General features: G+C 37.0%; 50 protein-coding genes, 4 pseudogenes and 1 CRISPR repeat array (1 of these 55 running past the window's edge). Of the genes and pseudogenes, 34 read left to right on the forward strand and 20 right to left on the reverse strand.

Annotated features, from left to right (window positions below; all coding sequences use genetic code 11):
- Window positions 1-171: HNH endonuclease signature motif containing protein (locus FJR09_RS18555; protein ID WP_168654155.1), on the forward strand; the 171-nt coding region annotated here is incomplete at its 5' end.
- A 98-nt stretch (window positions 172-269) separates the two neighbouring features.
- On the opposite strand, the gene FJR09_RS18560 is transcribed toward FJR09_RS18555, so the two are convergent.
- Window positions 270-776, reverse strand: coding sequence for a DUF1993 family protein (locus tag FJR09_RS18560; RefSeq protein WP_168653721.1), 507 nt, complete (start codon window positions 774-776; stop codon window positions 270-272).
- A gap of 391 nt (window positions 777-1,167) precedes the next feature.
- On the opposite strand from FJR09_RS18560, the pseudogene FJR09_RS18565 reads away from it, so the two are divergent.
- Window positions 1,168-1,671: pseudogene (locus FJR09_RS18565) on the forward strand (integrase); the annotation flags it as partial.
- Here FJR09_RS18565 and FJR09_RS25465 read toward each other — a convergent pair.
- Window positions 1,670-1,876: pseudogene (locus tag FJR09_RS25465) on the reverse strand (hypothetical protein); the annotation flags it as partial. The pseudogenes FJR09_RS18565 and FJR09_RS25465 sit on opposite strands and share 2 nt — an antisense overlap.
- A gap of 500 nt (window positions 1,877-2,376) precedes the next feature.
- Here FJR09_RS25465 and FJR09_RS18575 point away from each other — a divergent pair.
- Window positions 2,377-3,219 (forward strand): annotated as a pseudogene (locus tag FJR09_RS18575) (DNA/RNA non-specific endonuclease).
- Here the strand turns inward: FJR09_RS18575 and FJR09_RS18580 are convergent.
- Together FJR09_RS18580 and FJR09_RS26240 are read right to left on the reverse strand one after the other, a co-directional pair.
- The gene (locus FJR09_RS18580; protein ID WP_053541310.1) at window positions 3,216-3,602 is read right to left on the reverse strand and encodes a nuclease A inhibitor family protein; all 387 of its coding nucleotides are present in this window, start codon (window positions 3,600-3,602) and stop codon (window positions 3,216-3,218) included. The pseudogene FJR09_RS18575 and the gene FJR09_RS18580 sit on opposite strands and share 4 nt — an antisense overlap.
- Window positions 3,603-3,714: 112 nt before the next feature.
- A pseudogene (locus FJR09_RS26240) lies at window positions 3,715-4,840 on the reverse strand (DUF4351 domain-containing protein).
- A gap of 179 nt (window positions 4,841-5,019) precedes the next feature.
- On the opposite strand from FJR09_RS26240, the gene FJR09_RS18595 reads away from it, so the two are divergent.
- Both FJR09_RS18595 and FJR09_RS18600 read left to right on the forward strand, forming a co-directional pair.
- Window positions 5,020-5,208: a hypothetical protein gene (locus FJR09_RS18595; protein WP_168654160.1), complete on the forward strand. Its 189-nt coding sequence runs from the start codon at window positions 5,020-5,022 to the stop codon at window positions 5,206-5,208.
- A gap of 152 nt (window positions 5,209-5,360) precedes the next feature.
- Window positions 5,361-5,768 (forward strand): DUF6636 domain-containing protein, encoded by a 408-nt coding sequence (locus FJR09_RS18600; RefSeq protein WP_254433147.1) that lies wholly within the window; start codon window positions 5,361-5,363, stop codon window positions 5,766-5,768.
- Between the two features lie 3 nt (window positions 5,769-5,771).
- Here the strand turns inward: FJR09_RS18600 and cas6 (FJR09_RS18605) are convergent, their stop codons facing one another.
- From cas6 (FJR09_RS18605) to FJR09_RS18655, 11 genes are all read right to left on the reverse strand, one after another.
- A complete protein-coding gene (gene cas6, locus FJR09_RS18605) occupies window positions 5,772-6,911 on the reverse strand; it encodes a CRISPR-associated endoribonuclease Cas6 (RefSeq protein ID WP_168652982.1) in 1,140 nt (379 codons plus the stop codon).
- 42 nt (window positions 6,912-6,953) lie between these two features.
- Window positions 6,954-9,695: a CRISPR direct-repeat array (repeat unit 37 nt; unit sequence GTTTCAGTCCCCTTGCGGGGATTAGATATGTGGAAAC).
- A 210-nt stretch (window positions 9,696-9,905) separates the two neighbouring features.
- A complete protein-coding gene (cas2, locus tag FJR09_RS18610; protein WP_053539799.1) occupies window positions 9,906-10,199 on the reverse strand; it encodes a CRISPR-associated endonuclease Cas2 in 294 nt (97 codons plus the stop codon).
- Entirely contained in the window at window positions 10,196-11,173 is a 978-nt protein-coding gene (gene cas1d, locus FJR09_RS18615; protein WP_053539798.1) for a type I-D CRISPR-associated endonuclease Cas1d, read from the reverse strand. The genes cas2 and cas1d overlap by 4 nt, the downstream gene beginning before the upstream one ends.
- Before the next feature lie 3 nt (window positions 11,174-11,176).
- Entirely contained in the window at window positions 11,177-11,761 is a 585-nt protein-coding gene (gene cas4 / locus FJR09_RS18620) for a CRISPR-associated protein Cas4 (protein WP_168652983.1), read from the reverse strand.
- 1 nt (window position 11,762) lies between these two features.
- Window positions 11,763-11,915 (reverse strand): alpha/beta hydrolase, encoded by a 153-nt coding sequence (locus FJR09_RS18625; protein WP_168652984.1) that lies wholly within the window; start codon window positions 11,913-11,915, stop codon window positions 11,763-11,765.
- A gap of 16 nt (window positions 11,916-11,931) precedes the next feature.
- Complete coding sequence (cas6, locus tag FJR09_RS18630) at window positions 11,932-12,699, reverse strand: CRISPR-associated endoribonuclease Cas6 (protein ID WP_081424381.1); 768 nt, start codon at window positions 12,697-12,699, stop codon at window positions 11,932-11,934.
- A 4-nt stretch (window positions 12,700-12,703) separates the two neighbouring features.
- Complete coding sequence (gene cas5d, locus FJR09_RS18635; protein WP_168652985.1) at window positions 12,704-13,426, reverse strand: type I-D CRISPR-associated protein Cas5/Csc1; 723 nt, start codon at window positions 13,424-13,426, stop codon at window positions 12,704-12,706.
- A gap of 87 nt (window positions 13,427-13,513) precedes the next feature.
- Complete coding sequence (gene cas7d, locus FJR09_RS18640) at window positions 13,514-14,533, reverse strand: type I-D CRISPR-associated protein Cas7/Csc2 (RefSeq protein WP_053539794.1); 1,020 nt, start codon at window positions 14,531-14,533, stop codon at window positions 13,514-13,516.
- Window positions 14,534-14,545: 12 nt separating this feature from the next.
- Window positions 14,546-17,455, reverse strand: coding sequence for a type I-D CRISPR-associated protein Cas10d/Csc3 (gene cas10d / locus FJR09_RS18645; protein WP_168652986.1), 2,910 nt, complete (start codon window positions 17,453-17,455; stop codon window positions 14,546-14,548).
- A 3-nt stretch (window positions 17,456-17,458) separates the two neighbouring features.
- The gene (gene cas3, locus FJR09_RS18650; protein WP_168652987.1) at window positions 17,459-19,708 is read right to left on the reverse strand and encodes a type I-D CRISPR-associated helicase Cas3'; all 2,250 of its coding nucleotides are present in this window, start codon (window positions 19,706-19,708) and stop codon (window positions 17,459-17,461) included.
- A gap of 178 nt (window positions 19,709-19,886) precedes the next feature.
- On the reverse strand, window positions 19,887-20,186 hold the full coding sequence (locus tag FJR09_RS18655) for a hypothetical protein (protein ID WP_168652988.1): 300 nt from the start codon (window positions 20,184-20,186) through the stop codon (window positions 19,887-19,889).
- 455 nt (window positions 20,187-20,641) lie between these two features.
- Here FJR09_RS18655 and FJR09_RS18660 point away from each other — a divergent pair, with 455 nt between their 5' ends.
- The gene (locus tag FJR09_RS18660; RefSeq protein ID WP_168652989.1) at window positions 20,642-21,589 is read left to right on the forward strand and encodes a YafY family protein; all 948 of its coding nucleotides are present in this window, start codon (window positions 20,642-20,644) and stop codon (window positions 21,587-21,589) included.
- On the opposite strand, the gene FJR09_RS26245 is transcribed toward FJR09_RS18660, so the two are convergent.
- Window positions 21,574-21,723, reverse strand: a complete 150-nt coding sequence (locus tag FJR09_RS26245) for a DEAD/DEAH box helicase family protein (protein ID WP_168652990.1) — start codon at window positions 21,721-21,723, stop codon at window positions 21,574-21,576. The genes FJR09_RS18660 and FJR09_RS26245 overlap by 16 nt on opposite strands.
- A gap of 413 nt (window positions 21,724-22,136) precedes the next feature.
- Here FJR09_RS26245 and FJR09_RS18670 point away from each other — a divergent pair, with 413 nt between their 5' ends.
- From FJR09_RS18670 to FJR09_RS18805, 28 genes are all read left to right on the forward strand, one after another.
- Window positions 22,137-24,518: a hypothetical protein gene (locus FJR09_RS18670; RefSeq protein WP_254433148.1), complete on the forward strand. Its 2,382-nt coding sequence runs from the start codon at window positions 22,137-22,139 to the stop codon at window positions 24,516-24,518.
- 178 nt (window positions 24,519-24,696) lie between these two features.
- Window positions 24,697-25,056: a hypothetical protein gene (locus FJR09_RS18675; RefSeq protein WP_168653322.1), complete on the forward strand. Its 360-nt coding sequence runs from the start codon at window positions 24,697-24,699 to the stop codon at window positions 25,054-25,056.
- Window positions 25,057-25,105: 49 nt separating this feature from the next.
- The gene (locus tag FJR09_RS18680; protein ID WP_168653321.1) at window positions 25,106-25,534 is read left to right on the forward strand and encodes a hypothetical protein; all 429 of its coding nucleotides are present in this window, start codon (window positions 25,106-25,108) and stop codon (window positions 25,532-25,534) included.
- 204 nt (window positions 25,535-25,738) lie between these two features.
- Entirely contained in the window at window positions 25,739-26,752 is a 1,014-nt protein-coding gene (locus FJR09_RS18685; protein ID WP_168653320.1) for a hypothetical protein, read from the forward strand.
- Window positions 26,753-27,002: 250 nt separating this feature from the next.
- Window positions 27,003-28,283, forward strand: coding sequence for a transposase (locus tag FJR09_RS18690; protein ID WP_254433149.1), 1,281 nt, complete (start codon window positions 27,003-27,005; stop codon window positions 28,281-28,283).
- Between the two features lie 123 nt (window positions 28,284-28,406).
- Window positions 28,407-28,757 (forward strand): hypothetical protein, encoded by a 351-nt coding sequence (locus tag FJR09_RS18695; protein ID WP_254433150.1) that lies wholly within the window; start codon window positions 28,407-28,409, stop codon window positions 28,755-28,757.
- Between the two features lie 41 nt (window positions 28,758-28,798).
- Complete coding sequence (locus FJR09_RS18700) at window positions 28,799-29,227, forward strand: hypothetical protein (protein WP_254433151.1); 429 nt, start codon at window positions 28,799-28,801, stop codon at window positions 29,225-29,227.
- Window positions 29,228-29,487: 260 nt separating this feature from the next.
- Window positions 29,488-30,243: a hypothetical protein gene (locus tag FJR09_RS18705; RefSeq protein WP_168653319.1), complete on the forward strand. Its 756-nt coding sequence runs from the start codon at window positions 29,488-29,490 to the stop codon at window positions 30,241-30,243.
- Between the two features lie 97 nt (window positions 30,244-30,340).
- Window positions 30,341-31,165: a hypothetical protein gene (locus FJR09_RS18710; protein WP_168653318.1), complete on the forward strand. Its 825-nt coding sequence runs from the start codon at window positions 30,341-30,343 to the stop codon at window positions 31,163-31,165.
- Window positions 31,158-32,036 (forward strand): GTPase domain-containing protein, encoded by an 879-nt coding sequence (locus tag FJR09_RS18715; RefSeq protein WP_168653317.1) that lies wholly within the window; start codon window positions 31,158-31,160, stop codon window positions 32,034-32,036. Before FJR09_RS18710 ends, FJR09_RS18715 begins: the two co-directional genes overlap by 8 nt.
- 163 nt (window positions 32,037-32,199) lie before the next feature.
- Entirely contained in the window at window positions 32,200-34,560 is a 2,361-nt protein-coding gene (locus tag FJR09_RS25470) for a hypothetical protein (RefSeq protein ID WP_254433152.1), read from the forward strand.
- 185 nt (window positions 34,561-34,745) lie between these two features.
- A complete protein-coding gene (locus tag FJR09_RS18725) occupies window positions 34,746-35,870 on the forward strand; it encodes a hypothetical protein (protein WP_168653316.1) in 1,125 nt (374 codons plus the stop codon).
- Between the two features lie 21 nt (window positions 35,871-35,891).
- Window positions 35,892-36,986 (forward strand): hypothetical protein, encoded by a 1,095-nt coding sequence (locus FJR09_RS18730; protein ID WP_168653315.1) that lies wholly within the window; start codon window positions 35,892-35,894, stop codon window positions 36,984-36,986.
- Window positions 36,919-38,208 carry a vWA domain-containing protein gene (locus FJR09_RS18735; protein ID WP_174782903.1) on the forward strand — a complete coding sequence of 430 codons (1,290 nt, stop codon included), beginning with the start codon at window positions 36,919-36,921 and terminating at the stop codon, window positions 38,206-38,208. The genes FJR09_RS18730 and FJR09_RS18735 overlap by 68 nt, the downstream gene beginning before the upstream one ends.
- Before the next feature lie 4 nt (window positions 38,209-38,212).
- Window positions 38,213-39,139, forward strand: coding sequence for a hypothetical protein (locus tag FJR09_RS18740; protein ID WP_168653314.1), 927 nt, complete (start codon window positions 38,213-38,215; stop codon window positions 39,137-39,139).
- 31 nt (window positions 39,140-39,170) lie between these two features.
- Window positions 39,171-39,980 carry a hypothetical protein gene (locus FJR09_RS18745; RefSeq protein WP_168653313.1) on the forward strand — a complete coding sequence of 270 codons (810 nt, stop codon included), beginning with the start codon at window positions 39,171-39,173 and terminating at the stop codon, window positions 39,978-39,980.
- Window positions 39,981-40,038: 58 nt separating this feature from the next.
- Window positions 40,039-40,962 carry an ARC6/PARC6 family protein gene (locus FJR09_RS18750; RefSeq protein WP_168653312.1) on the forward strand — a complete coding sequence of 308 codons (924 nt, stop codon included), beginning with the start codon at window positions 40,039-40,041 and terminating at the stop codon, window positions 40,960-40,962.
- Window positions 40,963-40,996: 34 nt separating this feature from the next.
- Window positions 40,997-42,478: a VWA domain-containing protein gene (locus FJR09_RS18755; RefSeq protein WP_168653311.1), complete on the forward strand. Its 1,482-nt coding sequence runs from the start codon at window positions 40,997-40,999 to the stop codon at window positions 42,476-42,478.
- Between the two features lie 4 nt (window positions 42,479-42,482).
- Window positions 42,483-42,866 carry a hypothetical protein gene (locus FJR09_RS18760; protein WP_168632012.1) on the forward strand — a complete coding sequence of 128 codons (384 nt, stop codon included), beginning with the start codon at window positions 42,483-42,485 and terminating at the stop codon, window positions 42,864-42,866.
- A gap of 21 nt (window positions 42,867-42,887) precedes the next feature.
- A complete protein-coding gene (locus FJR09_RS18765) occupies window positions 42,888-44,279 on the forward strand; it encodes a VWA domain-containing protein (protein ID WP_168653310.1) in 1,392 nt (463 codons plus the stop codon).
- A gap of 172 nt (window positions 44,280-44,451) precedes the next feature.
- A complete protein-coding gene (locus FJR09_RS18770; protein ID WP_168653309.1) occupies window positions 44,452-44,991 on the forward strand; it encodes an FHA domain-containing protein in 540 nt (179 codons plus the stop codon).
- 71 nt (window positions 44,992-45,062) lie between these two features.
- Window positions 45,063-46,862: a PP2C family serine/threonine-protein phosphatase gene (locus tag FJR09_RS18775; protein ID WP_168654157.1), complete on the forward strand. Its 1,800-nt coding sequence runs from the start codon at window positions 45,063-45,065 to the stop codon at window positions 46,860-46,862.
- Window positions 46,863-46,921: 59 nt separating this feature from the next.
- The gene (locus FJR09_RS18780; RefSeq protein ID WP_168653307.1) at window positions 46,922-49,033 is read left to right on the forward strand and encodes a protein kinase; all 2,112 of its coding nucleotides are present in this window, start codon (window positions 46,922-46,924) and stop codon (window positions 49,031-49,033) included.
- Window positions 49,034-49,239: 206 nt separating this feature from the next.
- A complete protein-coding gene (locus FJR09_RS18785) occupies window positions 49,240-49,800 on the forward strand; it encodes a hypothetical protein (RefSeq protein ID WP_168653306.1) in 561 nt (186 codons plus the stop codon).
- A gap of 49 nt (window positions 49,801-49,849) precedes the next feature.
- Window positions 49,850-50,497, forward strand: a complete 648-nt coding sequence (locus FJR09_RS18790) for a site-specific integrase (RefSeq protein WP_168653305.1) — start codon at window positions 49,850-49,852, stop codon at window positions 50,495-50,497.
- An 88-nt stretch (window positions 50,498-50,585) separates the two neighbouring features.
- On the forward strand, window positions 50,586-51,470 hold the full coding sequence (locus FJR09_RS18795; RefSeq protein WP_168653304.1) for a Zn-binding domain-containing protein: 885 nt from the start codon (window positions 50,586-50,588) through the stop codon (window positions 51,468-51,470).
- Between the two features lie 538 nt (window positions 51,471-52,008).
- Complete coding sequence (locus FJR09_RS18800) at window positions 52,009-52,488, forward strand: type II toxin-antitoxin system antitoxin SocA domain-containing protein (protein ID WP_168653303.1); 480 nt, start codon at window positions 52,009-52,011, stop codon at window positions 52,486-52,488.
- 1 nt (window position 52,489) lies between these two features.
- Window positions 52,490-53,092 (forward strand): type II toxin-antitoxin system PemK/MazF family toxin, encoded by a 603-nt coding sequence (locus tag FJR09_RS18805; RefSeq protein WP_168653302.1) that lies wholly within the window; start codon window positions 52,490-52,492, stop codon window positions 53,090-53,092.
- A 44-nt stretch (window positions 53,093-53,136) separates the two neighbouring features.
- On the opposite strand, the gene FJR09_RS18810 is transcribed toward FJR09_RS18805, so the two are convergent.
- The 4 genes in view from FJR09_RS18810 to FJR09_RS18825 are tightly spaced (at most 33 nt apart) and all read right to left on the reverse strand, a layout consistent with a single transcriptional unit that may run on beyond the window.
- Complete coding sequence (locus FJR09_RS18810; RefSeq protein WP_168653301.1) at window positions 53,137-54,057, reverse strand: hypothetical protein; 921 nt, start codon at window positions 54,055-54,057, stop codon at window positions 53,137-53,139.
- Window positions 54,058-54,059: 2 nt separating this feature from the next.
- Window positions 54,060-55,931 carry an AAA family ATPase gene (locus tag FJR09_RS18815; protein WP_168654158.1) on the reverse strand — a complete coding sequence of 624 codons (1,872 nt, stop codon included), beginning with the start codon at window positions 55,929-55,931 and terminating at the stop codon, window positions 54,060-54,062.
- A 33-nt stretch (window positions 55,932-55,964) separates the two neighbouring features.
- Entirely contained in the window at window positions 55,965-57,284 is a 1,320-nt protein-coding gene (locus FJR09_RS18820) for a restriction endonuclease subunit S (RefSeq protein ID WP_168653300.1), read from the reverse strand.
- Window positions 57,285-57,671, reverse strand: the 3' end of a protein-coding gene (locus FJR09_RS18825) for a class I SAM-dependent DNA methyltransferase (protein ID WP_168653299.1). It continues 1,266 nt past the right edge of the window; only the last 387 of its 1,653 coding nucleotides appear in the window; its start codon lies off the right edge, out of view; it ends in the stop codon at window positions 57,285-57,287.

The raw sequence follows: 57,671 nt of genomic DNA on the forward strand, positions 1-57,671 counted from the left end.
GCATACGATCTACAAGTTCATCACTGGAATCGTGATCCATCAGACAATAGACCCGAAAATTTAGTAGCTTTATGTCCAAAATGTCATCTTAGCTATCATCGAGGTGGTAAGGGTAATGTTTCTGTGGGGCAATTGTCTTTGTTTGATTTGTCGAGGTTTGAGAATCGTTGAGTTTTCTTGGGGGAAATTTTGAACGGGATGCTTGTAGCAGCAATTCCTATCGCACTTATAAGCATCCCGGCTGTAACTCTTTGTGAAACTATTGATAGTTAAGGATTACCAAGGAAATCTCGCTTACCTAGTTCTACACCACAATGTCTAAGAATGTCATAAGCAGTAGTGACATGAAAATAAACATTAGGAAGAATAAAGTAAAGCAGATAGGGCAGTCCCTCAAAATTTATGGTTTCTTTGCCTACTGGTAGAGAAATGGATTTTTCTTCTGAGCCATCAATTTGCTCAGGTGTTAATGTTTCTAGATAAGCGATTGTTTTTTGCAGACGAGCGATAAGTTCAGGAAAGGTGGTTTCGGTGTCTTCCATTTGGGGCGCTTCCAATCCGGCCAGTCTAGCTGCACCTCTTCTAGCAACATCAGAAGCAATTTGAATTTGTCGCGCTAATGGCAACATATCAGGATAGAGTCGGCTATTAATCAGTATTGATGGATCTATTTTTCTAGCTTCTGCGTGTGCAGCACCCTTTTCCAGAATTGCCATGAGATTATTCAGTGAGCGAACAATTGATGGCATTAAGGTTTGATACATGGAAATAGTCATGAAAGTTTCTCCTAAAAACAGGTTTTCAAAACTATTCTCTGCTGATAAGTCACAAAAAGGTAACAGACCGAGATCCTTGTAAAAACCTGCTGTCCGGGTCTGGAAACTGTTGCTGTGTCTAGGTTTCAGCCTTAGCGGACTATTCTCCCGTTTTGGCAGGGTAGCAACTGAAAACCTTTATTGGTAATACTTTTTTGGCTATCTTGCCTCTGGTGACAGCAACGCTAGACTTGGTGGGAAAACCACTACTAAATTTTCTTAGAGGAAAAGAAAATTTGGAAAACACTGGCACATTTTCACAAGAAGAAACCTGTAGGCTAGGAAAAACCTGACAAAATTGTTAAATTAGTTGTGAGAATATAGGTAGTAAGAACATATCTTCCCATAAGTAATGGCTGACTCTACCGATATCGGTGAAATAAATTCTGTCTCTTTATCCTTGACTGCTCCTGTACCCCTAACTGAACACCCCGCCGCTGTTTACCTTGCTTCTTTGGGTGCGGGTTCTCGGCGGACTATGGAACAAGCCCTGAATGCGATCGCCAACATCATAACTGCTAACACTTGCGATGCGCTGACTCTGGACTGGTCTAAACTCCGCTACAAACACACCGCTGCTGTGAGGGTGATTTTGATGGAAAAATATGCCCCGGCAACTGCCAACAAAATGCTTAGTGCTTTACGTCGGGTACTCAAAGAAACTGTGCGTTTGGAACTGATGGATGCCAACGATTTCGCTAGGGCTGTTGATATTCCCTGTATTAAATCTGGGAGGGAACTCAAGGGTCGGTGTCTATCAGAGGGTGAAATTGATGCCTTAATGCAAGTATGTTTTGCTGATCCAACTCCCATTGGTTATAGAGATGCGGCATTAATAGCAATTCTTAGAGGTGCAGTTCCCCTAGTTTCTCCTCTACCTGCTGTAATTCGCTGGTTGCTTCCAGTTTTACACTGCTATCGAACTGCGCTATCAATTCCTGTAATCCTTGCAATAACGCTGTTGTGTGACCGTCGCGGTGGATTTTGGCTAGTTGCCGTACTACCGGAATTAGTACATTAGGCACGCGAATCATTTCACTGGGTAGGGTCTTGTTATTCATGGCGATATCAGTTTTGATATCAATTGTAAACCAAATTTTCCTCTAAGAATTTCCGACTCCCCGGTGTCGGTTCGCAGACAAAGTGAAAATTGTCGCGGACTATGTAAAAATTTGTCGCAGACTAATTGAGAATGACCTTATGTTACCCTTATCCTCTCGTTCTACACGGCGATGCTCCAAAGGAGCCGCCGTAGGCATCGCTACTTACAGAATTATTGCTCCAAAACCTATACTGTAATGAGTTGCGAACTTTTATCCTCATTTGGCGGAAAATTTCAATTAGTCCGCGATTTTGGTAGGAATTTTTCATCTACTCCGCGACAGATTTTCACTTTGTCTGCGACAAGGTAAGTTAGAACCCTGATTATTCCGTTGAAATTTTTTCAATTAGTCTGCGAACCGACACCGGCAGATACCAAAAGATTGCACAAGCAGATTGCCATTGTTGACCTAATTGCTTTACAGTTTGTTTAAGTGTTTCAATAATAACCGAGTAATTTATGATCAAGTTTATAAAAGTCCTAAAAGTCCGATTTTTAATTAGTTTTGCAATTGGGCTACTGATTTGTTCACCAGCACAAGCACAAACTTTAGAATTAGAACCAGAATTACTTGCTAGAAATATACCATCGGTTCATTTACTGTTGGGTAATCCCAGTCAAGCCACAACCAACATCAATAACCCTGATAATGACTTGATGATAAAACCCCAGTATGTACTGTCTTACAATCGCAGTAATGGTACTCCTAATTGGGTAAGTTGGCAGTTAAATAAATCATGGTTTGGGGATGCCCCACGTTAAGATAACTTTAGACCAGATAACACATTACCTGAAGGTTGGGAACGCATCAAACCCACTGCTTATAATGGTTCAGGGTATGATAGAGGTCACATTACCCCATCGGCTGATAGAACCCGTAGCATTGAAGATAATACAGCAACCTTCTTAATGAGTAATATGATGCCCCAAACACCCGATAATAATAGGAATACTTGGGGGAATCTGGAGGATTATTCTAGGGAATTAGTATCACAAGGTAAGGAACTTTATATTATTGCTGGTCCGGTTGGCAGTAAAGGTAAATTGAAAAACCTAGTCACAATTCCCCAATCCACTTGGAAAATTGTTGTAGTCCTAGATCCTGATGCTGGACTCAAGGGTATTACTGCTAATACCCGTGTTATTGCTGTCAATATCCCCAATGATGAACAACTTGATAATAATTGGAAGGTCTTTAGAACCAGTGTGGATACCCTAGAAAAACTAACAGGGTATGATTTTCTCTCTAATGTTTCTCCCAATATTCAACGGGTGATTGAAAGCAAAGTTGATGATCTTTAGGTTTCGATAACTTTTGTGGAAACCCCTGCTATACCATCAGGGGTATTACCGGTAATGTAAACATCAATTTCTCTATTACCTATTTTGTAAACTTGTAAATCTATTAAATTAGTTTTTAAGAGATTCACAAGATTCTGAAACTTTTTCACAGTGGCTTTTTCCTCGTCTTCGTGCCAATCTTCTGCGGTTACAGAGTTTCTAAAGAAATCATCAATTTCCACAAGTTTAACGGGTGTCTCCTGAGAATGACCCGTTTTTTTTAATACTGTAGCTTCATTCAATACTGCGGATTCCCATGCGAAAACCTCAAATGGGTACTCTGATTCACTGGTCATCAGTAACCCGTCGGTGGCTTGTTTTAATATGTTTGTGATGTTGGTCATTTTAGCGTTCACGAAGTGTAGTGTAACTATCCCTAATAATTTAATTTTCTCTAATCCCAGTTTCTCAGTTTTTAGTGTTCCCCACAATTAATGAAAAGTGGGGTTGTTACTTCTAGGACTCTGGTTTATTTTCTAACCACTGTTCTAAATCAGTGATAGAGGAGAAATCCAAGAGCGCTTCACCAAGTAATTCTAACTGCTCAATTGTCAATGTCCGAATTGTCTCAATGAATGATGATTCAATTTCACCAAATCGCCGATTTAATAGTCGGAGAATTAGTTGTTGTTCTCCTTTTAATTCACCGCATTCCATTGCTAATTCTTCTGTTGGACTAATGAAAGGCATTTGATTTTCCTCCTCTAAATGTTTAATTTTAGCTACTAATCCCTGTTGCAATTCTTTGGGTAATGACATCATTTTATCAATGATTTTAAAGAGTTTAACAATTTTTTCTTTTGTTAAGCCTCGCTCGTAAAGTCCCCTAATTAATGTCCATTTCCACTGTTCCCGTTCTGCTAAATTCCCTGTGGTGGCTTTGGTTTTCAAGTGTGCCATTACTATGATAGCAAAGGGATTATCACTTGATTCTAGTTCCTGCCAACGGGATTCATAGTCTAGCAGTTTAGCAATAGGGAACTTCAGACTTAATTCACAATCTAACATGGCTTGATGATAACTGTTAGAGGATGTTTGAAAAGTGGTATTCCGTAATTTTCATCACATTGCTACCCCCCTTTCCCCTTGTAAAGGGGGGAAACAATAAAAATCCAGTTCCCTCCCCTTTACAAGGGGAGGGTTAGGGTGGGGTAAAAAATATTTGATACATCAACCATAACTTTTCAAATACCCTCTTAGGTCGCCAAGTGGAACTTGTGTCTCCTAAAATTGCCAAACTCACAACAAATTGGTGATAAAGGTCAAAGGCTCGGTAATTATAAATGTACATTCGTTCTTCAAAGTCAACATCATATTGACTCTGAATCTCAATATGAATTAAAATCCATACTTGTGTTTTATCCAATAACCAAACTTTGTACAGTTTATCTGCAATCCGTTTTTCAGTTGATGATGAAGCTGTAATTTGTTGCAGTTCTTTATCAAGTGATTCCGGTGGTTTTGTCCAATCAATTGCTTTATAAGCTACAGGAAAGAAGAAGGATAAGAAACTATCAAAATATTCGTTTAATGCTTCTTTCCAGGATTCATCGTAATTTGCCGTGATTTCATTTTTGTTCATAAAATGCTATACTATAAATTGTTATTACAACCTCGGTTTCTCTAATTTAATTTATTTGTGTTTATCTAATATTTTAACTTAAAATAGTTACTTTTTATCAATATTTTATGTTTTAAATAAAGTAAAAACCTATTTTGAACTACGGATAAGTTTTGATTGATTTAGATACTAAAACGGCAATGTTTACGAAAATTGATTCAGTTACCATTATTAATCATGTTACTTTATTGGTATTCTATACAGAAGCCCATTGTTGGCAGTTCCGGTTAATTACTGCTGGTGGTGAGGTGTTTGGTGAACGCAAGCTTTACTACAGTCCAGAAGCAGCAGAAAAAGCCGGTCGTGAATGGATTTTTCAGGATAGTTGATTTTTGGAGTTCATTCTTAGAGGATAAGGCATTAATTGATTTTTTAATGCTGATAAACTTTATTCAGTAAGATATATATAGGTAAATAATTAAGTGAAATTATGCACAAGCAAATCAAGAAAATAGTTTTTCTGGTCACTTCAACTTCAATAATGAGTTTATCATTATCGCAGGTAAGTATTGCTGCACCGAAAGGGTTTAAGACCCCCAGCGGTAATATGTTCTGTGAGCTACTTGAAGGTGGTGATACCAGTACAAATAGTTTACGCTGTGAAATTGCTAGTTCACTGAAACCTCAACCTCCTCAACCCTATCCTGGATATTGTTCATTTGACTGGGGACGTGGTTTAATGTTACCTGCAACAAGTAAACCGGAAATTCTTTGTATCAGTGATACCATTGCTAACCCGAATAAATCTGTCCTTAGTTATGGTAAAACTTGGAATAATGGCGGGTTTAAGTGTGTTTCCCAAAAAACCGGACTGACTTGCACTAACTCTAATAATATTGGGTTCTTCCTGAGTCGGGAAAAATGGCGAGTGTTGGGTATCTCAAAATAAATGCTAAACATTGGATTGTGTATCTTTAAGCATCCGACGAGCTAATTTAACGTAGGTTTTCGCTGTGGTGTAAGGTATTTCTAAATCCTCAGCTATTACCTGTAATGATTCCCCCATTTCCCGCCGGGCTAAAATCGTTGCCCAAGTTGTAGCAATTTTTTCCGTGCGTTCTCCTCCTATCCGTTTACGTTGTGCTGTGAATATTGTTGTCAATTTCTCAATGCGTTCTGGTAGCAGATTTGTTATAATTGTAGAAGATGTATTTGATTCTGGGTTTACCCAGTCTAAGCAGGTTTGTCCGAGTCCAAAGGTAGTTTTGTGGCCTGTTCCACAGTAGGGAGCAAGTTGGACTAAAGCATAAAATAATTGGGTAAATTCAATGTTATTTAAAGCAGTTTTAGTTAATTCTAGAGAAATTGCCCCTGTAAAACCAGTGACAGAACCCCGTTTACCTGCTGCAACTTTGACTGATTCTAAGCGATGTTTGTGAATGATGACGTTTTCATCTATCCATTCTAGAAAAGCATCTTGTTCTATGGGCATTCCTGAAAAATCATTCCAGCGTCTGAGGTAACTATGGAAAAGATTGAAGGGAACAGGAAGGGGAAAATGATGCCCTTTACGGCGAAAACTGGTAGGGGAAATAAAACTCAGATTAATGTTTTTATGGTTGATAGATGATTGTAGTAGTTTGTTGTAAGTAGTTGGTGGATTAACAATACTTATCTGTTTTACTTGTAAGCAAGCATCCCTTAATTTCAAAGTAGTTGGCGGTTGTATTAACCACTGACTCAAGAACTGAACTACTGGTTGAGAAATAGCGTTTATCTGCCAACGATATATTTGATTTGATTGCAGTTGTAGTTGTTTTCCGGTGGGAAGTAATTGACCTTCTAGTGCAGAAATGCTGAAGGGTTTTTCTGACTCACCATCATGTAAATATGCTGAAAGCGTTGGGTTAATTTGCCGCACTTGATCCAGAAACCAAGCATGAAGTCCAATGGTATATTGCGAATATAGAGCGGTGGAATCAGTTACTTCTAGGTCAAAAACTAAGCTAACTAATTCGGTATCATCTGCCCATATTAAAGGGGTGTTTTTTGATGGGTTTTTACGGTTGCTAGATGTAGCTAGTTCTGACATTTTTTTTAATGCTACATGATTTGATACTCAATATTTTACAACCTTTTAGTCCCCTTGTGGGGATTAAGTAATAAGAAACTTGGAGATGTAAATAGCGATCGCTGTTTCAGTCCCCTTGCCGGGATTAATTATGTGGAAACCAAATTGGTGATCCTCGCAGTAGAAAAACTGATAAGTTTCAGTCCCCTTACGGGGATTAATTATGTGGAAACGCAAACTGAGATCGTGGATAGATATTATCCAGGGTAGTTTCAGTCCCCTTGCGGGGATTAGATATGTGGAAACAAGAATACCCAGTGCAATCAGAGCTAAGATGGCTAACTGTTTCAGTCCCCTTGCGGGGATTAGATATGTGGAAACAAGACTAGACCTGGTAGAAAAGCTATCAAAGTATCGTTTCAGTCCCCTTGCGGGGATTAGATATGTGGAAACGTAGTGGACCAAGTGCTCCTGCTATCAATGCTATTGGGTTTCAGTCCCCTTGCGGGGATTAGATATGTGGAAACGTTGCAAGCTATGGGATCTCACACTACTGTTGTGTTTCAGTCCCCTTGCGGGGATTAGATATGTGGAAACAAAAGGGCGTTTAGCACCACTTCTCCGGGTTTTTCCTGTTTCAGTCCCCTTGCGGGGATTAGATATGTGGAAACAATTAGCTTGACTAGCCGTAGTCATTAAATTATTGTTTCAGTCCCCTTGCGGGGATTAGATATGTGGAAACGTCTGGGATATTTTCGTAACGTGAAGCCCTTGATGTGTTTCAGTCCCCTTGCGGGGATTAGATATGTGGAAACGATATCGTGGTTACGCCGGATGTGTTGGCTAAGTTTTGTTTCAGTCCCCTTGCGGGGATTAGATATGTGGAAACTTTAACGGAACTACTGCTCCAGCCTCAACAACTACCTTGTTTCAGTCCCCTTGCGGGGATTAGATATGTGGAAACTACCGGAGTTCGTTTAATCAATCGTGGTGCTATGTTTCAGTCCCCTTGCGGGGATTAGATATGTGGAAACTGAAAAATTATGCCAATGGACAAAACCCGCTGAATTGTTTCAGTCCCCTTGCGGGGATTAGATATGTGGAAACTTGGAAATCATCGAATAAGGATGATGCAGCACAACAAAAAGTTTCAGTCCCCTTGCGGGGATTAGATATGTGGAAACAGATCCCCTGCCTCTCCCCAAAAATTTACCACTCTAATGTTTCAGTCCCCTTGCGGGGATTAGATATGTGGAAACAAAAGTAGTAGGATTAATTGATGCTGTCTTATTAGTTTCAGTCCCCTTGCGGGGATTAGATATGTGGAAACAAGCTGCACTTAATGGTTATTTGTCTCATTGTAGAATGTTTCAGTCCCCTTGCGGGGATTAGATATGTGGAAACGCGTCATTCCTGACATGAGTCAAGATGGTTCTATGAAGCGTTTCAGTCCCCTTGCGGGGATTAGATATGTGGAAACATAAACTAAAACACAAAGGAATCGCATCATGGCTTGTTTCAGTCCCCTTGCGGGGATTAGATATGTGGAAACTTGAACTCTCTGCTGTTTTTGGAACAGACTACTCGTTTCAGTCCCCTTGCGGGGATTAGATATGTGGAAACCTCAGCTTACATAAAAGAATCGGGAAACATAGGTTTTGCGTTTCAGTCCCCTTGCGGGGATTAGATATGTGGAAACTTTGTCTCTATCTCATTTAGGTATTCAACTACTGGGGAAGTTTCAGTCCCCTTGCGGGGATTAGATATGTGGAAACCGTTGGATTAAAGACAGAAACAAAATTTGGATAAATGTTTCAGTCCCCTTGCGGGGATTAGATATGTGGAAACCTGAACCGCCTTCTAACTCCCACCGTTGCTTAACTTTTTGTTTCAGTCCCCTTGCGGGGATTAGATATGTGGAAACTTCCTGAACCATAGCACAAAAAAATTTACAGCGCAAGTCGTTTCAGTCCCCTTGCGGGGATTAGATATGTGGAAACAAAACTATTAAAAGCTGCTGTCCCGAACCACGCTATGTTTCAGTCCCCTTGCGGGGATTAGATATGTGGAAACCAAAATCTTTCACGGACTAGGAAGATTAAACGAGGGTTTCAGTCCCCTTGCGGGGATTAGATATGTGGAAACCTAACATATATTTAATTGTTCTACAAAACAATTTCTGTTTCAGTCCCCTTGCGGGGATTAGATATGTGGAAACATAGAGCTTTCAAAAATCGAACACGACGAAATAAGTTTCAGTCCCCTTGCGGGGATTAGATATGTGGAAACACTAAAACCATGCTCAGACAAAATTTTAGCTATCTGTTTCAGTCCCCTTGCGGGGATTAGATATGTGGAAACAGTTGAACGTGGTTTATTCTTGAGTTGTCCCATTTTTGTTTCAGTCCCCTTGCGGGGATTAGATATGTGGAAACAAGGGGTAAATAAAAAATATTTTTATTTGAATAATTGGTAGTTTCAGTCCCCTTGCGGGGATTAGATATGTGGAAACTAAAAACCTATGCCCTTTTAGGATTGGCTGCTGATGTTTCAGTCCCCTTGCGGGGATTAGATATGTGGAAACATATTCTTTGGGTCAATGATGTTCCAAGCATTGATAGTTTCAGTCCCCTTGCGGGGATTAGATATGTGGAAACTTATAAGCTTTGGCTACAAGATAAAAAAGAACAAGAAGGTTTCAGTCCCCTTGCGGGGATTAGATATGTGGAAACTCTTTATCCTTAATACCCTGGAGTCCATCAAGAATAGTTTCAGTCCCCTTGCGGGGATTAGATATGTGGAAACCCCGCCGTCTGAAACATAAACTGGGGGCGGAATCCAGAGACGATTTTGGCGGACCTCTCAAAAAACCTTATTTCAGGCTTTGGGTCAAGCACAAACTGAAACTAATGAAACGCTGAAAGTATTTAGTTGTCAAGGTTCTGGCTGTTTGGCGAATCTCCAGGGTTTTTGACCCCGCTCTAGGTCTGCCAAAAATTTAAGCTGATGTATCAATTATATAATGATAGCCTGTTCTTGTCTAGGAATTTCCGAACCATAAGTAATAGTTCTTTTCACACTCCCAGCATCCAGCACATACATTCTAATAGAATCCTCATCAGACTTGATCAGTTTTTCTATCTTGGCTTGCAACTGAGCAAATTGTACAGCAGTCAAAAAACACTCAAACACACTGTATTGAGTCCACTTACCATAACCACTGAGCATTTTATGTAAACGAGTCCGGCGTTTATTGGCAGCTTTATTGTCAGGTAAATCATAAATAATCAGATAAAACAGTGTTGTCATCTTAGTGATAAAGGTTTGTAGGGAACACCCTCTTGTAAATGACGACTTAGTAACCGTGCTTGTAATTCTATTGCTCGTCTGTAGGTACAACGATAATCAAACACAGGATGTTTAAATTCATCATTCATTTTTTGGTCAAAAGCTTTCAGAAAAGTTTTCCTTGCATTGTCTTTTAACCGATAAGCTCCCAAACTTTCATTAAAATCTTTGGGTTTGATTTCGTGTTTATGCAATAATGACAACACCAAATTATCAGCAATCAAAGCCCGAAATTCCTCCATCAAATCCAACACCATTGCCGGTTGACCATGATGAACTTCGTGGAGATAGCCAATATAAGGATCTAATCCTGCTACATGAACACCAGCCATGACTTGACCTTGTAATAAAGCATAGGCAAAACTGAGTAAAGAATTTACAGGGTCAGTAGGTGGACGGCGATTTCTACCATTAAAAGTCCATTGTTTACCTATCATGCGTTGCCAACAAGCAAAATATTCCTTAGCCGCTAAACCTTCCACACCACGAACTTGATCTATATTTTGTTGAGTTTTAACTAAAACTTTCCGTTCTTTAAGCGGATTATCCTTTTCATTATGTCGGTACAAGACATTATATTGATTATGAATCTTTGCTGTGACAATTGCCTTAACTAATTCCAAACGCCGCACAGGATCATGATAAACTGCATACTGTGCTAATCTCAATTGACCATTACGAGAAGACTTAGGTAAAGCTGAACCCAAGTATTTACCAAAACTAGAAAGATAATGCACTGGCATTCCCAATTCTAAAGCATAGACAAAAGCATCGCCGGTGACTTGGGGATTACCCATCAAAATAACTTCGTCTACTGTTTGAGCCGCAACCTTTTGTTTTTTCCAAGAACCATCTTCTTGTTTCAAAGCAACTTGAAAAGCTTCATAATCTTTGCTTAAAACAGCATCGGGTTGAATGATATAAAGAGTAGTCATAATTTAATATTCTTGACGTTGTAATTGTTTGACTTCAAAGGGTAAACAAATTCCTTGCAGACTACATGATTGACATTTTTTAGGATGATCAATAGGTGCTGGCATTTTGTTTTGACTTGCAACATGAGCGAGTGCTATAGCCTGTTCTGTCATTTGCCTTAATTGCGGTGTAAATGCCACAGTTTGTCTTCTGCGGTTGGCATGATAAAATATTTCACCATAGGTAATCGTGCGACCCGTGCGTTCTTCCAAACATAAAGCCGCAGCACAAACTTGAAAATGGTCATTTAGGTGTTGTGCCATCTTGCCTTTTTTGTATTCCACAGGCACAAGTTGACCATCGTATTCCTCAACAGCATCAATAATCCCGGAAACCTTGAGGCGTTCTGACCACACCCATTGTTGTTGATGAATCAGCGTTTCATCTTCCTGAAAAGTGCCTTCTTCATTAATATTGCGATGGACATGACGACCTAAGATAATATGTTCATTGTCTGCCATTTCACCTAACACATATTCTAGGTAAAATCGTCGAGGACAATATTCCCAGGCATTCAAGTAAGCTAATGGTAAATAATCTTCATTCATTTTATTTGGTAATTGGTAATTGGTAATTGGTGATTGGTGATTGGTGATTGGTGATTGGTGATTGGTAATTGGTAATTGGTGATTGGTGATTGGTAATTGGTGCGTCAGATTTTGGGTTTAAGTATTTAAGCAACAATCTTTGATTCTGACGCATTCTACAGTGTTCATTTTTAATTCTTAATTTTGACCTGTCCCATACCCATAGCTGTTTTACGTCCAACTCCAGAAAAGACAGCGAAGTTAGCTAAAATAGTGGCAATTCTGGCTTCTTCGGGGTTTGGAAACCGATATTTTATCCAGCCGACAGTACCAATTTCTGCTCCTGCTTCCATCTTCAAAGCATGGGTTTTCAGTTCAAAAGCAGAAACTAAACCTTGCCATTCAACTTGAGGAAATTGTAATTCTGCGGGTGCAAATCTATTCCAACGACGTAGTAAACTGTTAAATACTAAATCAGGTAATGGGAATGGTTGGATATTTTGATTCTGTTTAAAACTGGTGGGAGAGAGAAATTGCAAAGTGATATCACTAGAAACTGATGTATTTGCCAATATGGTGTAATCAGAGGAATCTACTAGAGGATGAGTCCCTGGTAGTGAATAAATACTACGAATTACAAAGGGGCATTTTCCTAAATAAATAGATTTATTGTGGGAAGATTCTATACCCTGTAGCAAAGGTTGAATTAAATTACTATCTAAAAGAGAGATCCGAACAACAAAATCATCACCTAGTTGTATACCTTGTTTGCGACGATAACCAATTAATCCTGATAAACTCAAAGGTGATTCTTGACTATCATGAACTGCCGTTGCTATTTGTGCATCTCCTAAACTTAACCATTGCATAACTTGAGCATGAATCGCTCTACCTAATGTAGTGGGAATAGTGCTTTCACTAGCAGCACCTAATTGAATTACTAAACTTTGTAAAGTCATAATTTTAGGAAGATACAACTGTACTTGCGCCATAAGCTACTCCCACAGGTAAACAAGTTTTATCGGGTAATTCATAATAATCTCCAGTTAGTTGAGCTTGACTAACTAAACTTGCTGGGGGCATAACAATTCGGTTGTAAAGCAATAATTTGGTTGATGAGGACAAATCCAAAGGATTTAAAGGATGCTTGGTAATATATTGTCCTGATTTTTCTTTGATATCTGTAATTTCCCTCTTTTCAATTCTTATTTTAGATGACCATTTACCTAATCTAATCCACCTGGGAATTTTGATAGTTTCATGAGCTATAATATAAGTCTTATAGTGACTACCTACAGCCAATTCTTTAGCCCTTCCATAGTTAACAGGGTAATTGCGTTTTGCTCCTTCACCACCAAATTGTGCAGATTTACCATAATAGGAAACTTGGGCGGCTTTAAAAGTGTTTACTTGATATGACCAAGTAATCGGTAAAGCCGGAAAAACATAAATCCCAGCTTCATTTAGATGTAAAAGATTTTGTTCTTGACTAGAATCTAAATAACTGGGTTTTTGGGTATTTATACCTTTTAGGCGATAAGGTCTAGGAATATACGCAGTTTCAAAAAAGGCAAAACTCAACGCCCAATTGTGCAGATATTTCTCAGTTTCGTAGAGAATACCCATTTCCCGACTTGCAAAAAAAACATTATCATGCAAAGTTAAATCACATTGGTAGAAAATCATATTATTCAAAAGTTGTTAATTTAAAAATTGTAGGTTGGGTTAAGCAAAGCGAAACCCAACATTACCGACAAGCTTGATTTTTTAACTCTATTTACCTTTGCCTTTTTTAGCTACAGCACCGTAAGTTTCAGCATAGGTTTTGGTTTGTTGATATAGCGTTGTTAGGGTATTTTGCAAAGCGGTTTCATTTTGATAAATAGCTAAAGTTTCACCTAATAAATCAGTTAATTGAGAACCCATAATTACTTGAGTTTTCCGTACTGGTTCTTGATTGAGTAAATTAGTTGTCACTTCTGCTGCTTTGGCAATAATATCTACAATTGGTGCATTGATATCTGGTTTCAACGCATCATACAATGCCTGAGTTAAATGTAAATTACTAAAGATTTCACCATCACATAAAACAATACCAATAATATGATTTGACATTGTTCCTGTCCGTGATTCCTGTGCGCCATAACGACGGGTTCGCATTAGATTTCCTAACACATACAAAAAGCCTTCAAATGTAGGATCACGCAGGGTTTCTACAGTAGGGAATGTGACTTCTGGGAGAACATGATCTAATTCATTAATTGATGATCTTACTTTGTTATTGTCGGTTCTTTTAGGATCATCATAATCTAACATCATTGTTCCTGTTTCACTTAAAGCATTAAAAGTCAAACTCTTATGGGAATCTTCATAAGGAGTTAAAGAAAAAGCTGAATCAGAATAAAGTTTAGAACGTTCTGAACCGCTATCACCAACAGCAAAACCATAAATGATACAATCTGGACATTTACCACAAAATTGTTCTGAACCGTATCTACAAAAATTTTCAGCTTTCTTATCTTCTGAGTTGATAAAATTTAATGAACGTAAAAGTTCTCTCCCCACTAATCGCTCAGGACTAACTTGTTTACGTTTAAACATAACTAAACGACTCATGGATTGTTGATTTTTAGGATCTAAACCAGCTTGAGTTCGCGCAGTATTGAGAACACCATCGGTTTGAAATACGGAAAAAGATTGACTATGGCGTAACATGATAAAGTGGATATATTTGCCAGATGCTAACCGGGGAAAAGCAGGATGAAATTCGGATTTTAGGGTGGTTAAGTTCATGTTTTTTATTCCTTATGATTCAGGTTTTTCAGTATTTTTTGATTGCAAAGCTAACCAACGATAGGCAAATTCAACCCCGGATTTAATGCGGTTGCGGTTTTCTTGGAGCAGTGCGCGATCGCCTTTATAAAGTCCCAGAAATAAATCATCAACACAGGTACTTGTAAACTGATGAATTGCCGTTAATTCCTGCTCTTTACGAGTTTTGTAATCCGTAGATTTATCTACCAAATAAGGTTTATAAACCCTTTGTCTTTCCAAAGCATCATATAATTGTCCTGCTACTTCTAAAATCAAATCTTCCTTAGCAATATCTTCAGGAACTTTTAGAATTATCTCTAATGCTTTAGAAATTGGTAACAGAATCGCATGACTTGATTCACTCACATTCACTTGATAAAATTGGCGATATTCTGTCACCAAACGTTTAATTAAATCCATTTTATCCTCCATATTTGGATCTCCTTTTACCCAGGTTTGGGCATAATTCCAAATTCGTTTAACATCTTCTTCTCCTGGTTCTTTTTTAGTTTTACTATTACGAAAACCTTCGTTAGAAATAGCAAAGATATTTAAAACATCTGTGACTAAATCTCTCACTGTTCCGTTTAATGCTTGCCATCTTGCATCAGGCTTTTTACTCCTATTATCTAAATGTAAACTGTAGACTATTAAAAGCCGGGTTAAGGCATTTTCTACCTCATCTAGTCTTAATGATGTAGATGTGTTGAGCAAATTCCAAAAACCAGCAGATCCATCAAGTTTGACCGTCTCAAGAAATTCTTGATCACTGGCATAAATTGGATCAGAACTAGGAGTAGTAACCACTTTTACACCAAGAAACAAAGGTAAAACTAAGGATAAAAAAGCAGGTTCTACCCAAGCATCTGTTATAGTTTTACCCAATGTTTTTGTATATTTCATTGCCATAAAAGGCATATCTACAGTTGAGTAATCACTACCATATCTTCCTAATTCTGGTTCTTTGTCTATCCATTCCATATTCCTTAATTCGTGTAGCTGCATACCCGATTTTTGCCAATGTGTACGAATGTCCCAGAGATTTGTTTTTTGTAATTTATTTACTAATAACCCGACTGCACAAGCTATTTGTGGTGAATAAAGGTAAGCGGGGAAAATGTACATAAATATTGGCTGTTGGTCTTCTAATTTACCTGCGGGTGCATTCCAATATGCTTGACGCAATAGCATTTCTAATGACCAAATTTTAGAAATACCGCGTTTAATTCTGCCACCTCCTAAAGCATTTTTATTACTGTATTGTTGTGGTTTAAATAACACTACAGAATCTAGCTGTTCTTCTGCAATAAATTCTCCAGAACTGAGAGAACATATTGCTTTATTACTAACTTTTGAGTCACTGTAAGCTGTTAACTCTTTTTGAAAATTAGAGGTACAATTTTCCCAACCTGCTATTTCTAAGTATTCGGAAATATAGGTAAAGAAAATTTCACGAGTTAAATTAGTATGTTCAGGTAATAAATTGTTTTCATTAGCCCAATTTGCTAAACTCTCACTCAAGTTTGTCAGTAACTCTGTAATATCTTCTGACTCTGGGCGCAAATCAATATTATTAGGAAGAGATGCGATATAGTGGGCTGCCACTTGATACCAGCCATAATTGACACCGCCTGATTGAAATTGACTTTGTTCTGGTGTAATTTTGTCTTGTAAATTAAGTTTTGCAAGAATCCAATTTATATATTTTTCCCGATTTTCTGAGTTTTCAAAAAACTCTCTTTGAGTGATAACAATAAACTCTGCAAAACGGTCAGCCCAAACATTAGCACCATCCGCTAAATATGCTCTTTCACTATCAGAAAGACTAATTTTTTCTAGTCTTTTTGGTGTAGCCGGATCTTTGATATTCTTAACTTTTGCTATCATAACATCAGCCAGTTGAATAATCAAATCTGCGGGTGAAAATAATTCTCTTGTTAATGGAGCTATTTTTATGCCTTTTCCATCTCTCACAAAACCAACTTCTCCATTGCTGAAAAAATCTTTTAGTCCTTCCTGATTCCTATGATTATCTCCATTGAGAATATTTTCCCATGTAAATTCTTGAATTTCTAATAGTGTTGGTAAATTGAATTTGAGAGGAGCTAAATATACTACACCTTGAGCAAAATATAAAATTGGTTGCCAATCTAATTTACTAGCAATTTTAACAAATGCATTATGAATTTGATTGGTTAATAAACCGCGACAATCTCGTAAACGATGGTAAACTAAACTTCTTTCAATCTCTAAATTTTCTAGCGATTTATGTAACTGTTTACCTCTTGTAAAATTGATGAGTATTTCCGATGGATCTTGGATATGAACTGCTATATCTCCAAATCTTAACAGTTCGCATAATCTTACACGATCAGGATAATCTAAACTAAATGTTTTATCATCAACTTCCCAATTAGATGAACGAAGATTACTGGCATTTTTAGCTTGAGTATTTTGTGCTAAAAAACAAATATCCAATAGATAATCTTCCCAGTCTGTCCAAAATTCTGCAAAATTCAAATCTTTTGCTAGTTGATAACATAATTCTCGGATTTTTGAGGTTTCATGAGCGCCAGGAGTCTGAATTTTTTGACTATAATAATATTTATCATAATCATGAAGTGTAAAACCTAAACAAAGTAATTTTTGTTCTGTTTCTGTTAATGTTTCCGGTAGATATTTACTCAAATTCCATGCTGTTAATAAACCATTGATTACATGAACTAATAAACTTTGATCTGCATTTTTGTTAAAAGGTGCTATCGAACTACCTAAAGCTGGAATAAGTGAAAAAGTATTTTCCATTGCAGGTAATACAGTTTCCATAAATGACATTAAAACTGTATTCTTTTCCTGTTTACTTAATGTTTCAATGATTAATCTAACTAAAATTGTTTTCATGGCTTAAAAAATGTAAGATTCAGTGTTTGCGGTTTTTTTTAGTTTCCATTTTAATGCTTCTATCAATAAAGCATCTTGATTAAATGTACAGGCATAATCTTTATCTTCCTGATCAGAAATTCGATAAATACCAACATTAGAACCTAGATGTAATTGATTACTTACATCCCAATGACTTTTTTCATAATTACGATCTACTCTGACTAAAAATGTAAGTAGTTTTACATCACTGAGATATTTACTAATTTCTCTTTTTTGAGGATGTCCCAGAATACCGACTCCTTCTAATACTGTCAAAGTACCAAGTGTTAATTTTCTGGTGAGATAATCACAATCTAATCCTACTGAAAAAGGAGATTTATCTTCATTCCAAGACTTGATTTTCAAGTAAATTTGAATATAGGCTTCTGGAAATTCATTAGGCGATCGCTTGACAGATTCAGGTTTAGATAGGTTAGCTTTTTCCAATGCTGAATAAAAGTCTTGCTTGGTGATAACTTCTACTTCTACATGAGGTAAAAGCCTTAATAAATCATAAGTATAAAAACCGGATTTATTTTGATCCCATACTGCTGCTTGTAAGCTAGAACTACCACGAAAACTTAAAAGTTGATCCTGAATAGCTTTACCTGTATCATCCTTGTTTAAACAATTCCAATGTATTTTTTTTCTATCTAGTTGATCACCATACAGCTTTCGTAAGTCTTCCGTCATGCGATCGCGTATTTTTTGAGTAACAGCTTCCCGTTTTTCCCGTTCTTTTTTCTGCTTTTTTCCTTTGATATTTGCACCACTTAAAGTAATTAACATTCCTTGAGATTGTAAAGCACCCCAATAATGACGATATTGTTCAAATTCTCTCGGAGGATCAAAAGCATATTCAATAATTTCTTCTCTAAAAATAGTTCTATCTACCTTTTGTCCTTCCTCCAATTTATCGCGTAATTTCTTCATAATCCAATTCATCCAATTGGGAATTAATGCAAAGGCTTGGTAATTATCAAATCCTCCATGACGGCCTAAACGTCCTAATCTTTGAGTAAATGTAGCAGAATTACTCGATTCAAAAATTAATAAGTTAATTTCAAAATCAACTCCTACATCTACGGCTGAAGTTCCTACAATTAATACAGGCTGATTTGCTGTTTTCAATAAATTTCGCGTTTCTTCCCGGTCACGATCATCAACAATTCCACTCACTTCTTTAACCATGATATTATCATTTTTTAAATCTCTCTCCAGTTGAATTACGACTCGACGAACCACAGCCATTGAATTGAGAATAATCACTCCTCTACCTGGTCTTTGTTTCTCATCATGAAGAATTTTTTTGATTAAAATTGTATTTTTTTGCACCCAATCAAATGAATCTTGATGTTTTTCTAAATGTACAAAATCTAAATCTACAGGCTGACAAATTTGTCTATATCCTGGTGGTACTTGCGTTCTATCTTCACTAATATAGTCAGATTGGATTTTTTCAATTAATAAATTATCTGTTGCTAGTTTTTTCAACTGATCAATAAATTCATCCTTTGGGGTTGCTGATGTAAATAAAAATCTCAATGGACGTGCAGTTTCTCGACTATGACGAATTAATAGCAAACTATTGATAATTGCTGTTTCTTGATGTACTCCAAAAATAGGAAATTCATCAGCCACATACAAATTCGGAAATTGAGCTAAATCATTGACTAATTGATCATGGGCAACTGTGATATCTTGATAACGCAAATGAGTTATTAAATGAAATATATCTGGATTGGTTAAAATAACTCGTTTTTGAATTATACTTCTCCTTAATTGTTCAGATTTTCTACTTGGTTTTCCTTCTTCTTTTGCGGTTTCCACTCTCGGAGCTAATTCTGCTCCATACAAACTATCTATCCTTGTGACAGGAGTTAAATTGAATAGCTGATAATAATTTTTGATTTGTCTTTCTTGATCTTTAACAAGTTCAATTGTTGGGTATAATCCAATAGTTCTAAATTTAGGATTGAGTAATCCTGGTAAATAAGCTGCTAGAGATTTACCATCTCCTGTGGATGCCGTATTAAAAATTATTTTTGGTTTGTTTGCATCTCTAAAAATAGCCGCATAAGTTTCCGCTTGATGAGAAGATAAAGGACAATTGTTACCTTCTCCAAAATTGGGCGCTTGTTGTTTGACTTTGCAGGTTTGCATACATCCTAAAGCACAAGCACCTACCCCTCCATTGAGTTTGGAGTACAATGGCAGTAAAAAAATTTTCACGGTGAGTTAAGTATTTGTTGGATGAGACTACTTTAATACCTTTAAAAAACTAGATGTAGTCAAAAAATGACTATATCTCACGGGAAACCTAGTTAAATTAGATAAATCACATTATCAGGGTACGGAAACCGCACCCCTACAAGAAATTCTGGTTTAAGAAACTTGGTAACTGTGCTTTTTAAGCAGCAACTTCTAAAAAACTCGCAGAAATCAAGCTTATATGCAGAATATATCTTCTAGATTCAGTCTTGTTTAAAAGTGTAATAAGAATTACTGAACCATCATCACAGGTAATTTCAAAGTTACCTTTTTTGACTTTTTGACGAATTTCCTTAGATGAAATGTCCTTATCCGTCAGAATCTTGATAAATTTACTGGCTTTTGTAGTTCCGATGTTTTCGCTCTTGAAAGGTATGGGAACTTGATAACGGTTTAGGTTTAATTGAAGTTGTGGACTTTTTGTTTGTTCTTGTGCCATAATGATTTGAGATTTTTTCCAAAAAAATATTTGAGGGGCTAAAAAAATTAGTCCCTTGAAAAAGTGTAAGAGTGTTGTCTGAACTGGTACTTCAGGCGACACTTTTGTATTTTTTACTGACTTAAATCTTACATTAGTTGGGATTTGTTTGTCAATGAATTCATATTTCCTATATCAACACCAAAAATTATATTTTCTATATCAATACGTGAATCCATAAGAGAGAATGCTATAATCCATTTCATGGGAGGGTAAAATCCCATGTATTTACCTGGGTAACGAATCCCGAAAAGCGGGACTGAAACTTGATGTAGGCGATATGAATTGCTACCCTCCCTCAAAAATCCTCTACTCATACACAAATAGTGCTTACATTGTTATGGAATTCAGCAATCTAAGCAGAATATGACTTACTTAGTAATACTGGAGATAGTATATTACTTCTCTCAGTAAAGATGTCATCAAAAAATGATAATAACTCTAATCAATTGGGTTTTATATTGGAGTTATTGAAGCTGCTGGCGGAAAAACCCTGTAAAAAAGCCGAGTTGGAAATCTTGTTGAGCGATCGCGGTTTTGAAGCTGGTGATTTATCACAGAAAATTGCTCGTGCAATTGGTAAACTCCGAGACTGCGGTTTTGAAATTAAGGCTGCACCCAACCGTCCTTATGAGTTAGTGACATCAGTGTTTCCCGTTATCTTATCTGAAGAACAAAGACAAGCATTAGCAATGGCCTCTGAGTTATTGGCGAGTCTGGGTTTTTCTGCGGAAGCTGGACATATTCACCGCATTGGTAACTTTCAAAAACCTAAGTCCCCTGGACTAAAAACAGACTTTCATCCACCTACAGATTACAGCGAAGATAAAATCAATGAGATTGTACGCCAGTTACAACAACGATTTCAGCAAAAACGCCGCTTTGTGGTTTGGTATCGCAGCAGAAAAGGTAAAGAAACATTCTGGGATTTAGATAAGTCCGAACTGAGATTACATAACGGTGTTCTCTATTTATTTGCTTTAGTTCCCGACTTTCGTAGTTCTCATCTTGAAACCAGACCCAATGCTGAACAGAACATCACTTTGAGAGTAGACCGCATTACTAGAGTTGGTGGAGTTTCCCAGACTCCCTGGACTTATAGTAAATTTCCTACTCTAGATATTACCTACCGTCTGACAGGAGATTTAGCGAGTTATAGACCCCGCAGACCCCACGAAACAGTTATTTCCTCACTAGAAACTACAGAATATGTTGATATTTTAACTCAGGAAGACTGTATATTTTGGTTTCGTCAAAGAATGCTACAGTACGGTGCTAGTGCTAGGGTTTTAAATCCTGATTGGGTGGCGAAAGGGGTTAAAGATGCTTTAAAAAAAGCCTATGATAATTACTGTGTTGAATAAAAACAAGAGGTTTTCCCTGACCCTGTGGGGGCGCGGAGAAGGATGTCTTGACAGTGAAGGAGTTTAGTGATCGCTTCTCGTTGAAAGTTGCGTGGGGGGAAGGTGGTTAGGGTTTGGAAGTGTTCATCTATCATCAGTTCGGTAAGTTCATTGGTTTGAATATTGGCTTGGAAGATGGTGGTTTCTCAGAGGTTACGGAGAGGGGGGGCGATCGCTATTTTTCTTTACTTCAACTCGTAGTAACTGTCAGAATCTACACGCATAAAAGGTGAATATGGGGTCAAGCCGGGATAAGGGTAAAATGGGACACGTTGTAAATAAATGTTGCAGAAACCAATTTAGTGATTTACTAACTTGCCCGAAAATGGTAAAGAAACATTCAACTTTTGCACACTAAAATCAACTTTTTACGCGGTTCAGCTTCTCAAACTTGCTCATAAATAACCCTTTTTTGGGATGTTTTCATTTTGAACAATCAAGTTCAGATGGAAGCTGAAACAACGGTAAATTAAGAGTTTTGAGAATTAAGCACACAAAACTTTACAATGTGTCCCATTTTGCAGATATCCCGTCTGAACCCCGACAAGTTGCTGCCCTATTATTAGAACAAGGACAATCGCAATATCAACTAGTATTTGGTTTTCAGATTGCTGGACTGCACAACATCTTACATGAAAGTGAAGTTAGTGAATTTGCTCATGCTATTGAAGAGGGCATGAAAGATTTACCAATTGGAGAACGCATCACTTTTTGTACAGGCTGCTACAGTGATGATACCCAACGCCAAACCCAACTTAATGCTTTGGCAAATGATTGTCACCTCAAACCCATTTCCGTTCTTATTCGCAACGAACAACTACGAATAGAAGAATTAAAAAATGCAGGTACACGCCAACAGTGGCAGCAAATAGCCTTTTGTACCTGGACAAGTGATCAACAAGGTAGTTCCCAGCAAAAAGATTTTGTCGGTGCTGTGATTGAAAAATGCCGTAATCTTGGCTCTTGGGTAGTAGAATCAATCACAGGCAATAAACGCATATACCAAGAAACATTCTTCAAAAAGCTATTACTGCAAGGCTTTCAACAGGGATTTATTCAATGGGAGGTATTACTAAATACTAAAATAGGCTTAGAAGTCACACCTTGTAGCGCAGGTGATTTATGGCAATGGTTGTGGAATAGATTTAACGAAGGTGCTGCACCTGCCATTCCCCAAGTTATCACCCTAGAAGAAACAGCCACAGGACTACAACTCACAGAAACTGTAACCACAGACAAACATATCTGCACCCTACTAATTGAAGGTACACAAGGGCGCTCTGCAACTCCTGAACATCGCGGAGATCATGACCGAGTTTATCTTACAGGCAAGGGTAAAGTCTGCGGTGTGATGACAATGACAGACCCGCCATTGGGTTGGACAAATACCCAAGAACAACTCAAATGGGTGTGGAAAATACTGTCTTCCAGTTATGTCCATGATACAGAAGCATGGGTGGAAATCAGTCGTGGCAATGACTTTTTAATTCAAGACAACCTAGCCCGTCAAGCAAAGCAGTCTAAAGTCGCCCGCACCGTAGCAATCACTAAAGGACAGGGACGTGATATTGGTGCAGAAATCAAGCAAGAAGAATCGTTTGAAGCACAACGGCGGTTGTATGAAGGTACAAAAGCTCTACATTGTGCGCCAGTTTTTTTAGTATATCGTCATAGTGCCGAGGAATTAACTCATGCTTGCAATCTACTGGCTAACAGTTTTGAAACCGCCAAGGTACTTAGAGAACGCAATATTGCTTGGGAAATATGGTTACAAATTTTACCTATCACCTGCAAACGTTTATTACATGATGGTAATTTGAGTGAGCGCCGCTTAACACTTGATACTCAAACAATTGCGGGATTGATGCCTCTGACCATTCCTAAAGATATTGACCAGCAAGGTGTAGAGTTTTTAACTAGTCGTGGTGGTAAACCCATTTACGTAGATTTGTTTCATCAACAAATCGGACGGGCTTTAATTACAGGTACTTCTGGCTCAGGCAAGAGTGTTTTAGGGTGGCGGTTTGCGGAAGAAGCCTTAGTGAACAATATTCCCGTAGTCGGTATGGATATTTCCGCAGGTGGTAACAGCACTTTTAAAACAGCGATTGAATTACTGGGTGAACAAGGTGCATATTATGACATCTCTAGTGGTAGTAGTAATCTGCTAGAACCACCGGACTTACGTAGGTTTGAGAAGCCAGAACGGGAACGACGGATGGAATCTTGGAAGGACTTTATTCGCAAGGCTTTGGTAGCTATTGCAATGGGTAAAGTTGAAAATCCCCACTTAGCCCAAAGAGTAGATGCTTTACTTGTTAAAGCTTTGGATGTGTTTCTCAAAGACGCAGATATGATTGCTCATTATAACCGCGCTTTTGAGATGGGTTGGTTGTCAGCAGAATGGCAAGAAATCCCCACGCTACCGGATTTTGTCAAGTTTTGCACCAGAGAACGTCTGAATTTGAGGTCTTTTGAGGAAATTGACCGACAGGCACTTAATCAAATTCAAAATCAGGTGAGTGCATTACTAGCATCGAGGTTAGGGAAAGCGATTCCTACGGAGCGCTTCGCTATCGCCCGTCCCAGTACATTTTCCCCTGAACCAGCGATTAAATTCTTTGCCCTGAGTGGATTAACTAACGAACAGGATGCTTACTTGATGGCAATTAATGCCCATACTGCCTGCATTCGCAATGCTTTATCCCATCCCAAAAGTTTGTTTATTGGTGATGAGCTTTCGGTACTTTTACGTAAAGATGGTTTTGCTGAAGTCATAGGAGAAACTTGTGCTACAGGACGTAAGAAGGTATTGCTGTATTGCTGCTATCTCAAGATCCAGACACCATCTGTGATTGTGCAACAGGTTCTCAAATCATGCAAAACATGACTTACCGAATCACTGGACGGATTACCAGTACAGGGGTTACTTCTTTTCAGCGTTATCTGGGTTATCCAGTTAGTATAATCAGCAAGAATGCAACAGAAGCGTTTCTACCCACTAACAGACGCTTGGGAGTTTGTGCGCTCTTGATGTTGTAGACTAAATCTAGTAAATCTAGAAGTCTATGCACCCCATAAAAATAATAGGGTTGTTAGCAGCAGCCCTAGCCACTCCGGCTCTTGCTTGGGTGAGTGTAGGTCAGGGTAGTGGTGTTTATCCTGTAGTGAAACATTCTGCCTGGCCAGCCCCAGGAACTTATACTCTCAGAACCAGAGTGTTAGGTTTCTGCGGGGCTAAAGAGTATATCACGTTCTCCTACAAATATAGTAAAGAGAACTGTGTACTTGTCTTTCTCTCAGATGATGAGAGTTTGAGAGTAGAAGACCCGCGCAACTTGTTAACCCACCAGGAACAAAAAGGTAAAGCGACCCTGGCAGTTGATGGGTTTAACAGACCTACTGTAGTGGGGTGGCGGGATGAGTGAAGAGCAGCCGCCATCAACCAAAGAAAGTGTTATAAGGTGCTGCTTTGGTATGTTCTGGCTTACTGTCTGTCTGCACGGAGTAGCGGGCTTGTTCCCAAACCCGCTACCAAATCTAGCAAAAGATTGGGTTAAACCCACCCCAGAACAACCTAGAATAGGCTACTACAAACATATCAAAGTCCTCGGCTCTGGCGACCGCGCTTATCTCCTCAACCTGAACACAGACCGGGGAGTTGTGCGGAACGTTAGAGCTACCCTAATTCCGGGTAGCTTTTGGAAGGATGTCACCATTAACTCAGAAGGTAAAGTAACCCGCAGGGAGCTATCAAAATCTAGGGACACTGGCTGCCTTGAGAGTGCTGTCATCATGCGTAGGACTGGCATAGTGGAGATTGGTGGTATGCAAGTTACCGACGCGCAGGGTAATTTTTTCGGGAATATTGATTTAGTTAATTGTGAGAAGAAGAATAAGGATTAATTTGAAAGGTCAGTAGTTTATACTGACCTTTTGAGTGTCTGCTGGTAATATTATCTTCTCTAAGAAAAAAGAATAGTGAGAGGATTTCCTACAAAAACTTCTATGAGCATTCACTTTATTCTTGCCTTTACACTATTCTGCTGGGTAGTCTTACACCTAGCAAGGCATTCTCTAATAACCCCATATATAGCCGGGGGAGCTGCTATGACTCTATGTTCCTTCTTTCAGACTAAAGCAGAAGTCTTCCTTGCAGCCACAGTACTTGCCTATTTCATTGTTTATCTACTCAATGAGGATGTAGATCCCAGCCAATTGTTGGTGAGAGACAGAGAGAGTGCGGCTACTCTAACTGAGGAAATAGGTGGCAACATCAAGATAGTCAGAATAGTAACTTTGTTGTTGTTCTGCTTCCTACCAATACCCAGCCCTCCGGGGTTTGTAACTGGGGTGTTTCCTGTAGTGATTATCTCTCTGCTAATCTTCCTCAACAAGGATAAGGGCGGAGGCAACCTGATAGGTTATGTGGTTTTAGTTGTAATGGCAGTAGGTGGAGCAACGCTGGCTCTGTGGCTAGTTAAAACCTTCCTACAAGTTCAAGTGAGTGTAATCCCAATCCTAACCGGGCTGGCTATTCCTTCCTTGCTTGGCTGTGACCCACCACCTACCAAAAGCCTGAGAGAAAGAGGGTTGAACTCTCCACCAGGGATAAACAACATTCTGTGGACATTCCTTCTCACTTGGGTAACACCAGGTTTATCCCTAAGTGCCACCACGTCTGCGCTCATCGCTCCTGGTGCTTACAGGTTGATAATTGCTAACCTAACTTCTGTGGCTATAGAGGGCTGGAATCTGGGTCTGTTGTTTAGGGATGGGAGTTCGACTAAAACTCCTCTAGCAGATTTGTTGCTCAGACCTGATAGATGGTATCAAACTCCAACCTTGCAAGTTTCAGGGGCTGGTCTGGACTATTTGGTTTTTGTAGTCCTGCTGGGAGTATTGCCAGCGATCGCAATGTACCTCTGGTGTAACTCCAGGTTTGAGCCAGACCCCGGCGTAATTATTCTGGTAATGCTAGTGCAGTCGGTGGTATTAGCTGGTTGGTCAGCCTTAATCCTTGTACCACTGGGGTTGTTCTTTGCTGTGTTGCAAATAGCGTTTATGCCGAACTATTCAGAAATTAGGAGCTTGACTATCATGGCTCCAAAGCTTGTACCTTAAAAATAATGAATAAGCAGATAGATTTTGACTATTTATTTACCGATACTAAACCGTCTATTACGGGATTAGATAACTAAATCAGTTATAAATCTCTCGGTAAGCGTAAAACTCAGCGTCTAAAGACGGTAAGATATAAGCGACCCTTCGGCTATGCTTAGGGCATCGCTCGTGCAACTTTAGTCGCCTACGTTTTTCTTGATAAATTTATCATTTTGTGAAATCATAAATATAATAACGAAGTATCCAAATTATGGTCAAAATTAAGCCCTTAATGGGAGTTCAACAAGTCCTATTATCCCCTGATAAAGATACTAAAGCAATATTAGAGTATCTTTGTCAACAATCGGGTAAACTCTATAACTCAGGGGTCTATTTTGCTAGACAAACACTTTTTAAAACTGGTAAGTTACTAACTGGTAAATTTGACCTAATATATGAGTCAACTGTGAGCAAGACCAGATTAGCAAGTTCACTACCTTCGGTAGTTGCTCAACAAACACTAATCTCAGTGAGCGAAGCTTTTAAATCCTTTAAAGAATTAAAAAATAAGTTCAACAAAGGTGAGTTACTTTTTAAACCTAAGCCTCCTAGTTATCTCGAAGGATCTAAACTTTTTAAAGTTGCGTTTCCCAACACTGGAGCGGGTAAGCCAACTCTTGAAAATAATCAAATTAGATTTCCTTTAGGCTTGACAGTAAAAAGATGGTTTGGAATATCTGAATTTTTTCTCCCGATGCCAATTAACTTAGATTTCTCAAAGATCAAAGAGTTGACTATATTACCCAAAAATGGGGCTTTTTACCTGGAGTTGTCTTATTTGGTTGAGCCAGAGATCACTGAATTAAATATTAGTGAAGCCCTATCAATTGACTTGGGAACTGCTGATAATTTAGCAGCCTGTGTAGACACTTTAGGTAATTCTTTTTTAATTGACTCAAGAAAACTAAAAGCTGACAATCAACTCTGGAATAAAAAAGTCTCTACTAAAAAAGAAGGCAAGTCAAGTGACTACTGGGACAGTTGGTTAGATCGAGTTACTAGAAAACGAAACCATCAAATGAGAGATGGGATCAACAAAAGTGCAAAGTTGATTATTGACCATTGCCTTAAAAATAAAATAGGTAATTTAGTTCTAGGTTGGAACAATGGGTTTAAACTAAACTCCAATCTAGGTAACTTGAACAATCAAAAGTTTGTTCAAATACCATTAGGTAAGTTGAAAGATCGACTTAATCAACTGTGTTCCCAATATGGGATAAACTTTCACATTACAGAGGAGAGTTATACTTCAAAATCGAGTTTTCTAGATGGAGACTCCCTACCCAAGTACGGTGAAAAACCCGAAGGGTGGAAAGCATCTGGAAGACGAATTTTGAGAGGGCTTTACTTGACAGGTGAAAAATTTTTAGTAAACGCTGATCTCAATGGAGCAGCCAATATCTTAAAAAAAGTAACGGGAAAACTTAAACTCAATTTAAGTAAACTCACTAGACGGTGTTTGACCACCGTAACGAGAATTAGATTAAACTAATTCTGTCTGTAGAATCTCAGTGTCTTTAGACGGTGAGAGTGTCAACCTGACTCCCAAGGTACAGTTAAACAGGAAACGATACCAGTTAGTACGCTATTAATTCGAGGTAACAACAAGCGACCGTTGATTGCTCAAAAGCTCAATGATGTGGGGTCAGAAATTGCTCAACAAGATTTGTTAGTGGGATTACTCAGTAGTTTGGGAAAAGTAGGTAGCATTGTCAATCAACCCCGGACTCAATCTAGCACTGTTGTTTCCAATGGCACGTTTAATCAAAATACTGTTTCTAGCACCGCTGACCCGCAAATTTGGGCGGCTGCGTTGGAGGGATTTTTTAGTCCAGTCAGTGAGCGGCTGTCGAGACGGTCTGACCAAGCAGTGCAAGAATTATTACAACGTCCTAATATTCAATTTCTACCTGAAGGTACGGAAGTCTCAGTGGTTGTCAATAATTTTTTGCAAGTTGCCCGGTAAACTAACTGCGCCCACAACGGGTGGGTTTCTTGGAGGTTGTTATGAAACAATGTATTACTTTTATCATCACTACTAGCGCGTTATTTCTGGGGATAACAGCACCTATTGTCCATGCACAAACACCTGCTTATCGCTTTATTGACAGAGATATAGCTGCAAAAACAAGAATTCAGGTTCAAGTTACGCCAGGACTGGCTACACCTATTAGCTTTAGTCAAACCAACGAAGCGATCGCCTACATTCTAGTAGCAGATCCTTCACGACTGGTCTACACCACAGATACAGATTTAAAAAGCGGACAAGCTACAACTATCTTTTTAAAAGCAATCCAACCGCTAAAGTTTCCAGGGTCTACCACCACTGCTATCACTAACTTACTTGTTCAAACTGTAGATTCTCAAGGACAAAAGCGACTCTACAATAAGGGAAAGGTAGTTATCCCACTATGGAAGCTGCATTACAAGATTTAGATAAAAATATCAAAGCATATTTTGAAGACTTGGGAATCTAAAGAATAGGACTATCGAATACGCAATTTTAACTAAAGCTGGTGGGGAATTAATAGCAATAAATAAAGCCGATTATCAGGATTGTTATGGCTTTTTAAAATGCCCTGAATGATAAGCGGCTTATTACGTTTTCAAATCTTTACATAAAAATGATTATTTGTGTCAAAACAATTATTGTATGATGACGTTCAGATATACGTAATGTCATAAAAATAATCAATGTGGGAGTAGTATATATAGGCGATCGCGCAACAGGCAAGACTCACTTGGCACTAGAGTTAGCCAACCCTAAGAGTGAATATGTCAAAGTTGCCAATCTCGATTACGACAATCTGAGAGTGCAATTACTGGATGAGAACTCACAGGCAAAACCGACACCTTTGCCACCTTCGCAAATGCCCTATCAACGGTATTTGGAGATTCAGACGCGGCTACCCTCTGGTAATAAGCAGGTGGTGGTAGATTGGATTGATACAGCGGGTGAAGTGTGGCGGAGAAGTTATCAAAGGGATTATTCTGATCAATGGACTCAATTTTTAGAGGCTATCCGCAACAGTGAGGGAGTGTTGCTTATTCTTCCACCCCACCGGGGCATGAGTTTACAACCAGGTACAGATGTGGAGCAGTTTGTCACGCAAAAACAATGGTGTAATCGCTTTGACAGATGGGTGAAATTTTTCCATCACCAATGTCCCAATGTTAGACATTTAGCTATTTGTATCAATAAAGCTGATTTATTTTGTGATTTATCCCAGGAAGGTGGTAAACTGGCTTACAAGCCTTATGGTAGTTCCCTGAACTGGCAGCAGCGGCATACTTATGTTTTACAAAGATATTTTCGTCCGATTTATTCCCAATTAGAACAATTGAATAATGGCCTTTCCGGTGGCTCGGTGCGGTGTTTTATTACATCTATTCATCATCGAGGTTTATTAGAATTACCTTGGATTTATCTGGGTAGTTTTTTAGCTAAATAGGTAGAAATTATGTTAAACAAATTTTTTCATAGATTGAAACCATCGCCGGGGCTATATTCGTCATTCTCTGTTCTTTAAATAATTAAAAAGGTGTAACATGGGCAACATTTATGTAATTGGACCACGTGCTTCTGGCAAAACTACTTATTTAGCAGCTTTGGCTTATCAACCATCAAGATCACGACGGAAAAATCAGAATTTTAAAGTTCAAGCATTGAATGAAGAAACAAGAAAATTAGCAGATAAAGCTGAGAATATTATTTTAGAGGGTGCATCTTTAGAACCGACAGGGAAAGAAGTAAAAACAATTGATGATTTAGAAGTCTATTCATTTTATATTGAGATTCACAAAAAATGGCAAAAAAAACAAGAAATAAATTTAGCAGTGCGAGACTACCCAGGAGAGATTTTTGAAGATTTAGCAATGGGTTCAGCAAATCCCTTATATGAAGAATTTATGAATGAATGTTTAGGAAAAGATGTGAGTGGGTGTTTGATTTTGTTAACAGAGTGGAGACAAGGAACAGATAAATTTTATAAACGAGTATTTAAAAGGTTTATAGATTTAATGGATAAAGATGAAAGATTACAAGAATTACGGTTAGCTGTAGCCATGAGTAAATGTGAACGGGGGGAACTGTGGCCTGGTCGGTTAGATCCAGAAAATGATTTATTTGCAATTCATTTTCCAGAAACACTGTCATTTTTAAAAGACAATATTCCTAGTAAAAACTTACAGTTTTATGCTATATCTACTTTTGGGGTTTTAGGAAATAAAGATCCGCGACCCAATCGCAAAGAAGAATTAGGACAAGAGGGCAGATATTCTGTGTTAAGAGAAACTGATAACTGGTCGCCTTATGGGATGATTTCACCTCTCTATTGGTTAAGTACAGGTAAGAGGATGAAAGAAAATGTTTAATTTATTTAAGAATAAAAATCAGACCCCATTACAAAGCAGTGCGGTGTTGCGAGTTATAGGCGATCGCTCTTCTGGAAAAACTACATATATGGCTTCCTTAGCACGATGGCCAAATGCTGATCCTGATAGTCCAGTTCAGGCTGTAACGGCTGTGAATGAAGGTGGAGAAGACTTACTTGGTAAAGCTCAAAATATCTTAGAACAGGGCTTAGAACTAGAAAGAACTCCTTTTTTAAACAACATATCGGATGTAAATGATTGCACTTTACAAATTACGCTGAAAGAAAAAAAATTAGGTTCTAAATTACTGAATTTAAATATCAGTTGCAAAGACTACTCAGGTGATTTTTTTGAAGTTTTATCACAGCAAGGAAAAATTCCACAGTTAGATGATTATTTAGAAGATTGTTTACAGTGTAATGGTATTATATTTTTGGTTGATGGTAGTAGTCGGCGAAAAGATTTAGAATATGCCAATGGTTTAGATAAATTGCTGTTAGCACTTGACCGGAATGATATGGGTGGAAGTAAGCGCCGAATTGCCTTAGTATTGAATAAATGTGAACAATCTGATTTGTGGGTAAATCGAGATAAACCAGCGTTCTTAGCATCAGCAAGGTTTCCCCAAGTTTGCAGAAAATTACAATCATGGCAACAAATGGGAGGAGGTGATATAGAATTTTTTACAGCTTCGGCTTTTGGGATGTTGGGTAGTAAATATCCAGAACCAAATGTTAACTTACTCACTAAAAGTAGAGGGGGAGTAACAGCAGTAATTAAAAATCCCAAACTTTGGCGGCCTTTTGGTTTGGTTGCTCCTATTTATTGGCTTTGTACAGGTTCACGTCATCAGGAATTAGATCATGTATGAAAGGAGATCCCCATTTTCTACCTCTCCCTAACCCTCTCCTACGAGGAGAGGGAACTGGAAGGGGATTTCAAAGCCTCTCTCCTTGTAGGAGAGAGGTTTGGAGAGAGGTCTTTCAATCAACTTTATGATTTTCTAAACATCCTCTTAGATAAAGGTTAAAAACATGAGTTCACCAGATATTGAAATTCACGAATTTAGTACAGGTATTCACTTTCAACAAAGGAATAATGGTTGGGTGTCTCTGGGTTTTACAGGACAATATATGAACGCTACTATTAACCCTATTCCTACAGTTGTGGAAAGGTCTATTGCTAATCAAGAATTTGCTTTAACTGAAGGATCATCTACAGAAAAACCAGCAATTATTGGACGGGTAGTAGGAAGTGGTGATGATGTTTGGTCTGTAATGGCTGTTGTCACACGAGGACAGGATGAAGTGGGACGCAGTGCGGCTTTTTATCGTTATTTTTTGTGTGAGGGTAATCGTGAAAAGCTGCGACTAATAATAGCCTGGTGGGAGAGTGAGAATAATCCAATATTTAACCCATTAGATACTAAAACTATTGATAAATTTAATAAAGTTTCAACAGAAAAATTAGACGGTTGGAATAATTTAAAGACAGAGCAACAATTAGCCTTATCAAGTGATAAAACGCAACTTTTAGAATATAGAACCGAACAAAAAATACCTAGAAAATATAACTATATTTTATTAAATCAAATCAATGCTTTAGCTATTGATAAATCGAAGAATAATGGCTTACCTGTTGCGTGGGCTTTTAATGTAGAAGCCTTGGAAAAACCGGAGCGTTTTCAAGTAATTCAACCAGCATCACAAAAAGCCTGTGATGGATTAAAACGAGCCATTGCTAATGCTGCTCAGGTTGTTTCAGCAATAAATATTGATGAAGCGGCGTTAAAATCTGCTATTCGGAGTTTAATGAATAGTTCTACTATCAAACCGGAAGCAGTACAGGAAATTGTTAAAGGGTTAGAAAATGAGGAAATTAAACCTGATTATTGGGAGAGTTTATTTAATGCTCAAGGTGCGGATAAAGCCATTAAGCAAAAGATTTATAGTCCCCAAATGGTGCGACTAATAACGTTGAGAGCAATGGTTATTCCAGAAACTTTACCGCAGTTTTTAGCATGGTTGAATATTCAAGGGGGTAGAAAACCTGACGAGCATCAAACTATATCTTTAGAGTTTCAAAAAGCTATTCGGGCTTTATTTCCTAAAGCACAAATTGCAGAAGGAATTAGATATCTACTATTAAATTTATTAAATCAGAAAATATCAGTAGATAGTCTTTATTGGTTATTAACAACAAATGGTAGTGCTTGGGTTTATGCACAAAAACAATTTATTACTGATATTCAGGATGATTTACAATTAATTCATGATCATTTTTCTAGTCCTAAGACTGCATACAAAAGCAGTCCTTACGCTGATCCTAATTCAGTATTAACTAGCAGTTCTCCTGTGGAGTCTGAAAATGATTCACAATTGCATCATGTTCAACCACCAATTAAAAAGGATTCATGGCAAAATGATTTTAAATGCCAAAAGCAAATTTGGGCAACTTTAATCAATAGTTGGCAAGGTATTAAACAAGGACGCTCTAAAAGAGAAGAATATCAAACTTTTGCTGAATTATTTGACAAGTTCAGACAATATGATTTAGCTGCATATTTTTATCAAGTGAGTGATGGAATAGTTGACAAAGATTTATATTATGAAGTAGCTAATCAACAACATCGTCGCTCACCTGTTGTTTTTGGTTTACGTCTTGAACCGAAAAAGAATTTAATTGATCATGTCCTTGATTTTATTACTCTGGAGGTAGATATGAAAATTCAATTTGTTGTTCCTCTTTCACTATTAATCTTAGTAAGTGGTTGGTTTATCGGTACAAAAACTTGGCAATCTTATACTAGTGCAACTGATATTGAAAAATCTTTGTGTAGCAAGACTTTCCCATCTGGTAAAAACAAAGATATTAAAAACTGTCCGGTTATAGTTTTAAAGCCAGAGACAAGTTATAGTTTTAGTGAAATCCAGCAATTAATTCCAGCGGTTGTAGATGATATTGTTATTGAAAAAACAAACCCAGAAAAAAGTCTAGAAAGAATTTTAACAGGAGGTACAGAACTTAAACTTAACTACGGGGATTTAAAATCTGGTAAAAAGGCGACAGATTTAGCGATTCAAAAGCAATGGGTGACAGCAATTTATAATTATCAAATTACAAGGAAGCTAAAATATCAAAAAATTGCAGATAATGGGAATAAAAGCGATGAATGTAACCGGCGAATATTCTGGGTATGTTTATCGAAATCTGGAGAAGACAATGATACGAGTGATAGTGTTGATAATGCAAAAGGTTCTGATCTTTACAATAAATTGAAAAATGATATTTTAGCAGCCATAAAATTAGAACAAAGCCGGGGAATCAATTCCCCGTCTAATAGCTTAAGTCGGTTAAAACCGACTGGGAATTTAAAGGGAGGAATTGAAAATTAATTTATAGTATTTGGTAAAAAATCTCTTTCAACACCGAAAACACCAGAAAATAAATTCCCCAACCCATACAACCTGGTAACATAGAGCCAGCAAATCCCAAGAATTAGTCGGTTTTAACCGACTTGAGCTATTAGACAGGGAATTGATTCCCTGTCTGATTGACTAAAAGCTAATTGAGGAAATCAATGAACTCACAAACACAAGCATCACTAAAACCAGCGATAAGGAAATTAATCCACAGTTCCCAAGTCAAACCGGAAGCTGTGCAGGTAATTGTTGAAGGGTTAGAAAATAAGGAAATTAAATCTGATTATTGGGAAACTCTATTTAATAAAGAAGGTGCTGACATTGCAATAAAACAAAAGATTTATAGTCCCCAAATGGTGCGACTAATAACGTTGAGAGCAATGGTAATTCCAAAGACATTACCGGAGTTTTTGGAATGGTTGAATATTCAAGGTGGTAAAAAATCTGATGAAAATCAAACTGTATCTTTAGATTTTCAAAAAGCTATTCGGGCTTTATTTCCTAAAGCACAAATTGCAGGAGGAATTAGATATCTACTATTAAATTTATTGAATAAGAAAATATCAGTAGATAGTCTTTATTGGTTATTAATGATAGATGATAGTGCTTGGATTTATGCTCAGAAAGAGTTGATAAATTATGTTCACTCTGATTTACAATTAATTGATAACTATTTTATTAGACAATATGAAAATGGTTTGTCTGACAACTTGTTTAAATGCCAAAAGCAAGTTTGGACGAGTTTAATAAATAATTGGAGAGGTATTCAACAAAGATATTATAAAGGAGAAGAATATCAACCTTTTGCTGAATTATTTGAAAAATTCCAAGAATATGACTTAGCTGCATATTTTTATCAAGTAAGTCAAAGCAACGTTTCTAACGATTTATTTTATAGCATAGCCTATGAAAAATATCTCCGGCTTAATCCTAATGGAGATAAACTTTCTAAAGTTTTGTTTTATGAGGTGGCTTATCAAGAATATCGCAATTCTAATATCGTTGTTTACGGCTTACTGATTAAACGGAAACCAACGTTTATTGAATTTATTATCAATTTTGTAATCCAAGGTTTGATTTCACCCAGCATAAATTTTACTAGCAATTTAATCAAAAACACTATTGAGTTTCTCGTTGATTTAATAAAGTGGATTTTTACAGCTATTATTTGGTTAGTGTGTATATCAATGGGTTTGGCGGCTTTTGGTTTCGGAATTCAAAATTTTGGAGTATTTTTTCTAATATTCATATTTTACTTAATTGCTGCAAGTTCAAAAAAATAATTAAATGAGAATACAAAAACCATGAGAATCTATTTTTACATACTAGCCGGCATTACATCAGCTTTAATAGGCTGGAATATAGGTCAATTTTTTCTCACAGATTTGGGGTTATTCAAACAATTTCCCGAAATTACTCTATTTCCCTGTATAGCCATTTCCCTAGCATTTGGCATGATCCTAAATGAAATATTTATCAGCAACCCCACTAGACCAAAACGCAGTTTTCAAACTGCACAAAAGCCCCTATTAATAGCCTTGGGTTTAGGTACAGTTTCAGGTTTAATTGCTGGTATTATTTCCCAAATTCTGTTTTTACCAATTATTCGTGTACCTACTCCCATTGTGAGAACATTAGGATGGTTATTAATTGGTAGTTCTGTAGGGATTGCAGAAGGTTTAAGTTGGCGCTGGTATAGTATGGAAGCGGGGAGTAAAAAACGCTTTCAACAAAGATTAAAAACCAGTATCATTGCCGCAAGTGGGGCGAGTTTTGCAGCAGCAATTATATTTGAAATCATTCGCTTAATGTTGGGGACAATGCCGATAGAATTTAAAGGTATAGAAGATCCTATTGGTTTTGGTATTTTAGGTTTATTGCTAGGTGGCGTTTTTAGTCTCACTAACTCCCCTAGTTATATTGCCGCTTTGCGGGCTGGGACTGGTTTTGAGTATAGAGAAATTAAAGAGGATAAGAAACTTCCCTCATTACCAAATATCAATCAATCACATCCTTTTATTGATAAATCTGTACTTTCTTTTGTGACAGAAACTGATAATATTAAGGATGATCAAATTGAAGAAGGTTTATCTATTCAATTACCTGCAAATGGAACTATTAAAATAGGTTCTACTATCAAAGATACACACATTTCTATTCCTGGTTTACCTTTCCATCTTGCTGATATTAAATTAGAAAAACGGACAGCAATTCTCATACCTAATGTTCGGTTTATCAAGGCAATAGAAGTGAATGGAAACAAGGTTAAATCTGGTCGTGGCATACCTTTAAAACATAATTACGTATTGACATTTTACCAAATTAAGAAAGATGGCATCAATGAAGAAAAATATTATCGCTTTGTCTACTATAACCGCTTCCTTGACCCACAAGCTTAGTTTATCTTGCTTGTTATTAATATGCTGGATATTACCTGGTTTAGCTAATGTTAAAACTTCTGAAATCGTTGGTAGTCCTACAGTTAAAGATGACAGAGTAACAATTAGAATTAAAGTCAACAATCAAGAAGATAGACCCTTAATGGGTTTAGAAGATACTAATTTTAAATTGACCGTTGATAACAAGGAAACCAAATTTAAACCTAAAGATTGGAAAAGTCCAGAAGAAAGTGTACCTCCTCCAGCTTGGATTATAGTTTTACTAGATTTTAGTGGCAGTATGAATCAAGTAGATAGTGGAGGAACTAAAAAAATAGCAGGTGCTATTAATGCGATTCGTCAATTTACTAAAATTTCTGGTGAACGCGGTGGAAATACCCAAATTTCTATAGTTCCTTTTGGAAAAGCTGGTAGTAAGTGTCCTGAATCTATTGTAAATAAAGAAACTCTGGATAAATTTCTAGCGGCCAATGATTTTAAACTGCAAAATAATCTGGATTATTTATCAAGTTTGACTCCCTGTGCGTCTACAGATTTATATGAACCTTTAACCAAAGCAGTGAAGTTTTTAGCTAATAATGAAGACCCCCGGTTTTACTTACCAGAAAGTTCTTCCCAACCACAACCCAGACTATCAATAATTCTCCTGTCTGACGGATATCACAATGTAACTAATGAAGCGACTGATTTTGCAGCTTTAACTAAGTTGCTTAAAAACAATGACAAAATTACAGTACATACTTTAGGTTATGGATTGACACCACAAGAATTAGGTGTAAAATACAAGTTAGGCCGACCTGCTACTCGTGCTGATTTGAATGAACGTAAAGTACCCGAAGCAGAATTTGTAGACCAACAAAGACTAGCGGAAATTGCCAAATTAACGGGGGGAATTGCGGAGTTTTCTGGTAATGCGGAAAGGATAGCCGAAAACTTGCAATTATTTCTGAATGCGTTGTTAGGAGAGTATGAAATTACCTTTACTCAACCTAATGCAGAAAGGGGTTCTAAGCACAAAGTTCAGGTGGAAGTGAGTTCTCAAGATGGTAAAGCCAAGGAGTCGCAAATCATAGAATATATTATGCCTGTATTTGGGCGATCGCTGCCTTTGGGAGTACGTCTAATCATGGTAATATCAGTGTTATTTATAGTCATAATTTTTGGAATAGTCCCTTTTCACTACTGGGGAAAACATTTAAAAGCAGAAGCACAAAGGGACTAATTCTATGAGGATATTTGAAAAACATCGGCGAATATTTTTATTTTCTTTAAGTCTTTATTTTCTCACTGCTTGTTCTCAAAATCAGCCAGCAAATCAAGTAATTACTTCCCAATGTCCTAGTCAACCAACAGCAGTTTTAGAAACCAACAATGTTAAACCTATTTCCCTCAGTTCTCAAGCTATTACTGAAACAGGTATGGTGACTAATAATAAATCACTTGGTTATACTTTTACAGCTAAATCAGGTGACAAACTGGTTTATAAAACTAATCAAGATATTTGTATTTGGATTTATACACCAGACAATCAATTAATTACTAATCCTATTTTACCTCTTGATGGTAAATATACAGTTCAACTTGCTGCTATCAAGGGTTCTACTACTTTTGATTTAGCGATAAATTTAGAGAATGTAAATGATATTTCTATTGCTTCAAATACACCACAAGTTAGTTCTTCACCCTCTCAACAAACTGAGGTAGATTCAACAACAACATCTGATTTATCTGTAAATGAGTCTCAACCTACTCCTTCCGTATCAGATAATGTATCTTCTTCGCAAACACCCACACCAGAAAATTCAAATAATGTTGATAGACCATCAGCAGAGACAGCCATAAAAGATTACTATATTCAGATTAATAATAAACAATATCAAACAGCTTGGGATATTTATCCAATCGCAGTTAAAGAAAATAAAGAATTACATCCAGATGGTTACAATTCTTTTATTGAATGGTGGGACAAGGTTGATTATGTAAATATTGATAAAGTTAGTGTTGAAGAAGAAATTTATGATAATGCTATCGTCAATATTAGCACTCGCTATAAAATGAAAAGTGGTAAAGTTTCACCTATTAAACTCAATTTTTATCTGAATTGGAATAAAGAAAATCAAAGGTGGTATGTTACTAAAATTCAACATGAATAAATATTTAATCTTAAAAAATAAAAAACCGAAAATGAAAAAACTACTTATCTATTCCACATTTCTATCAATTATCGGTTGTCAACCTGGAATGAATCCCATTGCGTCTATTTCCTCTAATTCTGTCAGTTCCTCTGGTTGTGCTGATAAACCTACAGGTTCTCTCAGCAAGAAAGATGTAGAAGAAGTTGTATTAAATGAAGGAACAATCACTAAATCTGGTCAAGTTAATGCCAGTAAATATCATGGTTATACTTTTACAGCTAAATCAGGTGAAAAACTGATTTATAAAACTAATCAAGATATTTGTATTTGGGTTTATACCCCAGATAATCAATTAATTAATAGTCCTATTTTACCTCTTGATGGTAAGTATACGGTTCAAGTTGCTGCTATGCGCGGTTCTACTACCTTTGATTTAGCATTGCAATTACAAAACGATGCAGACAAATCATTATCATCAGCACAACCAACACCTTTAGAAACCAGTCAGACTAATATAGAAAATTCCCCCAGAAAAGATGCGGCTGATTTTATTAGAAATCATTATTTATCTCTAAACAACCGTGAATATAGTCAAACACGGAATCAACTATCAAATCAGTTTAAAAATAAATATTCTGGTACTTATGCAGAATATCAACAATGGTGGGATAGTGTTAAAGAAATAAAGATTGGTGATGTTAAAATTGTCAATGACAATGGTAATAATGTTACTTTAGATGTTGAATTATGGTATTATATGAACACTGGTAAAATTGCTCAAGATTCTCGCAGTCGTATTTATTTAATATGGAATCAAAATGATAATAGATGGTTAATTAATGATAAATCAGAACCATAACAAAAGAACCATAATGATGAAAATTAATTCTTGTTTAGCAAATCTGAGATGATTTAATATGTTTAAAAAAATAATTGTCTACTCTACCTGTCTATCAATTATCGGTTGTCAAGCAATAGAAAATCCTCTAGCTAATGTTTCCTCTAATGCTATCAGTTCCTCTGGTTGTGCGGAAAAACCTACAGTTTCGCTGAGTGGAAAAGATGTAGAAACTGTTGCATTAAATGAAAGTACAATTAATAAATCTGGTCAAGTTAGTGCTAATAAAAATATTGGCTATACCTTTACAGCAACAACAGGACAGAAATTAAGTTATAGCACTGATGCGGATATTTGTATTTGGGTATTTACTCCAGATAATGAAATTCTCAAAGGTGGAGAGTTATCTAAAAATGGTAAATATATTATTCAAGTTGCTGCACCTCAAGGGGCAAAAACGTTTGATTTAAAAATGAGTTTAGGACTTTTAGAAACTGCTTCTAGCACCCCTACTGCATCACCTACTAATACTCCTGAAAATACTCCTGAAAATAATAATTCTCAATCTAGTTTAGAAAATGATAATCTCCAACCAGAAAATGATATTTCTCAAGAACAAGCATTAGAATTAGTCCGGAAATGGTATGCAGCTAAAACCCGCATATTTGCGCCACCTTTTGATAGAGATTTATTAAATGAACTAGCCACAGGAAAACTTTATCAAAGAGTGGGAGGTGAAGGTGGTTCAATAGATTGGTTACAAAAATATAATCGTTACTATACATACAATAAATCAGCAATTACAAATATTATGGGTTTTTCTAGTTCTGGAAGCAGACCATATATTAAAGTTAGAGTGGTAGAGGAATTATATTTACAAGGTGAAAAAGGAATTGATAAAACAAATTCTGGTGAATATAAAATTGATTATATTTATTTTTTTACAAAAGAAAATGGTACATGGAAAATATATAATAATGAAAAAATATCTGATGCTGAGTAATAATTTTTATTAAAAACCAATATTTAATAACAGTATGCTTAACCTATTTAACCGCTTAAAAAACAACAAACCCCTACTATTTGGATTATACGGTGCTAGTGGATGTCTCACAGCCGCAATCCTATTAGGAGAACCATTTTTAGCCTTAACTAAATTAGCTAAAACTTCCTCCGTCACTCCCCAAGCCATAGTTTTATTAATTGACACATCCTCAAGTATGAGTGATGGAAAATTAACAGAAGTCAAAACAGCAGCCAGCAAATTTATAGAACGTCGTGACTTACAAAAAGATCAACTAGCAGTAGTCAGTTTTGGACTAGAAATTAAAACTACTACCCCACTCACAAACGACGCTAACACCTTAAAAAATGCCATTGATACTTTATCAGAAAATGGAGGTACACCAATGGCTGAAGGTATCAACGCAGCCATTGGAGAATTACAAACAACTGCATTAAATCGCAATATCATCTTATTTACTGACGGTGTACCAAATGACCCTAATTTGGCTTACAATTCAGCCCTAGCTACCAGAAACACCGGAGTAAAACTAATTTCAGTTGCTACTGGGGATGCTGATATAAATTATTTAACTCAGATTACAGGCGATTCCTACGGAGCGCTTCGCTATCGCTCATTAGTATTTTATGCTAATTCCGGTCAATTTGATCAAGCATTTCGCAACGCAGAGGCCGCAATTTATAAACAATTAGTTGAATCTAATTCCAGCGAAAACTACAGTATCACCTATTCAGTATTACGCATTGGTGGTTGGACAGCATTTTTAGCAATGGGAATATCCCTAGCTTTAATTATGGGACAAAACCGCTATATGCGCCTTCCCTTATTAACAGCAAATAAAGGAATTATTAGCACCTTTGGTAGTCTAGCTGCGGGAATGATAGCAGGTGCAACCGGACAAATCTTATTTTTACCTCTCTCCAGTATAGCTGTTTTAGAAATTATTGGCAGAATTGCCGGCTGGGTAATTTTAGGTGCATTAGTAGGAGGAGGAACTAAGTTTTTTGTTCCCAATTTAAAACTAAAAAATGCTTTATTAGGTGGAACAATTGGCGGAGGAATTGGTGCTAGTGGTTTCTTAATTACAGCCAATATTTTTGGTGATGTTTTGGGGCGTTTATCCGGTGCATCTATGTTGGGATTTTTTATTGGTTTAATGATAGCCTGGATAGAACAAAAGCAATTACAATCACAACCATATTTATTAGTAAATTGGACTCCAACGGAACAAACTACATATTTATTAGGGACAAAGCCAATTTTAATTGGTAGTTCCTTAAATGTAGAAATTCCCTTAAATGCCTCCGATGGATTTACACCTATTACTGCTAAAATTTTTAAAGAAGGAGAAAACATTATTATGCAATTTGATCAAGAGTATGCAGCTATAAAAAACATGAAAAAAACCAGTCAAGATTTAAAAGTCGGTGATACCCGGAAATTAGGACAAATCACTATAGAAGTTAAAGATAAAACCCTTACCGCAAATGGTTAAATAAATGGTTAAATATACATTTAATCTCAAACTTAAAGATTCACCACAACAATATACTTACACCTTAGATTTAAACCCAATTCAAGAAGATATGCCAGAACAGATTTTTACCCCCGCTATCAAAGAAGATATCCGCACAACCTTACAAAAACTCAGCCTCTCAGCAATTAAAGATCATCAACTCAACAACATTATTCAAACTTGGGTAGAAGATATTAGAGAAGGCTATAGATTTAGTTCTTTAACTCTCAATTTGCGGTTATTAATAGAAGAGAATATTGATAAACTCCATGAAACAGGAAATCAAGAAATACCGAAAATAATTGAGCCAGATATATCAAATATAGAACCTCAATTTGGTATGCTTCCTCCTTTAAATTTTATTTAATTATTCAATTAGGAAAGAAAAATGCAGAATAATCTTAACATTAGTATTACTCCCCATCGGGAATTTATGCCAGCGGATACAGCAGCACAAAAATTATTTGTGATGTTGAAATTACGTCCTACTAAAGATGTCGCTACAAGTTCCCCACATACCACATTTACCTTTGTTATTGATACCAGTGGTTCAATGTATGAGGTAGTATCAGGAGATGTGAAACCAACTGGTATTACTTATCAACAAGATGGCAAAGCATATCAACAGGTTACAGGGGGAAAATCCAAAATAGATATAGTCATTGAATCCTTATTAGCATTAGTCCGTTCGGGAAAATTGACCACCAGCGATCGCATTGCTATAGTCCAATTTGATGATAACGCTTCCCAAACTATCGGTTTAACCAGTGCTACAGAAATTAATCAACTAGAAAATGCGATCGCCCAACTTCGGGACTTTTCCGGTGGTACACGCATGGGTTTAGGATTACGTCGGGCATTTGATATCTTAAGTGAACAACAAATGACAGTCAGACGCACCCTATTATTTACTGATGGACAAACATTTGATGAAGATCAATGTCGGTCAATTTCTAGTAATTTCGCCACCAATAATATCCCCATTACCGCATTAGGAGTAGGAGAATTCAACGAAGATTTACTTACCCATCTTAGCGATTCTACAGGAGGAAAATTACTTTATATTGTCCCAGGAACAGCCATAGGTACACAAATTTCTATCCTTGATTTACCCAATAAAATTATAGACGAATATAGCCAAGCCCAACAAGAAGTGATCACCAATCTAGCCTTAACAGTAAAAACAGTTAAAGGAGTAGAACTGACTAGAATTGTTCGCGCTTACCCCACCCAAGCCGAATTTCCCATTAATCAAGATCCTCATCCTTTAGGGAATGCGATCGCTAATGACGAAACCATATTTATCCTCGAATTTACTATTAATAATCGCCCCGCTGGTCGTGTGCGTATCGCCCAACTTGGACTCACTTACGACATACCTGGACAAAAAATACGCGGTGAACTTCCACCACAAAACCTAATTATCCAATTCGTTTCTGGACAACAAAATGCCGCCCAAGTCAATCAAGAAGTTATGGATTATGTACAACAATGCAACATAGCCAACCTCGTCAACCAAGCCACAAAAATAGCCGAACATGATCCTCAAAAAGCAGAACAAATATTAGAAACAGCCCGACGAATGACCATGAAAATCGGCAATAAGGACATGACAGAATCCTTAAATAACGCCCAAGAAGAACTCCGAAAAACCAAAAAAATCTCCGATGGAACTCGGAAAACCGTTAAAATGGGTGCAAAAGGTAAAACCGTTAAAATGGGCAACGATATTAACGAAATGCTTTCAGAAGAAGAAATGCGAAAACTCACAGGAACATAAATACAGCAGAAGTCAGCAGTGAGAAAGATTCAAACATCAATAATTGACACAATATAGAATCTTAAATTGCAAAACTCCAACCGTACAACTCCAACTATAAAACTTTGCGCCTTTGCCCCTTTGTGTCTTTGCGCGAAAAAAAATTAATAATTAAAAATGAGGAGAAAACACCATGATTACTTGTACAGTTTGCGGCTATGATCAAAATCCAGAAAACTCAGAATTTTGTAACGCTTGCGGTTCAGAACTACAAGCCATAGTCACACCACCACCAAAAATAGAACCCACCTTAGCACCTACAGTCATTCAACCAACTACACCACAACCCAACAATCCTCCAATTATTTCTGAATCTCCCACAATTATCAACACATTTACAAAAGCCAAACTAACATCTAAACAAACAAACGCCCCCATACCAGAATTTATCCTAGATAATAACGCCATTGTTGGCATATTTGATCCAGACACAGGACCAGTAGAAATTGATTTAGAAACATTTTTTGGCGGAGAAACAGTTTCTCGTAATCATGCCGAAATTTATCAAGAACTAGGAACATGGAAAGTCAAAGACTTAGGTTCTACCAACGGAGTATTTATCAAACCACCAGGACAAACTCGCTTTAGTGCCAGAATTACCATACCCACCCCCTTAAACTCAGGTGATGAAATAGCATTTGGTAAAGTTAGATTTCTCTTTCAAACTATCTAAAAAATCAAAAAAACTCTCTTGTGGGGTGGGCATCTTACCCGCCAACCACTCCTATATTTCTTGCAAATTCCATGAATGAAATGACAAATCAAAACCCATTAACAATTAAAGAAAACATCTGTTTTCAAATAGATAACCTGCAAATAGAAATCATCTCCTATTTAGGACAACTCACACCTGATATTTATTACTTTCAAGTCAATATCATATCTGAAAAACCAGGTTTACTGAGAATAGGTGCAACTAACAGCGCACTCAACCGAGAACTAGAACTGAGAAAAAGACTAGGTGATTACAAACTCGTTACCGAACTACTTGCACATAGAGAAGACAATATAACTGTTGATATTAAACCCCAAAATACACCGGAAAATGAAACTATCTTTTCTCCTATTACAGAAATAGATACATCCTCAGAATATTTACAAAAAGAATGTTTAGAAGATGAATATTTACAAAAAGAATGTTTAGAAGATGAATATTTACAAAAAGAATGTTTAGAAGACGAATATTTACAAAAAGAATATTTAGAAGATGAATATTATCCAGAAACAGAAATTAGCACCAATATATCAAATCAAAAACTTCTCCTTCTTACCTACCTTCCCCACGAAAATCAAACCTTAGAAACTTGGCTAGAAACCGAACATTCTTTAGAAGAATCAATATTTTTAACCAGCCAAATATGTCAATTATGCCGCTATCTTCATCAAAGAGAATGGTGTTTTATCAATATCCTTCCCCAATTTATTCAAATGGGAACACCTATACAATTTTTCGATATTACCAGTGCCTATCCTTTGGGTGAAACTCTCAATTCTGGGTTAATAGGAACTTATTGCGCCCCCGAATTAGCATACTGTAAAAACCCCATTCATGAAACAATGAGTAGTTATACAGTTGCAGCATTATTATATCAGATAATTCACAACAAAACCCTATCAACAGATCAAACCATAGAAATACAAATTAATCCCATTCCTATTATTTATCAAATTCTCAAAATTTGTTTATCTTCCCTGCCAGAAGAAAGATTTCCTCTAGAACAACTATTAAAAATATTAGTTCGCACCCGCCAAAACATTAGCACACCCAAAATTAACTGGCAAATAGCCAGTAGTTCTACCGTTGGACTATCAATAAACCGTTTACAAAATGAAGATAACTATGGCATTAAACAACAGAAAATCAGTGATAGAGAAACCATCCTCTTAGCTGCGATCGCTGATGGTATGGGGGGAATGTCTCAAGGCGAATTAGCCAGTCAATTGGCAATAAAAACAGTTTTAGAAACACCCATTTTTTTCCAATATCAAACCATAGAACAATACCAAGAATGGTTAACAAACCTATTCATTCAAACAAATGAAACAGTATCAAATCAAGTTAAAGATGGGGGAACAACCCTCAGCATCATTTTAGCCATATCCCAACAATTAATAATTAGTCATGTTGGTGATACTCGCATTTACTTACTACGTCAAGGAGAAATAAAACAACTCAGTCAAGATCATTCTCTAGTCGCCATGTTAGTAGCTAGTGGACAAATTACAGAAACCGAAAGTTTAGAACATCCAGATAGAAATGTTCTGACAAAATCCATCGGTACAAAACGCAGATTAAGTGATGGTTACGTCCAAGATTTAAAACAAACTACTCCAGAATTATCTATGCAACTAGAGCATCAAGATATTCTTTTACTATGTTCTGATGGGGTTTGGGACTTAGTGCCTAAAAACGAAATAGCGGAAATTTTCACCCCTGATAAAAACTTACAAACATCAGTTAATTTGACTATCAATAAAGTTTTAGAACGTGGTGCATCTGATAACGCTACCCTTTTAGCATTACAATTTTTAATCAATTCATAGATCCCCGACTTCTTTAAGAAGTCGGGGATCTAATTCTCATTAATTACCAATTACCAATTATGTCTATTCAATGTCCAACCTGTCTCACAGATAACTACGATCATGAAACTAGCTGTATCGCTTGCGGTACACCTTTAACCTCTTCTTCCACCACATCAAATCTGCATTTATCCCCAGGAACATTATTACAAAATGGCAGATATAGAATAGAGAACATATTAGGACAAGGTGGCTTTGGGATTACTTATGCAGCAACTTATCTGCAAAATTCCGCTAAAGTTGCCATTAAAGAACTATGGCCAGAAAATGCAGCTAGACAAGGTAATACAGTTCTGTGGCCAATGTCCATTACCCCTATGCAGCGTCAACAACAACTGCAACAATTTCAATTAGAGGCTAACTATTTACAAAAATGTGTTCATCCTCATATCGCTAAAATTTATGAATGGTTTACAGAAAATGATACCGCATACATGGTAATGGAATTACTTGTTGGTAAATCATTAGATAAAATATTGCTAGAAACAGGACCGCTAGAAGAAAATCGAGTTAAAAATTATTTTGTGCAAATTGCTGATGCTTTAAAAGTTATTCATAGTCATAATTTACTGCATCGAGACATCAAACCAGAAAATATTATTATTGTTCCTCCTAATAAAGCTGTATTAATTGATTTTGGTGCAGCTAGAGAATTTATTGCCGGTCAAACTGGGGATATGACCCGAATATTAACCCCTGGATATGCACCTTATGAACAATATATTCAAAAAAGTAAGCGTTTTCCCAGTACAGACCTTTATGCTTTATGTGCATCAATGTATGAATTATTAACGGGAAAATTACCAATAGAAGCCACAGATAGAGCCAGTGCTTTTTTACAAGGTAGTTCTGTGGATAAATTAATATCACCCCGACAACTACGCCCTAATTTAAGTTCATTGATAGAAAAAGTTATTCTCACAGGAATGCAATTTAGAGTAGAGGATAGATTTCAAACTGCTGATGAATTAATTAATGCACTTCAAGGTAAATTTATTTCTCCTCAACATCAACGAGCCAAAGAATTAGTCAAACAAGGTCAACTAGCTGATGCCGTTCAAGCATATCAAAAATATTTACAACTTGCACCAGATCATGGAGAAGCAGCCGTAGAACTAGCATTATTACAAATATATCTTGATGATCAACAAGCAGAAACAGCCGCAGAAATAGCCATTCGATTACAACCTAATGACGGCAGAGGTTATGGAGCTTTAGGACTGATTAATTGCCGTCAAAAAAATTGGGAAGAAGCAGTTAAGAATTTACAGAAAGCCGTTCAACTAGCTCCTCATGAGGCTTGGATACAAGCTAATTTTGCTTGGGCATTAGGTAAATTTGGTAAATGGAAAGATGCAGAAAATACAATAAATAAAGCATTACAATTACAGCCTGATTGTACCTTTGCTTTGGGGTTGCAAGCTTGGATATATGTACAGCAACAAGAATGGAAATTAACTATTCGTGCAGCTACACAAGCAATATTTAAATTACAGAATCAGCAAAATAGTAATGGAAAAGAGTTACAATCTAGCCTATATCCTTATTTAATTATAGCTTTAGAAAAAGCCGTTGTCACTAAACAAGCTAATGATGTAGATAGAAGAATTGAAGAATTCATTAATCAAGTGCCTGATAGTGCTATAGCTTGGGGTTTAAAAGGTTGGAAACAAGCAACTAAATATTTATGGCAAGATGCTATCAGCAGTTTTGAAAAAGCCAGTCATCAAGCATCAATTATAGATTGGGTATTAATTAATTACGCTATTACTCAGGAAAATTTACAAAATTATCAAAGTGCTATTCAAATCTATGACAATTATCTACAAAAATTTACGCCTCAAGCCTTTATTTTATTTCGTCTCGGTACTTTATATGCCCAAATAGGAGAATGGCAAAAGGCAAGGTTATATCTTGAAAAAGCGATTAAATATAATCATATTTATGCTGAAGCCTATCATAATTTAGGTTGGGTATTGCTGAATATTAAAAGTCAAGATGGACAAGTAGAAAACTGCCGAGAAATGTTATTTGCTTATAGTAAAGCTACAGAATTATATGGAAAAGAACAAAAATCACCAATGAATGCAGGTATTAAACAGGCTTTTCAATTGGTGGGAGTGAATATTTAGAACATATTCGCCACAATTGTTATACCAATTTTATATAAGACTGCATAAACTCATCAATTTCCTCGCTTGTCAATTCCGCTGTGAAATTCAAATATCATATCCGCTTCGCTTAACTAATTGCACAAGCGTAACAGCAAAAAAAATGTGCTGATAGATTTTCTTAGGGGAAATTTACCATACAATATTCGATATCAACCATAGATATCATGACTGCCAACAAGACCCCACCCAGCGAGATGATCCGCGTGCCTAATGTACTAATTCCGGTAGTACGGCAACTAGCAAAAATCCACCGCGACGGTCACACAACAGCCTTACTGCAAGGATTACAGGAATTGATAGCACAGTTCGATAGCAGTGTAAAACTGGAAGCAACCACCGAATTACAGCAGGTGGAAGAGAAACTGGAGCAGCTGAAAACGCACCTTTGCCAACAAGATGAACAAGTGGACTCTAAACTGGAAGTCCTTGGTAAACAGTTGGAGAAAATTGAACGGGCGCTGGCCTCTGGTAAATATGGTGGTGGTAACTCTAAACCCCGGCGTTCAGGATATCCATATCAGTATCAACAACAACCAGTAGAAATAACTTCTTTTGCACCGCAAAATTTAGCGCAGAGGTTGGGGGTGACACAGCAGAGTTTAACTACAGAATGGGAAACCAAGAGTGAGAAAGAATTTATCAGTTGGTCCAGGAATCGTGACCCCAGTAGTTTGGGGTGGAAATTTCAGCCTCAAGATGGATTGTATTATCCAGTTAAGCAGTAGGGGAATAAAAAGTGCTAGGATGATCAACCATCGGGGGTAGACAGCGAATGTGAAAATAGACAGACATGGCAAAGCCAAAGTGCTTACCCAACCAGAAATCCAGCGATTATTTACAGCAGGATTAACCACTGCCAGAGATCGCACCCTTTGTGCTGTCATGCTCTACACAGGTTGCCGTGTCAACGAAGCTGTCACCCTGAAAATTACCGATGTCTACGACAAAAAAGGCAGAATTCGGACAGAACTCATCCTTCGCAAAGGCAATACCAAAGGACAATTAGCTACCCGCACCATTCCCGTCCTAGAAGACTTGAAGCACTTCCTAGAACAGTATCAACCCCCCACTACCAATGACGGATTTTTGTTTCCCGGTCGCTGGGGACGGGGACATCTGCACTCGGACTCCGCCAGTATTATCTTTCGAGAAGGTTGTCAGCAAGTTGATATCGAAGGAGCAAGCACCCACAGCTTCCGCCGCACTGCCCTAACATTGATGAGCAATGCTGGTATCCCCCTGCGGGTAATTCAAGAAATTAGTGGCCACAGAAACCTAGAGCAATTGCAACGCTATTTAGAGGTGGAATCGTCACAAGTACGCGGGGCGATCGCATCCTTATCCATGCTCACCCCGGTTGCCGACTCCCATCATACAGATGACATAACTATCACCAGTATAAAGGTGAAAACTGATGGCTAGATCGGGAAAGTGAGCTATTCCGATCTATTGACGATAGTAGGCACGTCAACAGTTTCAACTGTCAAGATGTTTTTCATGCTGTTGAGCTTTGAGGGGCATCTCCCTCATCCTGAATAAACCTGATGGAGTAAAGTTTAAAGATCCGGGTGAAACGGAAACATTAGCTATTGTTGCACCAAAAATAACTGGCGTTCTTTGTATTCAACCTACTAGCGTACCAAATGGATTATGCCTAGATCCAATTAAAGCAGATTCGGCAATTAAAGCAGCTTTTTATTCTGCGGCTTTTATTATTCGTGCTGTGGCATCTCAGGAATTAGATATCGATCCAGAAGAATTAGATATCAGTGGTTTACGGCAGGTTGAACTAGAGATAACTGGTCAAAAAGTAGGTGAAATTGTGATTAGCGATCGCCTAGCCAATGGTTCTGGTTTTACAGACTGGCTTTCTCAACATTGGCAAGAAATTCTCATAGAAAAAATTCTAAATACTCGAAATACTTTTGCTGATGCTATGATGTCAGCGAAACATCGTCATGAATGCGATTCTTCTTGTTATAATTGTTTGCAAAATTATCGAAATCAAAATTATCACGGGTTACTCGATTGGCGATTGGGTCTAAATTTACTTAGGGCATTAGCTGATAAGAATTTTTGTTGCGGCTTGCACGGCGACTTTTCCGCTCCAGACTTAGAAAATTGGCTACAAACAGCAAGTACACTTCGAGATGCTTTTTGTGCATCTTTTAGTAGTTGTTCTCCGCAAGATATGGGAGGACTGCCTGGTTTTACAGTGGATGATAAAACAGTGATTATTGCTCATCCATTATGGAACCTTAATAACCCCATTGGCTTATTAACTGATGCTGTTACTAATGTAGTACCAGATAACCGAATTCATTACATTAATACGTTTAATCTTTTGCGCCGTCCTAGCTGGTGTTATCAGTCATTGGTATCGTCGCAGACATAGATTATTTGATACAACATTTTACAACGTAGTCATAAGGATTTTAGGCTACAAAAACTAGAGGCGTTCAAATGGTATAGTTTTAGCCCTGTCAATTAGGCTGTTAGCAGCAGGTCATCAAGTCTTTATCGTAACTTTCTGCATGGCTGCTCATTTGACCCCGTAGTTACCAATACTCAAAAAAAGGTGTAGGGTGATCTTGTCTCAACAATTGTGTAGCTAACTGTAATTACATAATCAAATATGATATTATGGTACATTAGAACTATTTGCAGGACGACTAGTACACTGCGGCGTAAGTGAATGAACCATTTTCAAGCCTTGTAATCAATCAAATTTTCGGAGCTTTTAATGGTGATGTTATTTACGCCGCAGTGTACTAGTTGAAAAATTGTCAGTAATTTAGATAAAAACAAACTATAATTAGGCGATCTAAACTTATAAAAAGTCTATTGCAGAGCTAACTGTAGCAGAAAAATTATGTATTTTATCAAAGGAAATTAATTAGAGTATCTTATGCAAAACAGGAGAGAGAAGGGTTATGTTGGATAAACTCATAAAATATTTTGTCTACGCGACAAAAGGGTATATTACCAAAACACAGCTTATTAAGTTTTTGTATTTAGCTGATCTTTACTCTGTTAAGTGGACAGGAAAGCAATTAACTGATCTTGATTGGTGTTATTATCAATTTGGACCTTGGAATGAGGGTATAGATGCTGCTTTAAATCAAATGAATGGGAAAGAGATTATTCAAGAATCTCAGGAAAATTCAACATATATTAGACCTGTTAATGAAGCTGCTCAAGTAGATGATTTGCAAATACCTCTAAGCATTAAGTTGGTGCTGGATAATATTCGGAGAGAGTGGGCTGGTGCAGATAAACTGAATCAGTTACTAGAGTATGTATATAGCACTGCTCCAATGCTGGAAGTAAAAAATATCCATCGCTCAGAAGAAAAAGTTAAACTTAACTTACAGGCAGAAAAAGAAAAATTAGTCAGTGAATTAGGATTGTAAAGTGGCTGGACAAAAACCTAGACAGGGTTGGATTTATTTGATTAATCCTTACAGGGTATCTATTCGTTGCAAACTGGGTCATGTTCATATTTATAATTTAGATGAACCAGGTGAAGTAGAATGTCAAACTTGTAGTGAAAATATTAATTCAAGTAGGGTTTTTAGAGGAACACATCCTTATATCATCTGGACAAGTGATCAATTTCAAGATGAATCTGGATATATAGCAACTTTTTCTGTGATTCCTCTGACTTCACAAACAACATTTAATGGTTTACCAACCACATATCCAATTAACTCTACAAGTAGAAATGGTCTTGATAAAAATTCTTATGCTTTAGTTCATCAAATATGTACTGTTGATGCTAATTGCTTCAAAGACTCATCAGAAAATTGGTTAAATCGAATTGGACAATTAGATAAACCAGATAGAGAAGCTATAGAGGAACGGCTAAAGTATTTTTTGAATATTCAAGATAATCCTAGTGAAGACTGGTTTGTTCAAAATGCTTCTCCAGAACTTTTGAAAAAGGTCTTTGATTATCTACCTGAAGATACAAAAAATTTAGCAATAGAAGAATTAATCAATAATTTAGGCTCATAATCAACAGGATATTTAAGGCTGATAAATATTTTATAGAGATAAATTCACGATACTGTAAATTTACGCTGTAACTTGTGCCGTTTTGTTGCTGGATCAAATTCAGATTGAATATCATCTTTGATAGCACGATCAAGACGCTTCCAAGTTGTGAGTATATTTGGATTTCCTGAGTCTATAACATCAAAACCTTTATTTAAACTAATTCCGATAATATCTGAGATTAGATAGCGATCTGCAAATTCGCCCCAGATAAAAACCTCAACTGTAAGTCCACAATTTTTAATAATATTAGCCAGCCTACTTTCAATAAAGGATTTCTCAAATTCAGGAATTGAGCAATCTATTTTACAAAGATGTATTTCGATTAATGGTGGATTATCTGGTCTATTAATTGCTTGTATTAATTTTTCAAAATCAAAATATCCTGGTCGTGCAACAGGATGAAAGTAAGGATCTATAAACATTAAAGACTTAGATATAGTTAATATTTTTTTCAAATGTAGCAAATAGCTATTAATTTCTCTATTAACACGAATTGAACTTGTACGATTTTCCCACCATTTTGCTTTTTCTGGATTTTCAATAGTAGTAACTAATTGTTGTTCTTTAAATTCTATTTTTGTATTCTTAGTTACAAAAATACCGTCTATGGGTTCTATTGAATGAGAATTTATAGCTTCATTACACCAATCAATACAGTTGGTTGGATATGTTTGGTTAATTGATTTAAAATCTCTCATTTGTTTATGTTTAGCTATGAGTTCCAAAATATATTTTGATGATGGATGTCTATTATTCATTTGTTTTACATACGAAAACCATTTGCCATTGTATAGATTTCGGATTAATGCTCCATCATTTTGAAGAACATAAACTATATTTTTGAAATATGCGAGACATTCTTCAGGTGTAGTAAAACACGAAGTATCAAAAATATCGGGATTTAGAACGTATTCAGTCAACATAACTATGAAAATACCTCTTCGAGTCCTTCTTCAAAAAATCCTCCTGGCCATGCTTTGACAAGTTCACCTCTCTTGTTCAAAGGCATTTCGCGTACAAAACTACCCCTACTATCTGTGTCTACAAACAACACAGAAACATCTTCAGGGCGTACAGGTAGACAACCTTCTGGGAGTTCATTATTATAGGTTTCTCTCATCCTCCTCATAATTCGCAAAAGTAAATGTTCGCTATGAGTTTCCAGTATAAAAGTGTTTTTTTGTTCTCCAAGTGCTGACTCGATGAATACATCCCCTAGTTCTGCTTGCAGTTTGGGATGTAGATGTATTTCTGGTTGTTCAATGGCAATTAAGGAATCAGATAGACTATAGCAAGATACCAGAATAGGGATAACTTGGCTAATACCAATTCCCACGTCACGGTGGCTTAGTGTTATACCATTTTTACCAATTAAGACTATATCTGAAATGCGATCGCTCTTAGCCTTCATCTCCCCAACCCAATCATCTGATAGGCTATCAGTATCAGTCAAGCTGGAAAGTATTGCTTCAATCTGTACAAGAATCCCATTAAGAGGATGTTGTTGAGAATTCTTATTAAGAGAAGTGAGTTCTTTTATTTCCTCAAAAAGATCGGTTTCTTGAAGTTTAGTCAAAATTTGCTCATAATTTTCAAAATCAGTGCCTATTGTCTCGATATTATATCTTAGTTGTTGTACTGTTTCTTGAAGCTCAGGCTCTCCTAACCCAGATGAATGAAACATTAATTGAGTTGTCAAATCCCGTAACTTATTCGTAATACGTGAATCAATAGTTCCTTTAACTTCTGTATCAGAGAATAAATGACGCACCCTCAACTCATAAGGTGTTTTCATTCTGTCTCTATCCCCTAACCAAGCATTTACCTTGTTGCGAACTTCAGTATTATTTAACAAAATGTCCCAAGCATAACCCCCACCAGCTTCCCAATTAGCATCTTTCTGTCGAGAAAAGGCAAAATGACGGGGTGGATAGGTACGAAATGGACCTAAATATTGCAAACGACCAATTTCATTTTCTACAGCATCATGAATTATCTCTATTAATGAGGTAAAGTTTTCAATGAATTTAGATGCTAAAAAAGACGCTAAAACTTCTGTTGTTAGCTCAGATTGACGAGTTTCAGAAGAGGAGATAAATTCATCATCTCTTATTTCTCTTTGTGTTGGTAGTAAGCGAGAAACTTCTGCTGTAATTTCCGGTACTAATTCATCAATGGCTTGTTGCAGTTCTTCACGAGATGGGGGACGTGGTGTTGAGGTAGATTTCATCCTCTCTAGAATCGTATCAATTAACTGATTAATAATTGGAGTATCACCAATATAATTTAATTTAAGACTATTCCCCCCAGGAATATGAGACATTCTTAATATGCTATTATCATCAGCTTCAATAAAGAATGAAAGCACTCGTACCCGTCCTTTTTCTGCTGGTGAAATACCAATTAGAATCCGCGCAGTCAAGTTATTAACATCTTTTAAAAGGCTTTCTAAATGATCAATATTAAGTCCTATATTTTGTAAATTTAGGTGTTTGGGATCTAAATCAACTGCCCACTCTATCACATTGCTACGCTGACGCTGATTTACATATTGCCCAAAACCTCCCAAATCAACAGAATCACCCCCGGCTTTTGTGCGATAAACATCTAGCTCACCTTTGTTTGTAATGGCGTGATGTGCTAATAAAAGGCTATGCAGTACACTCGATTTACCGGAACTATTAGCACCATAAATCAGGGTGATGGGACGAATGGGGATGTATTGATTGCCAGCAAAGGCTTTGAAGTTACTGATACGGAAGCCAGTTATGGGCGATTTGGCTTTGTTTTTAGGCATATTAATATAATCGAATTATAATCCATTGAATTTTTATAACATAGAAAGCTGCTGATAATCTCCGTTATCCCTCAAATTGAGGATTTTTGCTTGTTCCTCCATTTCTGCAAGCAGTTCTTTTATATGTGCTTCTCGCCATTTTGCAGTGAGTTCACCAGAAAAAGCACGTTGGAGAAGAACATTAAATAATGTTTCTAGCTTTTTTTTCGTTTTACTGATACCAGCTAAACTTACTCTACACTCTGTAACTGCTATTTGGAATTTCTTCAACTGTTCCTGAGAGGGAATTAAAATTGGCAGATTGAGTAGTTCATCAGTATCAAATTTTCTTGTGCCATGTCCTGCTGTACCCACTTGGGATAATATTTTACGGCTAGATGCTTTTAATGCAGCGTGTAGATATGTTGAATCAATATCATTACGATTAGGATAAAGTGCTTTCATATCTTGATTAATTGTTAATCTAGTAGCTGCTAATGCAATAGGAATGGTATGCGCTAGAATCATACCTCTAACTACAATTAAGATTGCACCAGGTTCTACATATTTTATATTCGTTTCTTCTATCGCTTTTTGAGATATATGATCAATAGAATTAAAAATAATATCTTGTTTCATATCTTTGGGAGATACCCAAGGAATATCACCATCCCAATAATCTGGATTTTTTTTCGAGGGTGTTCCCCCACTTTGAATATTTACTAAACTCCCTAGAAGTTCAGTATTAGCATCTGTCCAAGTTGAAGGATCACCAAACATTTTGATGAATAGCGCAGGTAAAATGCGATCGCTTTTCGCATCAGCCTCAGCCCGCATTTTTCGCAGTGCATCAGCTTGATCTAAAATCTCGACTATGCGGTGTTGTTCAGAAAGAGTAGGTAACGGAATCTTGATTTTTTCTAAGTTTTTGCGAGTAATCCTACTTCGGGTTGTCCCTGTAGCAGCAGCAGTAGCTATATTTATAAAAAACTTAGTGTTACACAGATACTTGATATATTTGGGAACAGCAATTTTTCTGTCAGTACGCAGAATAGTAACATCTACTGCCGTTATTGCTTTCTGATTTAATTGAGGAAGAAGACAGGCTCTTCCAATTGGATCAGCCATTCTTGAAATGAGAATATCTTCTTCTTTTAGCTCTGTACAATTAAGTTCTTTAAATTTTTCAGCAGGTATAAATTTTTGCGAACGGTCAAGAAATTCTCCTACACCTATATCAGCTAATTGAATTAGTCTAATTTCTCCATTTAGACTCATATTCTGAGAGATTATCCAATCTCCGTCTGTTATCAATCCAGTATTGCCTACAGTTTCATCAAGGGAAACTAAATTCCAAGTTTTGGGTAGTTTCATTTAAACTACCTCCACATCACAAAGCAGCTTTTCTAAACTGGATGCAATACCTTTCTCAATTTTCAAAACTTCTTTAATTAACTCTATCGGATCATCATCAGAAACAGCCTCCGTCACCTGTGGCTTATAACGCCCAGCCGCTAAATTATAATCATTTTCAGTAATAGTATCCAAAGATGCCCACCAACATTGGGGTTCATCACTTCCCGGCTTTAACAACTCCCCTTTTTCAAAACCTGGAGGCTGCATAAAACCCGATTCCCGATAAACCTTCCACTGCTTTAATAAATTAGGAATATCATTAAGTTCTGGCGTTTCTGGCCTACCACCCCCAGAAATCTTATCAGGATCGTAACCATCATTTTTTACTTCATAGAACCAAACTTG

The sequence above is a fragment of the Dolichospermum sp. UHCC 0406 genome, from assembly GCF_009712025.1.
In the GTDB taxonomy this organism is placed as follows: Bacteria; Cyanobacteriota; Cyanobacteriia; order Cyanobacteriales; family Nostocaceae; genus Dolichospermum; species Dolichospermum lemmermannii.

Excerpts from the sequence above, each read along its gene's own strand:
- cas7d (WP_053539794.1), bottom strand. The coding sequence starts at position 14,533 with ATGAACTTAACCACCCTAAAATCCGAATTTCATCCTGCTTTTCCCCGG.
- FJR09_RS18735 (WP_174782903.1), top strand. The coding sequence starts at position 36,919 with ATGGCATCAATGAAGAAAAATATTATCGCTTTGTCTACTATAACCGCT.
- FJR09_RS18810 (WP_168653301.1), bottom strand. The coding sequence starts at position 54,057 with ATGTTGACTGAATACGTTCTAAATCCCGATATTTTTGATACTTCGTGT.
- FJR09_RS18815 (WP_168654158.1), bottom strand. The coding sequence starts at position 55,931 with ATGCCTAAAAACAAAGCCAAATCGCCCATAACTGGCTTCCGTATCAGT.
- FJR09_RS18725 (WP_168653316.1), top strand. The coding sequence starts at position 34,746 with ATGAACTCACAAACACAAGCATCACTAAAACCAGCGATAAGGAAATTA.
- FJR09_RS18660 (WP_168652989.1), top strand. The coding sequence starts at position 20,642 with ATGTCATCAAAAAATGATAATAACTCTAATCAATTGGGTTTTATATTG.
- cas5d (WP_168652985.1), bottom strand. The coding sequence starts at position 13,426 with ATGATTTTCTACCAATGTGATTTAACTTTGCATGATAATGTTTTTTTT.
- FJR09_RS18680 (WP_168653321.1), top strand. The coding sequence starts at position 25,106 with ATGTTCTGGCTTACTGTCTGTCTGCACGGAGTAGCGGGCTTGTTCCCA.
- cas10d (WP_168652986.1), bottom strand. The coding sequence starts at position 17,455 with ATGAAAACAATTTTAGTTAGATTAATCATTGAAACATTAAGTAAACAG.
- FJR09_RS18625 (WP_168652984.1), bottom strand. The coding sequence starts at position 11,915 with ATGCGTCAGAATCAAAGATTGTTGCTTAAATACTTAAACCCAAAATCT.
- FJR09_RS18700 (WP_254433151.1), top strand. The coding sequence starts at position 28,799 with ATGAAACAATGTATTACTTTTATCATCACTACTAGCGCGTTATTTCTG.
- FJR09_RS18780 (WP_168653307.1), top strand. The coding sequence starts at position 46,922 with ATGTCTATTCAATGTCCAACCTGTCTCACAGATAACTACGATCATGAA.
- FJR09_RS18730 (WP_168653315.1), top strand. The coding sequence starts at position 35,892 with ATGAGAATCTATTTTTACATACTAGCCGGCATTACATCAGCTTTAATA.
- FJR09_RS18675 (WP_168653322.1), top strand. The coding sequence starts at position 24,697 with ATGCACCCCATAAAAATAATAGGGTTGTTAGCAGCAGCCCTAGCCACT.
- FJR09_RS18595 (WP_168654160.1), top strand. The coding sequence starts at position 5,020 with ATGTTTACGAAAATTGATTCAGTTACCATTATTAATCATGTTACTTTA.
- FJR09_RS25470 (WP_254433152.1), top strand. The coding sequence starts at position 32,200 with ATGAGTTCACCAGATATTGAAATTCACGAATTTAGTACAGGTATTCAC.
- FJR09_RS18785 (WP_168653306.1), top strand. The coding sequence starts at position 49,240 with ATGACTGCCAACAAGACCCCACCCAGCGAGATGATCCGCGTGCCTAAT.
- FJR09_RS18710 (WP_168653318.1), top strand. The coding sequence starts at position 30,341 with ATGGGCAACATTTATGTAATTGGACCACGTGCTTCTGGCAAAACTACT.
- cas1d (WP_053539798.1), bottom strand. The coding sequence starts at position 11,173 with ATGACTACTCTTTATATCATTCAACCCGATGCTGTTTTAAGCAAAGAT.
- FJR09_RS18600 (WP_254433147.1), top strand. The coding sequence starts at position 5,361 with ATGAGTTTATCATTATCGCAGGTAAGTATTGCTGCACCGAAAGGGTTT.
- FJR09_RS18770 (WP_168653309.1), top strand. The coding sequence starts at position 44,452 with ATGATTACTTGTACAGTTTGCGGCTATGATCAAAATCCAGAAAACTCA.
- FJR09_RS18760 (WP_168632012.1), top strand. The coding sequence starts at position 42,483 with ATGGTTAAATATACATTTAATCTCAAACTTAAAGATTCACCACAACAA.
- FJR09_RS18820 (WP_168653300.1), bottom strand. The coding sequence starts at position 57,284 with ATGAAACTACCCAAAACTTGGAATTTAGTTTCCCTTGATGAAACTGTA.
- FJR09_RS18765 (WP_168653310.1), top strand. The coding sequence starts at position 42,888 with ATGCAGAATAATCTTAACATTAGTATTACTCCCCATCGGGAATTTATG.
- FJR09_RS18745 (WP_168653313.1), top strand. The coding sequence starts at position 39,171 with ATGAAAAAACTACTTATCTATTCCACATTTCTATCAATTATCGGTTGT.
- FJR09_RS18685 (WP_168653320.1), top strand. The coding sequence starts at position 25,739 with ATGACTCTATGTTCCTTCTTTCAGACTAAAGCAGAAGTCTTCCTTGCA.
- FJR09_RS18560 (WP_168653721.1), bottom strand. The coding sequence starts at position 776 with ATGACTATTTCCATGTATCAAACCTTAATGCCATCAATTGTTCGCTCA.
- FJR09_RS26245 (WP_168652990.1), bottom strand. The coding sequence starts at position 21,723 with ATGATAGATGAACACTTCCAAACCCTAACCACCTTCCCCCCACGCAAC.
- FJR09_RS18800 (WP_168653303.1), top strand. The coding sequence starts at position 52,009 with ATGTTGGATAAACTCATAAAATATTTTGTCTACGCGACAAAAGGGTAT.
- FJR09_RS18740 (WP_168653314.1), top strand. The coding sequence starts at position 38,213 with ATGAGGATATTTGAAAAACATCGGCGAATATTTTTATTTTCTTTAAGT.
- FJR09_RS18775 (WP_168654157.1), top strand. The coding sequence starts at position 45,063 with ATGAATGAAATGACAAATCAAAACCCATTAACAATTAAAGAAAACATC.
- cas4 (WP_168652983.1), bottom strand. The coding sequence starts at position 11,761 with ATGAATGAAGATTATTTACCATTAGCTTACTTGAATGCCTGGGAATAT.
- FJR09_RS18755 (WP_168653311.1), top strand. The coding sequence starts at position 40,997 with ATGCTTAACCTATTTAACCGCTTAAAAAACAACAAACCCCTACTATTT.
- FJR09_RS18690 (WP_254433149.1), top strand. The coding sequence starts at position 27,003 with ATGGTCAAAATTAAGCCCTTAATGGGAGTTCAACAAGTCCTATTATCC.
- FJR09_RS18750 (WP_168653312.1), top strand. The coding sequence starts at position 40,039 with ATGTTTAAAAAAATAATTGTCTACTCTACCTGTCTATCAATTATCGGT.
- FJR09_RS18655 (WP_168652988.1), bottom strand. The coding sequence starts at position 20,186 with ATGGCACAAGAACAAACAAAAAGTCCACAACTTCAATTAAACCTAAAC.
- cas2 (WP_053539799.1), bottom strand. The coding sequence starts at position 10,199 with ATGACAACACTGTTTTATCTGATTATTTATGATTTACCTGACAATAAA.
- FJR09_RS18715 (WP_168653317.1), top strand. The coding sequence starts at position 31,158 with ATGTTTAATTTATTTAAGAATAAAAATCAGACCCCATTACAAAGCAGT.
- cas6 (WP_081424381.1), bottom strand. The coding sequence starts at position 12,699 with ATGACTTTACAAAGTTTAGTAATTCAATTAGGTGCTGCTAGTGAAAGC.
- FJR09_RS18580 (WP_053541310.1), bottom strand. The coding sequence starts at position 3,602 with ATGACCAACATCACAAACATATTAAAACAAGCCACCGACGGGTTACTG.
- cas6 (WP_168652982.1), bottom strand. The coding sequence starts at position 6,911 with ATGTCAGAACTAGCTACATCTAGCAACCGTAAAAACCCATCAAAAAAC.